General features: G+C 63.3%; 55 protein-coding genes and 1 tRNA gene (1 of these 56 cut by a window edge). 36 read left to right on the top strand and 20 right to left on the bottom strand.

The features are described from left to right. Positions 1-109: 109 nt before the first annotated feature. Positions 110-1006 carry a LysR family transcriptional regulator gene (locus tag AC2FNJ_RS07015; protein ID WP_496763501.1) on the bottom strand — a complete coding sequence of 299 codons (897 nt, stop codon included), beginning with the start codon at positions 1004-1006 and terminating at the stop codon, positions 110-112. A gap of 86 nt (positions 1007-1092) precedes the next feature. Between AC2FNJ_RS07015 and AC2FNJ_RS07010 the strand changes: the two genes are divergently transcribed. Then, a complete protein-coding gene (locus AC2FNJ_RS07010) occupies positions 1093-2001 on the top strand; it encodes a Rossmann-fold NAD(P)-binding domain-containing protein (RefSeq protein WP_496763500.1) in 909 nt (302 codons plus the stop codon). Here the strand turns inward: AC2FNJ_RS07010 and AC2FNJ_RS07005 are convergent. From AC2FNJ_RS07005 to leuC, 5 genes are all read right to left on the bottom strand, one after another. Next, positions 1951-3018 (bottom strand): endonuclease/exonuclease/phosphatase family protein, encoded by a 1068-nt coding sequence (locus AC2FNJ_RS07005; RefSeq protein ID WP_496763498.1) that lies wholly within the window; start codon positions 3016-3018, stop codon positions 1951-1953. The two genes, AC2FNJ_RS07010 and AC2FNJ_RS07005, sit on opposite strands and share 51 nt — an antisense overlap. After that, entirely contained in the window at positions 3015-3848 is an 834-nt protein-coding gene (locus tag AC2FNJ_RS07000; protein ID WP_496763497.1) for a hypothetical protein, read from the bottom strand. Before AC2FNJ_RS07000 ends, AC2FNJ_RS07005 begins: the two co-directional genes overlap by 4 nt. A gap of 311 nt (positions 3849-4159) precedes the next feature. Continuing rightward, positions 4160-4765: a 3-isopropylmalate dehydratase small subunit gene (gene leuD, locus AC2FNJ_RS06995; RefSeq protein ID WP_496763496.1), complete on the bottom strand. Its 606-nt coding sequence runs from the start codon at positions 4763-4765 to the stop codon at positions 4160-4162. 43 nt (positions 4766-4808) lie between these two features. Beyond that, the gene (locus tag AC2FNJ_RS06990) at positions 4809-5360 is read right to left on the bottom strand and encodes an HdeD family acid-resistance protein (protein ID WP_496763495.1); all 552 of its coding nucleotides are present in this window, start codon (positions 5358-5360) and stop codon (positions 4809-4811) included. Between the two features lie 38 nt (positions 5361-5398). Continuing rightward, complete coding sequence (gene leuC / locus AC2FNJ_RS06985) at positions 5399-6802, bottom strand: 3-isopropylmalate dehydratase large subunit (RefSeq protein WP_496763493.1); 1404 nt, start codon at positions 6800-6802, stop codon at positions 5399-5401. Between the two features lie 260 nt (positions 6803-7062). Between leuC and AC2FNJ_RS06980 the strand changes: the two genes are divergently transcribed. The 4 genes from AC2FNJ_RS06980 (at position 7063) to AC2FNJ_RS06965 (ending at position 9939) form a co-directional block, all read left to right on the top strand. Next, complete coding sequence (locus AC2FNJ_RS06980; RefSeq protein WP_496763491.1) at positions 7063-8412, top strand: mechanosensitive ion channel family protein; 1350 nt, start codon at positions 7063-7065, stop codon at positions 8410-8412. Between the two features lie 152 nt (positions 8413-8564). Next, positions 8565-8927 (top strand): ribosome silencing factor, encoded by a 363-nt coding sequence (rsfS, locus tag AC2FNJ_RS06975; protein WP_496763504.1) that lies wholly within the window; start codon positions 8565-8567, stop codon positions 8925-8927. Between the two features lie 44 nt (positions 8928-8971). Beyond that, a complete protein-coding gene (gene rlmH, locus AC2FNJ_RS06970) occupies positions 8972-9442 on the top strand; it encodes a 23S rRNA (pseudouridine(1915)-N(3))-methyltransferase RlmH (protein ID WP_496763490.1) in 471 nt (156 codons plus the stop codon). 11 nt (positions 9443-9453) lie between these two features. Further along, positions 9454-9939, top strand: a complete 486-nt coding sequence (locus tag AC2FNJ_RS06965; protein WP_496763488.1) for a flavodoxin family protein — start codon at positions 9454-9456, stop codon at positions 9937-9939. 9 nt (positions 9940-9948) lie between these two features. Here the strand turns inward: AC2FNJ_RS06965 and AC2FNJ_RS06960 are convergent, their stop codons facing one another. Next, entirely contained in the window at positions 9949-10296 is a 348-nt protein-coding gene (locus AC2FNJ_RS06960) for a hypothetical protein (protein WP_496763486.1), read from the bottom strand. Positions 10297-10423: 127 nt separating this feature from the next. Here AC2FNJ_RS06960 and AC2FNJ_RS06955 point away from each other — a divergent pair, with 127 nt between their 5' ends. The 8 genes from AC2FNJ_RS06955 to AC2FNJ_RS06920 all read left to right on the top strand — a co-directional run bounded on the left by AC2FNJ_RS06955 (position 10424) and on the right by AC2FNJ_RS06920 (position 18488). Continuing rightward, positions 10424-11863: an FAD-linked oxidase C-terminal domain-containing protein gene (locus tag AC2FNJ_RS06955; RefSeq protein ID WP_496763485.1), complete on the top strand. Its 1440-nt coding sequence runs from the start codon at positions 10424-10426 to the stop codon at positions 11861-11863. Positions 11864-11932: 69 nt separating this feature from the next. Then, on the top strand, positions 11933-13033 hold the full coding sequence (locus AC2FNJ_RS06950; RefSeq protein ID WP_496763483.1) for an FAD-binding protein: 1101 nt from the start codon (positions 11933-11935) through the stop codon (positions 13031-13033). 3 nt (positions 13034-13036) lie between these two features. Continuing rightward, positions 13037-14347: a glycolate oxidase subunit GlcF gene (glcF, locus tag AC2FNJ_RS06945; RefSeq protein ID WP_496763482.1), complete on the top strand. Its 1311-nt coding sequence runs from the start codon at positions 13037-13039 to the stop codon at positions 14345-14347. A gap of 116 nt (positions 14348-14463) precedes the next feature. Then, on the top strand, positions 14464-15276 hold the full coding sequence (locus AC2FNJ_RS06940) for a trypsin-like serine peptidase (RefSeq protein ID WP_496763480.1): 813 nt from the start codon (positions 14464-14466) through the stop codon (positions 15274-15276). Further along, positions 15273-16088: a trypsin-like serine peptidase gene (locus AC2FNJ_RS06935; RefSeq protein WP_496763479.1), complete on the top strand. Its 816-nt coding sequence runs from the start codon at positions 15273-15275 to the stop codon at positions 16086-16088. The genes AC2FNJ_RS06940 and AC2FNJ_RS06935 overlap by 4 nt, the downstream gene beginning before the upstream one ends. 124 nt (positions 16089-16212) lie before the next feature. Continuing rightward, entirely contained in the window at positions 16213-16680 is a 468-nt protein-coding gene (locus AC2FNJ_RS06930) for an Hsp20 family protein (protein WP_496763477.1), read from the top strand. A gap of 394 nt (positions 16681-17074) precedes the next feature. Next, positions 17075-18076, top strand: coding sequence for a glycosyltransferase family 2 protein (locus AC2FNJ_RS06925; RefSeq protein ID WP_496763476.1), 1002 nt, complete (start codon positions 17075-17077; stop codon positions 18074-18076). Then, a complete protein-coding gene (locus AC2FNJ_RS06920; protein ID WP_496763475.1) occupies positions 18060-18488 on the top strand; it encodes a GtrA family protein in 429 nt (142 codons plus the stop codon). The genes AC2FNJ_RS06925 and AC2FNJ_RS06920 overlap by 17 nt, the downstream gene beginning before the upstream one ends. 65 nt (positions 18489-18553) lie before the next feature. Here AC2FNJ_RS06920 and AC2FNJ_RS06915 read toward each other — a convergent pair. After that, positions 18554-18629: transfer RNA gene (locus AC2FNJ_RS06915), tRNA-Ala, on the bottom strand. A gap of 159 nt (positions 18630-18788) precedes the next feature. Continuing rightward, entirely contained in the window at positions 18789-19109 is a 321-nt protein-coding gene (locus AC2FNJ_RS06910; protein WP_496763473.1) for a TIGR02300 family protein, read from the bottom strand. Positions 19110-19209: 100 nt separating this feature from the next. Here AC2FNJ_RS06910 and AC2FNJ_RS06905 point away from each other — a divergent pair, with 100 nt between their 5' ends. Beyond that, a complete protein-coding gene (locus AC2FNJ_RS06905; protein ID WP_496763472.1) occupies positions 19210-19905 on the top strand; it encodes a M48 family metallopeptidase in 696 nt (231 codons plus the stop codon). A 30-nt stretch (positions 19906-19935) separates the two neighbouring features. Then, the gene (locus tag AC2FNJ_RS06900) at positions 19936-20583 is read left to right on the top strand and encodes a GntR family transcriptional regulator (protein WP_496763470.1); all 648 of its coding nucleotides are present in this window, start codon (positions 19936-19938) and stop codon (positions 20581-20583) included. A gap of 28 nt (positions 20584-20611) precedes the next feature. Here AC2FNJ_RS06900 and AC2FNJ_RS06895 read toward each other — a convergent pair whose 3' ends face one another. Beyond that, on the bottom strand, positions 20612-21424 hold the full coding sequence (locus AC2FNJ_RS06895; protein ID WP_496763469.1) for a class I SAM-dependent methyltransferase: 813 nt from the start codon (positions 21422-21424) through the stop codon (positions 20612-20614). A gap of 180 nt (positions 21425-21604) precedes the next feature. Between AC2FNJ_RS06895 and AC2FNJ_RS06890 the strand changes: the two genes are divergently transcribed. The 4 genes from AC2FNJ_RS06890 to AC2FNJ_RS06875 are packed head-to-tail and all read left to right on the top strand — an operon-like array spanning position 21605 to position 25397. After that, positions 21605-22609, top strand: coding sequence for an ABC transporter substrate-binding protein (locus AC2FNJ_RS06890; protein WP_496763468.1), 1005 nt, complete (start codon positions 21605-21607; stop codon positions 22607-22609). 44 nt (positions 22610-22653) lie between these two features. Beyond that, complete coding sequence (locus AC2FNJ_RS06885; protein WP_496763466.1) at positions 22654-23421, top strand: ABC transporter ATP-binding protein; 768 nt, start codon at positions 22654-22656, stop codon at positions 23419-23421. Beyond that, positions 23414-24208, top strand: coding sequence for an ABC transporter permease (locus AC2FNJ_RS06880; RefSeq protein ID WP_496763465.1), 795 nt, complete (start codon positions 23414-23416; stop codon positions 24206-24208). The genes AC2FNJ_RS06885 and AC2FNJ_RS06880 overlap by 8 nt, the downstream gene beginning before the upstream one ends. 46 nt (positions 24209-24254) lie before the next feature. Beyond that, on the top strand, positions 24255-25397 hold the full coding sequence (locus tag AC2FNJ_RS06875; protein WP_496763463.1) for a lytic murein transglycosylase: 1143 nt from the start codon (positions 24255-24257) through the stop codon (positions 25395-25397). A gap of 97 nt (positions 25398-25494) precedes the next feature. Here the strand turns inward: AC2FNJ_RS06875 and AC2FNJ_RS06870 are convergent, their stop codons facing one another. Then, a complete protein-coding gene (locus tag AC2FNJ_RS06870) occupies positions 25495-26457 on the bottom strand; it encodes an acetyl-CoA carboxylase carboxyltransferase subunit alpha (protein WP_496763461.1) in 963 nt (320 codons plus the stop codon). A gap of 124 nt (positions 26458-26581) precedes the next feature. Between AC2FNJ_RS06870 and AC2FNJ_RS06865 the strand changes: the two genes are divergently transcribed. Beyond that, positions 26582-27415: an AraC family transcriptional regulator gene (locus AC2FNJ_RS06865; protein ID WP_496763460.1), complete on the top strand. Its 834-nt coding sequence runs from the start codon at positions 26582-26584 to the stop codon at positions 27413-27415. Between the two features lies 1 nt (position 27416). Here AC2FNJ_RS06865 and AC2FNJ_RS06860 read toward each other — a convergent pair whose 3' ends face one another. Then, on the bottom strand, positions 27417-28013 hold the full coding sequence (locus AC2FNJ_RS06860; RefSeq protein ID WP_496763459.1) for a LysE family translocator: 597 nt from the start codon (positions 28011-28013) through the stop codon (positions 27417-27419). A gap of 76 nt (positions 28014-28089) precedes the next feature. On the opposite strand from AC2FNJ_RS06860, the gene AC2FNJ_RS06855 reads away from it, so the two are divergent. Both AC2FNJ_RS06855 and AC2FNJ_RS06850 read left to right on the top strand, forming a co-directional pair. Further along, a complete protein-coding gene (locus tag AC2FNJ_RS06855; RefSeq protein ID WP_496763457.1) occupies positions 28090-28542 on the top strand; it encodes an Lrp/AsnC family transcriptional regulator in 453 nt (150 codons plus the stop codon). A gap of 121 nt (positions 28543-28663) precedes the next feature. Further along, entirely contained in the window at positions 28664-29245 is a 582-nt protein-coding gene (locus AC2FNJ_RS06850; protein WP_496763456.1) for a PA14 domain-containing protein, read from the top strand. A gap of 52 nt (positions 29246-29297) precedes the next feature. Here AC2FNJ_RS06850 and AC2FNJ_RS06845 read toward each other — a convergent pair whose 3' ends face one another. After that, complete coding sequence (locus AC2FNJ_RS06845; protein ID WP_496763455.1) at positions 29298-30260, bottom strand: L-malyl-CoA/beta-methylmalyl-CoA lyase; 963 nt, start codon at positions 30258-30260, stop codon at positions 29298-29300. A 294-nt stretch (positions 30261-30554) separates the two neighbouring features. Between AC2FNJ_RS06845 and dgcN the strand changes: the two genes are divergently transcribed. The 4 genes from dgcN (at position 30555) to AC2FNJ_RS06825 (ending at position 34747) form a co-directional block, all read left to right on the top strand. Further along, positions 30555-31556, top strand: coding sequence for an N-acetyltransferase DgcN (gene dgcN / locus AC2FNJ_RS06840; protein WP_496763453.1), 1002 nt, complete (start codon positions 30555-30557; stop codon positions 31554-31556). 78 nt (positions 31557-31634) lie between these two features. After that, positions 31635-32600, top strand: coding sequence for an N-acetyl-D-Glu racemase DgcA (gene dgcA / locus AC2FNJ_RS06835; protein WP_496763452.1), 966 nt, complete (start codon positions 31635-31637; stop codon positions 32598-32600). An 11-nt stretch (positions 32601-32611) separates the two neighbouring features. Continuing rightward, positions 32612-33472, top strand: a complete 861-nt coding sequence (locus tag AC2FNJ_RS06830; protein ID WP_496763450.1) for a D-amino-acid transaminase — start codon at positions 32612-32614, stop codon at positions 33470-33472. 84 nt (positions 33473-33556) lie between these two features. Continuing rightward, positions 33557-34747 (top strand): CaiB/BaiF CoA transferase family protein, encoded by a 1191-nt coding sequence (locus AC2FNJ_RS06825; protein ID WP_496763449.1) that lies wholly within the window; start codon positions 33557-33559, stop codon positions 34745-34747. Here AC2FNJ_RS06825 and AC2FNJ_RS06820 read toward each other — a convergent pair. From AC2FNJ_RS06820 to AC2FNJ_RS06810, 3 genes are all read right to left on the bottom strand, one after another. After that, on the bottom strand, positions 34734-35048 hold the full coding sequence (locus AC2FNJ_RS06820) for a DUF1244 domain-containing protein (protein WP_496763448.1): 315 nt from the start codon (positions 35046-35048) through the stop codon (positions 34734-34736). The genes AC2FNJ_RS06825 and AC2FNJ_RS06820 overlap by 14 nt on opposite strands. A gap of 126 nt (positions 35049-35174) precedes the next feature. After that, positions 35175-35414, bottom strand: coding sequence for a DUF6868 family protein (locus tag AC2FNJ_RS06815; protein ID WP_496763446.1), 240 nt, complete (start codon positions 35412-35414; stop codon positions 35175-35177). Positions 35415-35501: 87 nt separating this feature from the next. Then, on the bottom strand, positions 35502-36239 hold the full coding sequence (locus AC2FNJ_RS06810) for an N-formylglutamate amidohydrolase (protein ID WP_496763445.1): 738 nt from the start codon (positions 36237-36239) through the stop codon (positions 35502-35504). 117 nt (positions 36240-36356) lie between these two features. On the opposite strand from AC2FNJ_RS06810, the gene pyk reads away from it, so the two are divergent. Beyond that, the gene (gene pyk, locus AC2FNJ_RS06805; RefSeq protein WP_496763444.1) at positions 36357-37802 is read left to right on the top strand and encodes a pyruvate kinase; all 1446 of its coding nucleotides are present in this window, start codon (positions 36357-36359) and stop codon (positions 37800-37802) included. A gap of 12 nt (positions 37803-37814) precedes the next feature. Here pyk and AC2FNJ_RS06800 read toward each other — a convergent pair whose 3' ends face one another. Then, positions 37815-38288, bottom strand: coding sequence for an Lrp/AsnC family transcriptional regulator (locus tag AC2FNJ_RS06800; protein ID WP_496763442.1), 474 nt, complete (start codon positions 38286-38288; stop codon positions 37815-37817). A gap of 187 nt (positions 38289-38475) precedes the next feature. Here AC2FNJ_RS06800 and AC2FNJ_RS06795 point away from each other — a divergent pair, with 187 nt between their 5' ends. The 4 genes from AC2FNJ_RS06795 to rplT all read left to right on the top strand — a co-directional run bounded on the left by AC2FNJ_RS06795 (position 38476) and on the right by rplT (position 41243). Next, positions 38476-38913, top strand: coding sequence for a universal stress protein (locus AC2FNJ_RS06795; RefSeq protein ID WP_496763441.1), 438 nt, complete (start codon positions 38476-38478; stop codon positions 38911-38913). 14 nt (positions 38914-38927) lie between these two features. Then, the gene (locus tag AC2FNJ_RS06790) at positions 38928-40478 is read left to right on the top strand and encodes an alanine/glycine:cation symporter family protein (protein WP_496763440.1); all 1551 of its coding nucleotides are present in this window, start codon (positions 38928-38930) and stop codon (positions 40476-40478) included. Positions 40479-40661: 183 nt separating this feature from the next. Then, the gene (gene rpmI / locus AC2FNJ_RS06785; protein ID WP_496763439.1) at positions 40662-40862 is read left to right on the top strand and encodes a 50S ribosomal protein L35; all 201 of its coding nucleotides are present in this window, start codon (positions 40662-40664) and stop codon (positions 40860-40862) included. Positions 40863-40877: 15 nt separating this feature from the next. Then, positions 40878-41243, top strand: coding sequence for a 50S ribosomal protein L20 (gene rplT / locus AC2FNJ_RS06780; RefSeq protein ID WP_496763438.1), 366 nt, complete (start codon positions 40878-40880; stop codon positions 41241-41243). A 64-nt stretch (positions 41244-41307) separates the two neighbouring features. On the opposite strand, the gene AC2FNJ_RS06775 is transcribed toward rplT, so the two are convergent. Then, a complete protein-coding gene (locus tag AC2FNJ_RS06775) occupies positions 41308-42423 on the bottom strand; it encodes a Hint domain-containing protein (RefSeq protein ID WP_496763437.1) in 1116 nt (371 codons plus the stop codon). A 205-nt stretch (positions 42424-42628) separates the two neighbouring features. On the opposite strand from AC2FNJ_RS06775, the gene pheS reads away from it, so the two are divergent. The 3 genes from pheS (at position 42629) to AC2FNJ_RS06760 (ending at position 45252) form a co-directional block, all read left to right on the top strand. Next, positions 42629-43702, top strand: a complete 1074-nt coding sequence (pheS, locus tag AC2FNJ_RS06770) for a phenylalanine--tRNA ligase subunit alpha (protein ID WP_496763436.1) — start codon at positions 42629-42631, stop codon at positions 43700-43702. Between the two features lie 203 nt (positions 43703-43905). Next, positions 43906-44316: a cupin domain-containing protein gene (locus AC2FNJ_RS06765; protein ID WP_496763434.1), complete on the top strand. Its 411-nt coding sequence runs from the start codon at positions 43906-43908 to the stop codon at positions 44314-44316. 78 nt (positions 44317-44394) lie between these two features. After that, the gene (locus tag AC2FNJ_RS06760; RefSeq protein WP_496763433.1) at positions 44395-45252 is read left to right on the top strand and encodes a 2-dehydro-3-deoxygalactonokinase; all 858 of its coding nucleotides are present in this window, start codon (positions 44395-44397) and stop codon (positions 45250-45252) included. A 16-nt stretch (positions 45253-45268) separates the two neighbouring features. Here the strand turns inward: AC2FNJ_RS06760 and gph are convergent, their stop codons facing one another. Both gph and AC2FNJ_RS06750 read right to left on the bottom strand, forming a co-directional pair. Beyond that, complete coding sequence (gene gph, locus AC2FNJ_RS06755) at positions 45269-45934, bottom strand: phosphoglycolate phosphatase (protein ID WP_496763432.1); 666 nt, start codon at positions 45932-45934, stop codon at positions 45269-45271. A gap of 122 nt (positions 45935-46056) precedes the next feature. Then, positions 46057-46974 carry an MBL fold metallo-hydrolase gene (locus AC2FNJ_RS06750; RefSeq protein WP_496763431.1) on the bottom strand — a complete coding sequence of 306 codons (918 nt, stop codon included), beginning with the start codon at positions 46972-46974 and terminating at the stop codon, positions 46057-46059. Between the two features lie 257 nt (positions 46975-47231). On the opposite strand from AC2FNJ_RS06750, the gene hemP reads away from it, so the two are divergent. After that, positions 47232-47399 carry a hemin uptake protein HemP gene (gene hemP / locus AC2FNJ_RS06745; RefSeq protein ID WP_496763430.1) on the top strand — a complete coding sequence of 56 codons (168 nt, stop codon included), beginning with the start codon at positions 47232-47234 and terminating at the stop codon, positions 47397-47399. Continuing rightward, on the top strand, positions 47396-47763 hold the 5' portion of the coding sequence (locus AC2FNJ_RS06740) for a hypothetical protein (RefSeq protein ID WP_496763428.1). The gene runs 91 nt beyond the window's last position; the window shows 368 of its 459 coding nt (coding positions 1-368); it begins with the start codon at positions 47396-47398; its stop codon lies beyond the right edge, outside the window. Before hemP ends, AC2FNJ_RS06740 begins: the two co-directional genes overlap by 4 nt.

Below are 47763 nucleotides of genomic sequence, written 5' to 3'. Positions count from 1 at the left end.
AATCGACCCCGTTTGCCCGCCCCTCCGTCGCGGATATCAGGGGTGGCATCAAGTTCGCGCTCGATCGGCAGTATCCGCCGCGTGGTACGTTCACCGGCCCCGTCGCCGCCTAGCTGCGGCTGGCCAGCAGCCCCTCGACCAGCAAGTCCCAGACCCTCCTAATTCGGGGCGTCTGCCGCATGGCCTGCGGGGCCGCCAGCCAGACCTGCAGGGGCGGGATGGGCAAGTCAAACGCCAGTTCCTCGACCAGGGGATCCGCGCGCCCGACCGAGCGTTGAGAGAACCCGATGCCGCACCCGGCGCGCACCAGTTCCCAATAGGCGCTCTGGTTGTCGCAGCGCACCGGGAACAATTCGCGCGTCGCGGGCCAGCCCATGTCGCGCATCGTCGAGATGATGGTCTCGTTCGCGTCCAGCCCGACGAGATCGTGTTTCATCAGATCGGCGACCTGTGTGGGCCGCCCCGCGCGGTCGAGATAGGACTTGGCGGCGAAAGCCGCCAGTTCGACATCCATGACGTGCCGGGCCACGATGTCCATCTGGCGGGGCGGGTACATGCGCACGGCGATGTCGGCTTCGCGAAACAGCAGGTTTTCGGTCGTGTCGGTGGGAACCAGTTCCAGTTGTATTTCGGGCTCGGCCCTGCGGATTCGAGCGAGGATCGGCGGCAGCGTATGGTGGGAAGCAAAGACCGAGGCGGTGATGCGCACTGTTCCCTTGAGTTCCGTGGACTGGCCGGCGGCGACCAGGGCGATGCCCTGCATCGCTTCGCGCATCCGCTCGGCCATCGGGACCAACCGCGCCCCCGTCGCGCTGAGGCTCAGGCCGCGGGCATGCCGGTCGAACAGCGATACGCCGAGGGATTGTTCCAGCGTCTGGATCTGGCGCCCCACCGTGGGTTGGCTGCTGTTCAGTTTCCGTGCCGCGGCGGACAGCGAGCCCGTTTCGGCGACGGCCAGAAAGGTCTGGACCAGTGTCCAGTCGGAAGAGTGTGGCGACTTGTCCATTCAATATTGAATACACAATCTGCAGTTTCTGACTATTCCCAAACAGTGCCGAATGAATAGACTTTGGGAAAGTCAGGAGAATTCGCATGACCCAGACAGTTCTCATTCTTGGCGCGTCGGGACGTTTTGGAAGACATGCCGCGCTGGCTTTTGGGCAAGCCGGCTGGACCGTGCGGCAGTTCGACCGGAACGCGGACACGTTGATGGTCGCGGCGCAAGGCGCGGATGTGATCGTGAACGCATGGAACCCGCCCTATCCGGATTGGGCCGAGCAGGTGCCGCGCCTGCACCGGAAGGTCATCGAAGCGGCGCAGGCGAGCGGCGCGGCGGTGCTCGTGCCGGGCAATGTCTATGTCTTCGCGCCCGACGCCCCTTTGCCCTGGTCCGGGGCGACCCCCCATCAGGCGCGCACTCCGCTGGGCCGAATTCGGGCGGAGATGGAGGAGGCGTACAGAGCTTCGACGGTGCGGACGATCATCCTGCGCGCGGGCGACTTCATCGATACGCAGGCTTCGGGCAACTGGTTCGACAAGGTCATGATCAAGTCGCTGGACCGGGGCAAGTTCGTGTATCCGGGCGATCCCGACATCCCGCATGCCTGGGCCTATCTGCCGGACCTGGCGCGGGCCGCCGTGGCGCTGGCCGAGTTGCGGGGCGACCTGCCCCGTTACGCGGATGTTCCTTTCGCAGGTCATACCGTGAGCGGTCGGCAGATCGCCGACTGCCTGTCGGACCTGATGGGCCGTCGCATTTCCATCCGCCCCATGCCTTGGTGGCAAGTGCATCTGGCGCGGCCGTTCTGGCCGGCAGCGCGGCATCTGATCGAGATGCGGTACCTTTGGGATACGCCGCATTGTCTGGACGGGGCCTTTTTCGAGTCCCTGGTCGGCAGATTCGCCCAGACGGATTTGAAGACTGCGTTGCGATCCGCCATTCCGGCCGCGCTATTGCGGAACGATGTCCACCCAGACCAGGCGATGACGGCTGGCGCGTGATGCTGCTTCATGGCCGTCCTCGCCCGGTGCCGGCCAATACACACCGGCGTCGCTGACATGCCAGTCGGCGGAGGGCAGAACGTAGTCCACCCGGAAACGGCCGACGCGGGGCCAGTCCACCGTGTCGTGCGCGTCGGGTGAGCGATGCCCCTGATCTCCGGCCAGCGCAGCTCCGGTGCTGCGCGGCGCCGGATCCTGCAGGCGCGCGTCCGCCAGAAGGGCGCGGATCGCTTCGGTTCTTCCGTCGCTGTCCCAAGGGTCCAGATTCGCGTCGCCCGCCAGAACAAAACGGCGGGTAGGGGGCGGTCCATCGAGGGCGCCGTCCATGTAGATCTGCCAGAACCGGATTTCGTCGCGGTTGCGCAATCCGTTCCGATCCTCGGGTCCGTCGAAGACCGGGGGGGTCGCGTGGAAGGTCATCAGGTGAAACCTGCCCCATGGAGCATCGATCGGCAGGATCCAATGCGCGGTGGTGGAGAGCCGTTGATGCAGGTGCGCGTCGTCGGAGGGGAACGGAAGGCCGTCCTTCACCGGCATCTGCGCGCCGGGCAGATCCCGCCAGAGGAGATCCGAAAAGTCCCGGACTTCATCCATGGCGATGGGGTGGCGGGACAGAACCGCCATGCCGCCCTGGCCGGTGAACTCCCCCCAGCCATGGGCGTCACCAGGGCCGTCAACCCGCCCATCTCCGTCCAGATCGCGGCCGGAGGCGAACCCACGGTTGGGGCGGCGCGCGAAGCGGTGCGGATACGCGCATCCGGCCTCGGCCAGCCGATCCGCCAGAGCACGCAGGGCCAGGCCGTCATGATCCCAGTCGATGCCCTGCAGCGCGATCACGTCGGGGGACACCGCCGCGATGACCGCAACGACATCCAAGACCTGCCGGTCGCCACGCCGTATGTCGCGCAGCAGCAGGCCGGGACCGTCGCGGCCAAGTTCGGTGTTGAAGGTGGCGATGCGCAGCGGTTCTGCCTGCGCCACAACGGGCAACAGAAGCAGCAGGAGCCTGAGGATCATGCAGTCTGGGCAGCCTCGGAGGTTGCGTAGGCGCGGCGGCGCTTTTCCTCGATCAGGTTGGCGATACGCATCATGGCCATGCCCCGCATGATCATGCTGGCGGGCAGGAAGGCCCAGGCGCTCATCGTCCAGATCAGCGTTTGCGGATTGCTGAGCGAGATCGGGTCAAACACATCCGACGCCAGCTTGATGACCGCGGGGATCAGGAAGGGCAGGAGAACGCCCAGCGTGACATTGATCCGCCCGTCGCGCTGTAGGCGGGTGACGACATCGCCGCCGGTGGTCGGGTCGAACAGCGGCAGGTTGACCCAGACGTTGAAAGCGCCGTTGCCCAGGGGCCAGCCCCGCACACGTACCGCATAGGCAAAGCTGGCAACCGTCACCAGGGCGGCGATATAGGCGATGCCGGCCGACATCCGCACCAGATTGACCAGCCCGGTGCTGGCATCCGGCGGCAGCATCAGCACCACGAGCCGCACCGGCGAATAGGGAAAATCGACGAACTTCGCGATGACCATTCCGACGCCGGCGAACAGCGTGGTCAGGCCCGTCGGCGTGTAGACATGCTTGCAGACCAGCGTCAGGAAGGTGACCATCGACATCAGCCCGACGAACCGCAGACGGTTCAGCGGCGGGGCGTCGCGGAATTCGATGAAGCTGGGAAAATCGGAGTTGTATTCGGCAAAGGTCAGAACGAAGGCGAGGATCGCGAGAAACACCACGATCTCGGTCGCATTCGAAACTGAACCGGGCAGATACAGGGCCGGCGTGAGCACCATCAGTGCCACAAGCAAGCCTCTCATCACCGCCCCTGTTGTGCGTGCAAACACTATCCGAATCCCTTCAAACTGGACAGGCCGGTTCATTGCCGTGCCTTTGTTCCAACTTGTGCCCGCATTTTTACGGATGCCCCATGTAGGCATATTTGTGCCGACAATAGACATCCCGCTCAAGACACCCGGATAACAAACACCTGATTTCGGGCAAAAACATGGCAACACTGGTGCCGCTTTGCATCATTGATGGCGCAAATTCGGCGTGTATTCCACAATGATTACTACATTTTGTGGTTGAGCGTTTTTTTGGCGCAATCGACAAGGGCCGCGCGTGGCGGCCCTTGCGTACTTACCCCGCGTCAACGTCAGACCCAGGGGCGCGCCTGAGTCGCGTGCGATTCGAATCGGTCGATGTGGTGATCCTTTTCCAGGGTCAGCCCGATGTCGTCCAGACCGTTCAGCAAGCAGTGCTTGCGGTGCGGGTCGATGTCGAACTCGATCACGACGCCGTCCGACGTGATGATCTGCTGATCCTCGAGGTGCACCGTCATACGGGCATTCTCACCCTTGTGCGCGTCTTCCATGAGGATGGCGTGATGCTCGTCCTCGACCACGATCGGCAGGATGCCGTTCTTGAAGCAGTTGTTGTAGAAGATGTCGGCAAAGCTGGTCGAGATCACCACCTTGATGCCGAAATCCTTGATCGCCCAAGGGGCGTGTTCGCGCGACGAGCCGCAACCGAAATTGTCGCCCGCCACCAGAATCTCGGCATTGCGATAGGCGGGTTTGTTCAGAACGAAGTCTTCGTTCTCGCGCCCGTCCTCGTGATACCGCATCTCATCGAACAACACGACGCCAAGGCCCGACCGCTTGATGGTCTTCAGGTGGACCTTGGGGATGATCATGTCGGTGTCGATGTTGATCAGAGGCATCGGGGCGGCCACCCCGTGGACTTTTTCAAACTTTTCCATGTTCACACTCCTGCGGGAGAGGGCCGGCCCCGTGCCCCGCGATTCAGGCTTCTTTCGTTTCCGTCGTTCCGTTTTCGGCACCCTTGACGAAGAGCGCCATGAAGATCAGGCCGAACCCGTTGAAAAGCATTTCGATGCCCAGAAGGATCCCGAGCAGATTCAGCAACCAGGCGGGCTCCGCGGTGGCGTAGTTCCAGATGATCAGCGCCAGAACCATCGACAGGATGCCCGACAGCAGAGTCGGCCAGAAAAACTGCGTTCCCCGCATCTGGAACGACAGGATGATGCGGGCGATGCCGCCGGCCAGGAACAGGATGATGACCAACATCGACAGCGAGATCACACCTTGCAGCGGGTGCGCCAGAAAAGACCAGCCGAGAAACAGCATGACCGCGCCCATGACAAAGGACAGAATCTTGTTTCCGGTGCCTTCGACGGTGAAGGCGCCGAAAAGCTGAAAGCCGCCCGCGACCAACAGCAGCGCGCCGGTCACGGTCACGACCGCGATCGAGGCGATGAACGTGTTGCCCAGCACGATGATGCCGAACACGATCGATAAAAGCCCCAACAGGAGCCATTTAACCCAGTTGCTCATTTCAGTCTCTCCCTCAAAAGTTCAACTATGAGGGTAGCTTACATCAACTCCCTGACATCTGTCAGCTTTCCCGTGATTGCCGCAGCGGCAGCCATGGCCGGGCTCAGCAGGTGGGTGCGCCCGCCTCGGCCCTGGCGGCCTTCGAAGTTGCGGTTCGACGTGGCGGCGCAACGTTCGCCGGGCTGCAGCTGATCCGGGTTCATCGCAAGACACATCGAACACCCGGCCAGACGCCACTCGAACCCGGCCTCCTTGAAGATCTCGGCAATCCCTTCCTCTTCGGCCTGGGCGCGGACAAGGCCCGAGCCGGGCACGACCATGGCCCGCAGCCCGTCCTTGATCTTTTTGCCTTTGAGGATTTCGGCTGCTGCGCGCAGGTCTTCGATCCGGCCGTTCGTGCAGGATCCGATGAACACTGTGTCGATTTCGATCTCGCGGAGCGGCGTTCCGGGCTTTAGACCCATGTATTCAAGCGACCGGCGCGCCGCATCGACCTTGCCGCCTTCGAAATCCTCCGGGTGCGGGACGGTGGCGGTGATCGGCAGGACATCCTCGGGGCTGGTGCCCCAGGTCACGACCGGCGCAATGTCCTCGCCGCGGATCGTCACGACCTTGTCCCAATGGGCATCGTCGTCGGAATAGAGCGTCTTCCACCAGTTCAGCGCGGCTTCCCACTGGGCGCCTTTGGGGGCGTGCGGGCGGCCCTTGACATATTCGAAGGTGGTTTCGTCCGGTGCGATCAGGCCGGCACGCGCGCCACCCTCGATGGCCATGTTGCAGACGGTCATGCGGCCTTCCATGCTGAGCGAACGGATGGCCTCACCGCAATACTCGATCACATAGCCGGTCCCGCCGGCGGTACCGGTCTCGCCGATCACGGCCAGGGTGATGTCCTTGGCGGTCACGCCCGGCTGCAGCTTGCCGGTGATCTCGACCTTCATGTTCCTGGACTTCTTCTGGATCAGCGTCTGCGTGGCCAGAACGTGCTCGACCTCGGACGTGCCGATGCCATGCGCCAGCGCGCCGAACGCGCCGTGGGTGGCGGTGTGGCTGTCGCCGCAGACCACGGTCATGCCCGGCAGGGTCCAGCCCTGTTCGGGGCCGACGATGTGCACGATGCCCTGGCGGATATCGTTCACCGGGTAGTAGTGAATACCGAATTCCTTGGCGTTCTTGTCCAAAGCCTCGACCTGCAGGCGGGATTCCGGGTTTTCGATCCCGTTCACGCGGTCGGGGGTGGTGGGCACGTTGTGGTCGGGCACGGCGATGGTCTTTTCCGGGGCCCGCACCTTGCGGCCTGCCATGCGCAGCCCTTCGAAAGCCTGCGGACTGGTCACTTCGTGCACCAGGTGGCGGTCGATATAAAGCAGGCAGGTGCCATCGTCGGCTTCGTGCACGACATGGGCATCCCAGATCTTGTCATAGAGTGTCTTGGGGGACATCGGTCCTCTCCCGTATGTGAGAATGGCTGGCAACAGGTGGCTGGACGCCGCCTATGGGCGGGCCAGTACCGTCCGGGCAGCCCCGAAGAACCGCTCGCGCAGCCGGGCGCGGTCCTGCAGGTTCGGTGTCGGGGCGGGGTGGTATCTCATGCGCATCAGATATAACGGGCAACAGAGGCAATCAAGTTTGATCTTGGCCGCGACGGCGGCCTTGCGTTGCGGCCTTGGCGCGCTCCATGCTGGTGTCAGGAGGTGCATGGATGGATCCAGACCAGTTGCCGTCCACGTTCACGGATCTGATCGAGACATTCGCGGCGCAGGGGCAGAGGATCTTTGACCTGTTCCTGACGCCCGGCTGGCGACAGTACCAGTTGCTGATCCTACTGTTGCTGCTGGCCCTCGCGCTGGTTCTGAAATTCCTTACCCGAAACCGTTGGGAGGCATGGGCGCGCGGCCGGGAGGGCTGGCCGAAATGGCGCTTGCGGGTGCTCGTGCAGGTCATGCGCAGGCTGACGCTGGTCTATTTCGCTCTGTTCACGTGGATCGTGTATCTGGTGATGCAGCAGGCGACATGGCCATCGCGCAGTTACATCATCGGTATCTTCGCGACCCTGGCGACGGCATGGCTGGTGATCGCTCTGCTGTCGCGGCTGGTGCGCAACCGCACGTTCCGGCAGATCTTCAAGTGGTCGATGTGGATCTATGCCACGCTGCTGGCCCTGAACCTGACCGACGACGTGGCCGGCTTTCTGGACAATGTCGCGGTTTCGATCGGCGATCTGCATATTTCGGTTCTCGGCATTCTCAAGGCGGCCCTGCTGATCGGTGTCCTTCTGATCCTGGCGCGGCTGGGCACCCAGGCCGCTTCGCGGGCTTTGGAAGGCAATGATGACATCACGCCGTCGATGCAGGTGCTGCTGGCCAAGGCGATCCAGGTCTCGCTGTACGGGATCGTCTTTCTCATCGCGATCCGGACGCTCGGTTTCGATCTGACCGGCATTGCCCTGCTTTCGGGCGCCGTGGGGGTCGGGATTGGTTTCGGCCTGCAAAAGGTGGTGTCGAACCTGATTTCCGGAATCATCATCCTGATGGACCGGTCGATCAAACCCGGCGACGTGATCTCGCTGGGCGACACGTTTGGCTGGATCAACTCTCTGGGTGCGCGCTATGTCTCGGTGGTGACGCGCGATGGGCGCGAATACCTCATCCCGAACGAGGATCTCATCACCAACCAGGTGGTGAACTGGTCGCATTCCGATCGCTTCGTGCGGCTCGACCTGCATTTCGGTACCAGTTACGGCGACGACCCGCACAAGGTGCGTGCGGTCGCCATCGGCGCCGTGAAATCGGTCAAACGGGTGCTGAGCGGCCCGGGGCACGATCCGGTGTGCCACATCACGGGTTTCGGAGACAGCAGCGTCGATTACATCCTGCGGTTCTGGATCAGCGATCCGACCGCGGGCCTGACCAACATCCGCGGCAACGTCTTTCTGGCGCTGTGGGATGCCTTTCAGGCCGAAGGCATTTCGATCCCCTTCCCGCAGCGCGAAGTCCGGTTGCTGGGCGGCGGGCACGCAGAGTCGGATGCGCAACAGATTGCCAAGGAGTGAAGGGGCGTGACGCCGCATTTCATTGAAATGTCACGATCGGGTTGTTAATTTGGAGATACCTCGGCGCCGGAGGTGGTCGGCGTTCAGCAAAGGAGGACAATGTTCTGTCTCTTCATTCTCAGGCGGAATTTCCCGCCGATAATGGGGCCTCGATAATGGCCCAAACCCAGCTTACCAGCGAAAAGCTGCTTGAGCGCATCCTTTCCTCACTTTCCGATGACAAGGCCGAAGACATCGTGCAGATCGACCTGCGCGGCAAATCCTCGGTTGCGGATTACATGGTGATCGCGTCCGGGCGTTCGACACGTCAGGTCTCGGCCATGTCGGAAAAGCTGACGGATCGCATCAAGCAGGAATTCGGGTTCACCTCGAAAGTCGAAGGCAAGGATGCCGGCGACTGGGTTCTGATCGACACGGGCGACGTGATCGTCCATGTCTTCCGCCCCGAAGTGCGCGAGTTCTATCAACTGGAAAAGATGTGGCTGCCGCAGGGCAGCAGCGCCTCGGCCAACTGAGGCGCCATCCCGGCCTGCGATTACGGGCCGGAAGCGGGAGTTGAATGCGCATTGACATCTGCGCGGTCGGCCGGTTGCGGGCCGGACCGGAGAAAACCCTGATTGACGACTATCTGATGCGGTTCGAACGGCAGGGGCGCGCGCTCGGGCTGGGTCCGGCGCGGGTTGTCGAAGTCGAAGACAAGAAGAACGCAGGCATGGGCGCCGAGGCCGAGTTGTTGCGCCGGGCCTTGCCAAAAGGCGCGTTGGTCTGCGCGCTGGACGAGCGGGGCAAGGTGCTCTCCTCTCCGGAATTCGCCGAGCGCCTTGCCGGATGGCGCGATGCGGGTCGCCAGAATCTGGCGTTCATCCTCGGCGGGGCGGACGGGATCGACCCCGCGTTGCGGTCCCGGGCGGAGTTCTCGATTTCCTTCGGCGCCATGGTCTGGCCGCACATGCTGGCGCGGGTGATGCTGGCCGAACAGCTTTATCGGGCGGCGACGATCCTCGCCGGTGGCCCGTATCATCGGTCGTGAACAGGGCAGGGATGGCGCAGCTTTTGATCGTCTATCATTCGAGGACCGGGGGCAGCCGGCAGATGGCCGAAGCGGCCGCCCAAGGCGCGCGTGGCGAAACGCCGACGCTGCTGTTGCCCGCGGAGCGGGCCGGTCACGACGATCTGTTGCAGGCGGACGGGTACATCTTTTGCGCACCCGAAAACCTGGCGGCGATTTCCGGCGTGATGAAAGAGTTCTTCGACCGCTGCTACTATCCGGTTTTGGGGCGGATCGAAGGGCGGCCATACGCGCAGATGGTCTGTGCCGGGTCGGACGGTGAGAACGCCGCCCGGCAGATCGCGCGGATTGCAACGGGATGGCGATTGAAGGAGGTTCAGCCCCCCCTCATCGTCTGCACTCATGCCCAGACACCGGAACAGATCCTGGCGCCCAAGATCATTCCCGATGCTCAACTCGGAACATGCCGCGATCTGGGCATGGCCATGGCCGCGGGCCTGAGCATGGGGATGTTCTGAGACCGGGCCTCAGTCGAGCAAAAGGGTGTAGGTGTCGGTGCTCCAACCGTCCACGTTGCATCGGGATTGGATTTGCACCTTGGTCACGCCTTCGGGAATCTGCACCCCGCTCAGCGACCGGGTGAACGGCTGTTCCTGCTCGTGCGGGTGATGAAGAACCCGCAGGCCAAGCTCGTTTCCATCCATGTCCAATACGCGCCAACCGTCGGCATAGTGATCCCAGCCGGTATCCGGATGCGAAATCGTGACATCGAACCGCCACGTGTCCCCGCTGCGCTGGGCGGTGGCGCCTTCGATCACCGGCGGGTCCGCGAAGGCCGGTGCGGCCAGAAAGGCGGTGAGGATCAGAAGTCTCATGCCGCGATGATACGGATGAACCGCAGGACGGTCGATCCCCTTCACGGCTGCGACAGTAAGACTTACCGGTTCAACTTGCCAGAAGGCAAAATTGGTAATATTACTTTACCAAACGGAGGAGCCCGCCATGGAAATGCCGAGACCCGATGCTGCGGTCCTTGCCCGCAAGGCGAAGTTGCGCGACCGACTGTTGCAGGTGCTGCCCCAGGATGCGGTGATCCATGACGAGGCGGAAACCCGCGCCTACGAGTGCGATGCGCTCACCGCCTACAAGTGCCCGCCATTGATCGTGGTTCTGCCGTCTTCGACGCAGGAGGTTTCGGATGTGCTCCGGATTTGCCACGACGAGGGTGTGCCGGTCGTGCCACGCGGGGCGGGAACGTCATTGGCCGGTGGCGCCCTGCCGACGGCCGATTGCGTGATCCTGGGCATCGCCCGCATGAACGAGGTTTTGGAAATCGACTATGACAACCGGTTTGTCCGGGTGCAGGCGGGGCGCACGAATCTGAGTGTGACCGGCGCGGTCGAGGAAGAGGAGTTTTTCTACGCGCCCGACCCGTCCTCGCAGCTGGCCTGCGCCATTGCCGGCAACATCGCGATGAATTCCGGCGGGGCGCATTGCCTGAAATACGGGGTGACGACCAACAACCTTTTGGGCGTGACCATGGCGCTGATGGACGGGACCGTGGTCGAAATCGGCGGCGCGCATCTGGACGCCGCGGGACTGGATCTGTTGGGTGTCGTCTGCGGATCGGAAGGGCAACTGGGCGTGGTGACCGAGGCGACGTTGCGCATTCTGCGCAAGCCCGAGGGTGCGCGCCCGGTCCTGATGGGCTTTGACGACAACGCGGTTGCGGGCGCATGTGTCTCGGACATCATCAAGTCCGGCATCCTGCCGGTCGCCATTGAATTCATGGACCGCCTTTGCATCCGGGCCTGCGAGAGCTTTGCCCATGCCGGATACCCGGATTGCGAGGCGCTTCTGATCGTCGAGGTCGAAGGTTCGGAGGCCGAGATCGACAGCCAGTTGGCGAAAATCATCGAAATCGCAAAACGCCACAATCCGGTGGAACTGCGCGAAAGCCAGTCGGCCGAGGAAAGCGCAAAGATCTGGCTGGGGCGGAAATCGGCCTTTGGCGCCATGGGGCAGATCAACGACTATATGTGCCTCGACGGCACCATCCCGGTTTCGTCGCTGCCGATGGTGCTGCGCCGGATCGGCGAGATGAGCCAGGACTACGGCCTGCCCGTGGGCAACGTGTTTCACGCCGGCGACGGCAACATGCATCCGCTGATCCTGTTCGACGCCAACAAGCCCGGCGATCTGGAAAAATGCGAGGCGTTCGGGGCCGAAATCCTGAAACTTTGCGTCGATGCGGGCGGCTGCCTTACCGGCGAACACGGGGTCGGGATCGAGAAGCGCGATCTGATGCTGCACCAATACGACGCGGCGGATCTGGAAGCGCAGATGGCGGTGAAGGACGTGTTTGACCCGGCCTGGCTGTTGAACCCGGCCAAGGTATTCCCGCTGCAAAGCTCGGCAGCCCGTCGAATGGCTGCGGAATGAGGGGCGCTGCGCCTTTTGGCCCGTGCCGGGCCAATTCACCCCGCCGTTTTTTCAACGAGAAGAAGAGACATGACACCTGAAACAGAGGGCGCGCTTGCCGCATTGGTGGCCGGATTGAACGAGCCGGTGCGGATCATGGGCGGCGGCACGCGCGGAGCGGGCGGACCGGAGTCGGGGCTGAGCACCGCCGGTCTGAACGGGATCACGTTGTACGAACCCGGCGCCCTGACCTTGGTGGCAAAAGCCGGCACGCCGCTGGCCGAGATCGAGGCGGCACTGGAGGCCGAGGGGCAGCGCCTGCCGTTCGAGCCGATGGATTGCCGGGGGCTGCTGGGAACCCAGGGCTCGCCGACCATCGGCGGCGTCGTGGCGGCCAACGCGTCGGGGCCGCGCCGGGTGCAGGCCGGAGCGTGTCGGGATTACCTGCTGGGTGTCCGCTATGTCGATGGGCGGGGCGAGATCATCAAGAACGGCGGCCGGGTGATGAAGAACGTTACCGGCTATGACCTGGTCAAGTTGATGGCCGGGTCGTGGGGCACGCTGGGCGTTCTGACCGAGGTTTCGCTCAAGGTGCTGCCAAAGGCCGAAGCGGTTGAAACGCTTGCGGTTTCGGTTCCGGACTCGCGCGCTGCCGTGCGCGCCTTGTCGGCAGCCTTGGCATCGCCCTTTGAGGTCAGCGGCGCGGCCTATGATCCTGCGCAGGGCCGCGCGCTGGTGCGCGTCGAAGGGTTTGCGGAGTCCGTCTCCTATCGCTCTGCGCGGTTGGCGGAGTTGCTGGCCGGTCACGGTGTCGTGGATCATGTAGAGGACAGCGCCGCCATTTGGGACGGCATTCGCGACGTGGCGCCGTTTCACGATCGTGCGGGCGATGTCTGGCGGCTATCCGTCAAACCGACGGATGCGCCTGAGATTGCAGATCGGGCCGGTGCAGACGGTCTGCTGTTCGATTGGGGCGGCGGGCTGATCTGGGCCCTGGTGCCCGAAGGCACCGACCTGCGCGCGCGTCTGGGCGCATTCATGGGCCATGCAACCCTGGTGCGCGCCGCGGCCGAGACCTTCGTCAGCCTGGGACGGTTTCATCCCGAACCGGCGCCGGTTGCCGCCCTGAGCCGGGGGCTGCGTGCGCAGTTCGACCCCAAGGGTCTCTTCAACCCCGGTCTGATGGGATAGGCGATGCAGACGACATTCACCCCGGAACAGTTGAAAGATCCCGCGATCCAGCGGTCGAACGAAATCCTGCGCAGTTGCGTGCATTGCGGGTTCTGCACGGCGACCTGCCCGACCTACCAGGTGCTGGGCGACGAGTTGGACAGCCCGCGGGGACGCATCTATCTGATCAAGGACATGCTGGAGAATGATCGGGTACCGGATGCGCGCACCGTCAAACACATCGATCGATGCCTGTCGTGTCTGGCCTGCATGACCACCTGCCCCTCGGGCGTGCATTACATGCATCTGGTGGATCACGCGCGCGAATACATCGAAGCCCGTTACAGGCGTCCGCTTGCGGATCGCGTCTTGCGTTGGATGCTGGCGCGTATTCTGCCCTATCCGACGCGGTTTCGGCTGACGCTTTTGGGGGCCAAGATCGGCAGACCGTTCCGGTTCCTGATGCCGGATGCGCGGCTGCGCGCCATGCTGGACATGGCGCCCAAGCACATCCCCCCGGTCAGCCGCAACGACGACCCACAGAGCTTTGCGCCCGTCGGTCAACGAAAGAAGCGCGTGGCGCTGATGACGGGCTGTGCACAAAAGGCGCTGAACACCGACATAAACGACGCCACGATCCGGCTGCTGACGCGGCTCGGATGCGAGGTCGTGGTGGCCGAAGGCGCGGGGTGTTGCGGGGCGCTGACGCATCACATGGGCAAGACCGACGAAAGCCATCGCACGGCGGCGCGGAACATCCGGGCCTGGGCGCGCGAGATGGACGGGCAGGGGCTGGATGCGATCGTGATCAACACCTCCGGCTGCGGCACCACGGTCAAGGACTATGGCCACATGTTCCGAAACGAACCGCAGGCCGAGGATGCCAAGCGCGTGTCCGCGATCGCCATGGACATAAGCGAACTGCTGATGCAGCTCGACATCCCGGACGGGGCCGACCAGGAGTTGACGGTGGCCTATCACGCGGCCTGTTCGCTCCAGCACGGGCAAAAGATCAAGACGTTTCCCAAGGATCTGCTGAAAAAGGCGGGGTTCAAGGTGGTCGAGCCGGCAGACAGCCATTTGTGCTGCGGCAGCGCCGGCACCTACAACATCATGCAGCCCGAGATTTCGGCAAACCTGAAGGCGCGCAAGGTGCGGACGCTGGAGGCGAAGACGCCGGACCTGATCGCGGCGGGCAATATCGGGTGCATGATCCAGATCGGCTCGGGCACCGATCTTCCGGTGGTGCATACCGTCGAACTGCTCGACTGGGCGACGGGAGGGCCAAAGCCGCCGGCGTTGGACGGCGCCCAGGGTGTCCCGGTTCTGCGATAGGAGCGCGCAAACACTGATGCAGCCGCGCACCACTCCGGCCCGGTATGGGTCGCGCCCTATTTTTGCCCCAGCTTGCGGGTATCAATCTGGCTCGGACATGAGGGCCGGAGGAGCGGGTGCGGGTCTGGATCAAAACCATTCTTGTGATGTTGCTGCCCATTGCGGCGGCGGCGCAGGATTCGGGCCTTCAAAGCCTCGACACATCGGATGCCGGCCGGGACTGGCTGGCTGTCGGTCGGCTGGACATCGACGGCACCGGGTTCTGTACCGGTTCGCTGATCGGGCCGTCACTGGTTCTGACCGCGGCGCATTGCCTGTTCGACAAGGAAACGCGTGAACGCATCGACCCCGGTCGGATCGAGTTTCTCGCGGGGTGGCGGCGCGGGCGGGCGTCGGCCTATCGCGCCGTGCGTCAGGCGGTGATCCATCCCGCCTATCGGTTCGGAGACGAGTCATCGACCAATCGGGTGCGACACGATCTTGCGTTGATCGAACTGTCGCAGCCGATTCGCAACACGACGGTCATACCGTTCGAGACCGGCCAGCGTCCTGCGCGCGGCGAGGACGTGGGCATCGTTTCCTATGCACGGGACCGGGCCGAAGCGCCATCGCTGCAGGAAGTGTGTTCCGTGATGGCGCGGCAGAACGGGGTTCTGGTCATGTCCTGCGATGTGGATTTCGGATCCTCCGGCGCGCCGATCTTTTCCTTTGCGCAAGGGCGTCCCCGTATCGTTTCGGTGGTGTCCGCCAAGGCCGAGTTGCACGGTCAGCGGGTCGCTCTGGGCACGTCGCTGGAGGAATCCCTGGAGCTTCTGCAGGCTGAGCTGTCTGCCGGAAACGGCTTTGGACAGGCGCCGGTGCAAGGCGCGAACCGGGTAACTGTCGGCACCGCGCGCCACCAGACCGGCGCCAAGTTCATCAAGCCATGATCCGTTTGTGTCTGACCGCTTTGCTGACCTGCGTTCTCTGCACGCAAGCGTTTGCGCAAAGTGGAGGTCTGCGCCGGCTGACCGACCGCGAAGACCTGCTGGGCTGGGAGGCGGTTGGGCGCCTCGATCTGGGCGATTCCGGGTTCTGCACGGGCACCCTGATCGCGCCCGACCTTGTGCTGACTGCCGCCCATTGTGCGCTGGACCGGCGAACGGGTGAGCCGTTCCGGCCCGGACAGGTGACGTTTCGGGCCGGTCTGCGCGACGGCACCTCCATTGCCGATCGCAAGGTCATACAGATCGCCGCACATCCGGATTTCGTGGTCAATGCCCCCGTGTCCGCCGAACGTGTCCGGGTGGATGTGGCGCTGATGCGGCTCGAGGAGCCGATTACCGTCGCGCAGGCCAATGCGTTTGCCCTGCACAGCGGCAACATCGACGGGTCCGAGGTCAGCGTCGCCTCGTACGGCAAGGGGCGGGCCGATGCGATTTCGCGGCAACGCTCTTGCAACATTCTGCAACGGGGCCAAGGTTTGATCGCCTTCGACTGCAATATCACCTTCGGGTCGTCGGGGTCGGCCATTCTGGCCAGATCGGGCGCCAAGTGGCGAATTCTGTCGCTGGTATCCGCCGGCGGCAGGATCAATGGCCGGACCGTCGGTTTCGGCATGGAGTTGCCGCGGGTGGTGTCCGAGCTCAAGCGTATTCTGCGCCGGGACGCCCCGAAACCCCAGGCCGAGATCCGCCGCCTGCAGGTCGGATCGGGCAAATCCGGCACCGGCGCTAAGTTCGTCCGCTCCGGCGGGTCTTGAACTCGCCCCACGGGATTCCCATTTTTCCGGTACCGGATCGCCAAATCGGGGTCCGGGACATCGTGAACGCCCGTCCGAATGGAGGGCAAACTCGTAAATCGCTCTGAAGATGAGGATGACGACTATGCGTACTTTTGATTTTGCACCCCTGCACCGTGCAACCATCGGTTTCGACCAGATCGCGGACCTGATGGATCGAGTGATGACCAGCGACGTGGCTCAACCCAGCTACCCGCCGTACAACATCGAAAAGACCGATGCCGATGCCTATCGCATCTCGGTCGCCGTCGCCGGTTTTTCGGAAGACGATCTATCGGTCGAGGTCAAGGAAAACGCTCTGGTCGTGGCCGGCAGGAAGGCCGAAGACGACAAAGAGCGGACCTATCTGCACCGTGGTATCGCCACCCGCGCGTTCGAGCGCCGCTTTACCTTGGCCGATCATGTCCGCGTGACGGGCGCCAGCCTTGAAAACGGCATGCTGCACATCGACCTGAAGCGCGAAGTGCCCGAGGCTCTGAAGCCGCGCCGGATCGAGATCGCGTCCGCGAAGGCCATCGAGAAGGACGTGGTTGACGCCAAGGCCGTGAACTGAGGGCCCGCAGCGATGCGAAAGTCCGACTGCCGGACCCAAGTGCGATAATCATTCCATCCCTCGGTTATCGCGCCGCCCCGTGTTCCTCCAGACACGGGGCGGATTTTGTTTTGCGGTGCCGCCAGCGAAGCCACGGTCCTCCAGATGGAGCCGGGCAACAGGCCGGGGCGCTAAATCGCGGGTCTGCTTCCCAACCCGAATCCAAGCCGGTATTCTCGTGTTCAAAGCCCGGCAAGCATACCGGGCCACCGAAACAGCCGTGCGGAGACAACCGCACGGGATCGAGGAGGGCATGTCGCATGCGGTTCGGACAGAACCAAGGAACGGTGAACCGGTTTGCTGGCCGCTTGTCACCTGGCGCTCGTCGGAACCGGATCGGTGTGGGGTTGTCCCGATGAACCTCGTCGCCCAAGACAGCCCGCCATTGCCGACCCGCAAGGCGCGGATCGCCGATCCGCTGATTTCGGTCGTCGTGCCATGCTATGCCGAAGGCGATACGGTCGCGCTGTTCGTGCAGGCCGTGGACGCCGCGCTTTCCGGTCAGCGCCTGGAGTATGTCTTTGTCAATGACGGCAGTCCTGACGATACCCTGATCCGGCTGCTGGAACTCAGCGCGGACGACCCTCGCATCGTGATCCTGAATCTCAGCCGGAACTTCGGCAAGGAGGCGGCCATGACCGCCGGAATCGACGCCGCGCAGGGGGATGTGGTGGTTCCCATGGATGCCGATCTCCAGGATCCGCCGGAACTCATCAACCAGTTCCTCGACCGCTGGCGCGAAGGATATGATGTCGTCTACGGCATCCGCGAGGATCGCAGCGCCGATACGCGCACGAAACGGGTGACAGCCGAGGCGTTCTACAAGTATTTCAACCGGATAGCGCAAACCGAAATCCCCCCCAACGTGGGCGATTTCCGCCTGATGGACCGCGTGGTGGTCGAGGCCGTGCGCCGCCTGCCGGAGCGTACGCGCTTCATGAAAGGGCTGTTCACCTGGGTGGGGTTTCCGGCGGTCGGGGTGCCCTATGCCCGCAGGGAGCGCGCGGCCGGGCAGTCGAAGTTCAACTACTGGCGGCTCTGGAACTTTGCCCTGGAGGGGTTCGTGAGCTTTTCCACGATGCCCTTGCGTGTCTGGACCTATATCGGGCTGCTGGTCGCGGCCACGTCGACGATCTATGCCGGGGTCATCGTGATCCGCACGCTGGCCTTCGGGCGCGACGTGCCGGGCTATGCCTCGATCATGACGGCGTTGCTGTTTCTTGGGGGGGTGCAGCTCATTTCGCTGGGCGTTATCGGCGAGTATCTGTCGCGTCTGTTTCTGGAGACCAAGCAAAGACCGCTTTATGTCCTGCAGGGCGTCTATCGGGAAGGCCGCAGCGTTGAAGACCAGAAATAGCATCGCCGAAATCCTGACCGCCCTGCGTTTCGGGATCGTCGGGCTCGGTGCGACGGCGGTGCATCTCGTTGTGTCGCAGATGGCCTTTGCCATGTGGACGATCTCGCCGCAGGGGGCCAACGTGATCGGCTTTGCGGTGGCGCTGGTGGCCGGGTTCCTCGGTCATCACCACTTCACGTTCGGGCGTGCCGCGCCATTCTGGCGGTCGTTCCGTCGCTATGCGCTGATCGCCCTGATCGGGTTTCTGGGCAACAACGTGATCCTGTTCAGCCTGGTCGCCAGCGGTTTCGTCGGCCCGCGACTGGCCCTGACCATCGCCATTCTGGCGATTCCGCTGGGCACCTTTCTGGCGAGCCGGTTTTGGGGCTTTGCCGGGGCCCACCCGAGGAACGGTGCCTCCGGCGACCGATGAACCACGCCTGCGGCGCCGTGCGGTCGCTTGTTCGTGTGGCGTATGTCGATCGGTTTCCGGTGATCTGGTGGAGCCTAGGGGATTCGAACCCCTGACCTCTTGCATGCCATGCAAGCGCTCTCCCAACTGAGCTAAGGCCCCATCCGGTGCCGCCTCGGCGGTGGACGGACGTTTATGCAAGGCCGGTGCCGAGTGCAAGCCCAAAGTACCGGCTCGGGTCAAAAATCTTTGTGCCCGAAGCATGTGCCGGCCCGGCCTTCCGGAACGGCGGCGCGGGGCAGGACCGCGCCGTAAGAGGTGTCAGGAATCGTCGTCGGACGATACGTCGGTAATGTCGTCGAGCGACACGTTGTCGTCGTCATCATCTTCGAGCAGATCGTCGTCGAGATCGACATCGACCGAATCGTCGTCATCCAGCACCAGGTCGTCATCAGAGACCGACTCGCGCGCCTTGACCGAGGCCGCGTCTTCTGCGTCTGCGGCGATCATGCGGCTTTTGCCGGTTTCCAGTTCCACGACCTCGCCGGTATAGGGGCTGACGATCGGATCCTTGTTCAGGTCGTAAAACCGCTTGCCGGTGGTCGGGCAAACACGTTTTACACCCCATTCTTCCTTGGGCATGTGAAATCCCCTTGATATCTGGTGAGTCGTATTGACGATTCCGAGCACCTGCCACAAGCGGTGGGGACTGTCAAAGCCTTTGCGCGGAAGGGGGCGCTTCGTGGGACGACATGCTTTGCCGGGGCATCCTCCGGTGCCTCTGACCCTGCGCCGATCAGCCCGCGCACGGCGGATCAGCCTGCGGATTTCCCAACTGGACGGACGGGTTACGCTGACGCTTCCCAAGGGTGTCGCCGAAGACGAGGCGCTGGATTTCGCGCGCACCAAGTCGGATTGGATTCGGCGGCACCTGGAGCAACGCCCGGTAGACGTGCCGGTGGGGTTCGGTCGCCAGATCCCGATCGAAGGCCATGCGCGGCGAATCGTTCGCGCGTCCGGCCGGAGGGTCGAGTTGCGCCGGGACGAGATCGCGGTTCCCGACGGGGCGGAATCGCGCCGGTTGCTTCGGTTTCTCAAGGAACTGGCGCGGGACCGCCTGACCGGGGCCTGCGACGACTATTCCGCGATGATCGGGCGGCCTTATGCGCGGCTGACGTTGCGCGACACGCGGTCCCGGTGGGGATCGTGCACCTCGAACGGTGGGCTCATGTTCTCCTGGCGTCTTGTTCTCGCGCCGCCGGACGTCCTGCATTACGTCGCGGCTCATGAAGTCGCGCATCTGGTGGAGATGAACCATTCAGCCGCCTTCTGGGCGCAGGTGGAACGGGTTTTCGGGCCGTATGAGGCGCCGCGGCGGTGGCTCAAGACCCACGGCGCGGACCTGCACCGCTACCGGTTCGATGCCGATGCGCGTTGACCTTGCGCGTATTTGTGATCACATAGGCTGATGCTGAGCGCGCGCCCGACCGATACCCACGCCGCCACCCATGATCGGGTCTACCGGACATTGCGAGCCCGAATCATGCACGGCGAGATCCCGCCGGGCCACGCCCTGACCCTGCGCGGAATCGGCAAGGAATTCGGGGTTTCCATGACGCCGGCGCGTGAAGCCATCCGCCGATTGGCGGCCGAAGGCGCTTTGTTTCTGTCCGCGTCCGGCCGGGTCTCGACGCCCGAGCTCACCAATGACCGGATCGAGGAACTGGCGGCTTTGCGTGCGCTTCTGGAAGTCGAACTGGCCAGCCGTGCCTTGCCGCGCGCGCACATGGCGCTGATCGACAGGCTGCAAAGCATCAACATGGCCGTGGCGGAAATGGTCACGAAGCGTGACGCGGTGGGATACATCCGGTCCAATCTGGAGTTCCACCGGACGCTCTATCTGCGGGCGCAGGCGCCGGCGATGCTGGCCATGGCCGAGACCGTCTGGCTGCAGCTGGGTCCGACCATGCGGGCGCTCTACGGCCGATTGCGCCGGACCGAGCCGCCGCATTATCACAAACTTATCATAGCGGCGCTGAGGGCCGGGGACGAACCGGGATTGCGCCTGGCGGTGCGATCCGACGTGACTCAGGGGTTGCGGCTGCTCGTGACCTGACGCCGCGCGGAGTATGCGGCGCGAAACTTCAGGCCAATCGAGGTTTGGACGCGATCTGGCTGACATAGGACATGTAGCCAAAGAACTTGTCCGCCTCGCGCCGCGCGCGGGCTTCGGCCTTGAGCGCAGCGGCGGTTTCTGCAAACAACAGGCCGGTTTCGGCCATCCGGTCGGCGCCTCGGTCAATGACCGTCATGAAATAACTGGCTTCGCCTTCGGCCACGTATCCATGTCCGCGCCGGCGACCGAGTTCGAAACCGGCCTTCGTCAGCAGGTCGCCGATCTGGCGCATGATCCACAGGTTCGTGACGTTCTGGTTGATCATGAAGCGCACGATCTGATCCAACGGGTCGAAATCGCCGATCTGAGCGGTTGCGGTATCATAGTCTCCGTCGCAAATGGCCAGCACACCGCCGGGTTTCAAGATGCGAAAGGCTTCCTCAATGGCCTCCTGCGGCCCGGGAACATGGCACAGCAGCGTGTGCATCAGCACCAGATCCACCGAGTCGTTCTCCAGGCCGGTCTGCTTGGCGTCCCCGATGTCGAATCTCAGCGCGGCCTCCGACGCGAACTGCGCCCGTGCGCGCTCGACCATGACCGGCGAGGGTTCGATGCCGAGCGCAGTGTCCGCGCCGGCGATGGACAGGAGATCAAGGGTGACATGACCGGTGCCTGAACCCAGCTCGACGGCGAATGCCTGCGGTGGAAGATTGAGATCGCCCAGATACGCTTGGCGGATGGCGACCTGCGCCGGGTCCAGGCAACGCGCCTCCATCGCGTCGGCAATCGCCAACTGGATACCGTGATTCTGCGCGGCGAGATTGGAATACGGATCTGCCATGATGCCCCCAGAGCCAAAAGATTTGCCGCTTCATTGTCGCTCAATTCCGTGAATTCGCCAAACTTCTGCACCGGGCTTGCTCGCGTGGACCGTTGTTGCCGCGCCGAGCGGGCTGACGACAGGGCTTGGAAGCCGTTTCGATCTGAGACAATATCCGGGGATCAATCGGGGAGGATGATCATGACAGGACTTACTCGGCGGGGTGCTCTGGGCACCATGGGCGGTGCGGCGGCGGCGCTTGCGATTGGCGCGCCGGCGTTGGCCAACACAAAACTGACCGTCGGCGCGCTGCGCTTCACCAGCCACGCGCCGTCCTTCGTCGCCTTCGAGCGCGGCTACTTTGCCGAGGAGGGGCTGGATGTCGAATTCCGGTTCTTCGAGGCGGCGCAGCCCATGGCGGTGGCGATTGCCAGCGGCGACGCGGACTATGCAGTGACGGCCATCTCGGGCGGTCTGGTCAGCCTGGCCGAGAAGGGCGCGGCCAAGGTCATCGGCGGCGCATTGAGCGAGGAACAGGGTATCGACGGCCAGATGATCCTGGCCTCGAACGCGGCCTTCGAGGCGGGTCTGACAAGCCCCGCCGCTCTGGACGGCAAGAGCTTTGCCGTGACGCAGCCGGGATCGTCCTTTCACTACATGGGGTCCAAGATCGCGGCGGCCGAGGGCGTGTCGGTCAAGTTCACGCCGCTGCAGAAGGTCGGAGCAATCATCGGCGCGATGAAGTCGGGACAGGTGGATGCCTGGTCGATCGTGCCGCATATCGCCAAGGCGCTGGCCGGTGGCGGCGCGGTCCAGGTGATCGGCAACGTGGCCGACTACATTCCGGATTACCAGGTCACCACCGTCTTCACCTCGGCCGACAACGCCGCGAACGAACGGGCACAGACCGAGGCCTTCCTGCGCGCCTTTTCGCGAGGGGCCGACGATTTCAACGCGGCGCTCGTCGACCGGACGGCCGGGGACGAGGCGGCCGAGGAGATGGTCACGCTGATCCACAAATATGTCTACACGGACCGGCCCTATGAAAAGGCGGCGCCGTCGATCCGGAACGGGGCGATGCGGATCAATCCGGGCGCGGCGTTGAACATGGGCTCGGTCGAGGATCAGCTGTCCTGGTTCAAGTCCGAAGGACTGATCAAGGAAGAGATCACCAGCGAAGTTCTGGTCGATCCCTCCTATGTGTAAATGATCTGAGCGGATCGGGCGGGGCGACCCGCCCGAATTTCTTCATGGAACTGTCGATCCGGAACCTGACGCACCGGTATGGCGACATGCTGGTGCTGGACGATATCTCGCTGGACATCCCGGCGGGTGAAATCCTCTGCATCGTCGGCCCGTCGGGCTGCGGCAAGTCCACCTTGCTGCGCATGATCGGCGGGCTGGAGCAGCCGGATCGCGGGCGGATCGTGCAGGTGGGGCAATCACCGCAAGGCTGTCTCAACCCGCTGACCTTCGTGTTTCAGGACTTTGCCCTTCTGCCCTGGCGCAGCGTTGCCGGGAACGTCTCGCTGGTCTTGGAGGATCATCGCCTGCCATCCGCCGAGGTCGAAGGCATTATCGCGGACGTTTTGGACCGCACCAAGCTGTCGGATTTCCGCGACGCCTTTCCCCGGCAGCTTTCGGGCGGGATGAAACAGCGGGTGGCGATTGCGCGGGCGCTGGCGGTGAACCCGGCGGTGCTGCTGCTGGACGAGCCGCTGTCGGCGCTTGATGCGCAGACGCGCGAGTTGCTGATGGAGGATCTGGTGTCGCTGTGGGCAAGGCAGCCCTTTACCGCCGTCTACGTCACCCACAATCTGGCCGAGGCCGTACGGCTTGGCCATCGCATCGCGGTTTTGTCGCGCCGCCCGGGTCGGGTGCGCGAGGTGGTGCCGGTCACGGTGCCGCTGGCCGAACGGAGCCCCGGCGATCCGGCCCTCGAACAAATCCAGAAACGGCTTTGGGACATGATGCGCGAAGAAGCTCTGGCCGCCGACCAGGAACTTGCGCATGTCTGAGACCTCGCGCCTCGTTCCCTTTCGCGGTGGCGGCTTTGCGCCGGTGGCCAAACGCGGGACCGGCATTCTGGTCTTTGTCGTTCTGCTGGCGGTGATCGAGTGGGGAACCCGCGCGGGCTGGATTTCCAACCTGACGCTGCCGCGCCCGTCGGATGTGGCGGCGACTCTGGTCGATCTGGCCCGTTCCGGCATGATGTGGACCCATCTCGGGCCATCGATCGCTCGGTTGCTGGTCGGCTCCGCCATGGGAATATCGGCGGGCATCGCCGTGGGCGTGATGATCGGGCTTTTTTCCTATGTCCGCGCCGGGTTGGTTCCACTTGTCGCCGCGATCTTTCCGATCCCCAAGATCGCTCTCTTGCCGCTTTTCGTGATCTGGTTCGGCATCGACGAGGGGTCGAAATATGCCCTGATCGCGCTGGGCACCTTCACGCCGACGGTCGTCGCAACCTTCGGCGCGGTGGACAACGTGGACCGCAACCTCATCCGCATGGGGCAGAGTTTCGGACTGCGATGGGGAAGCATCGTGCGCAAGATCGTATTGCCGGGCGCGCTGCCCGGAATTCTGTCGGGGCTTCGGGTGTCGCTCGCCATCGGTATCATCCTGCTGGTCGCGGCCGAGATGCTGGGTGCTGAACACGGAGTAGGCGCCTACATCCTTCAGGCCGGCGCGCTGTACGACCTTGAGCGGCTGTTTGCCGGCGTGGTGATCCTGTCCGCCTTGGGCGTTCTGACCAGCTGGGCCATCGGCCGGCTGGAAAAACGCCTGCTGGCATGGCGCGGCTGATCCCTGTAACCTGCGGCCGAGGCAAATCACGAGAGCAGGACCGGCCATGATCAATCGACGGATGTTCACACTCGGCGCCGGCGCGGCGCTGGTTTCCGCCTGTTCGGGCGGCGGACCCGCCACGCGGTCACAGACGACACCGATGCAGGCGGTGCCGAACGCCGGCTGGGATGCCTGGGTGGCGAGTTTCAAGAACCGGGCCTCAGGGCAGGGTATTTCGCAGGGAACGATCGACCGCGCCTTTCAGGGTGCGGGGTATCTGCCGGGCGTGATCGAGCGGGACCGGAATCAAACGGAATTCAAGCGTTCGCTGGAGGACTATCTGGCCATCGCGGCCTCGGACGAGCGGATCAGCACCGGCAAGCAGATGCTGAACCGCCACAATGCGGTCCTGTCCCGGATCGAGGCGCAATACGGCGTGGACAAGGAAGTCGTCGTCGCCATCTGGGGGCTGGAAAGCCGCTATGGCGCGCGGCGCGGCGACGTGCCGGTGATCTCGGCGCTTTCGACGCTGGCCTATGACGGGCGGCGCGGCGCGTTTTTCGAAAGCCAGCTGGTGGCGGCGCTGAAGATCATCCAGAACGGCGACACCACGCCGGACCGGATGACCGGGAGCTGGGCCGGGGCGATGGGCCACACCCAGTTCATACCCACATCGTATCTCGCCTACGCAGTGGATTTCACCGGCGACGGCCGCCGCGACATCTGGTCGGAGGATCCGACCGACGCCCTGGCCTCGGCCGCCGCATATCTGGCCCGGTCGGGCTGGGTCCGCGGTCAGCCCTGGGGGGGCGAGGTGGGATCGCCCGCAGCGCGCGCCGGCACTCCGGTCGCCGTCCTGCAGCCGCAGGTGCCGGGGCCGAAGATCGCGGTCTTCCGCAACTTCCAGGTTCTCAAGCGCTACAACAATTCGGACAGCTATGCCATCGGCGTCGGCCATCTGTCGGACAGAATCGCCGGAGGGGCGCCGTTCCAGGCTTCCTTCGGACCGGACGATGCCGGTCTGACGCTGGCCGACCGCAAGGAACTGCAGCGGCGGCTGACCGAGGCCGGATTCGACACGCAGGGCGCGGACGGGGTAATCGGGACCAACTCGACCGCCGCGATCAGCGACTATCAACGCGCCAAAGGCCTGCCGGTGACGGGCCAGCCGTCGCTGGAACTGCTTCGGATGTTGCGTCGGTCGTAGCGGTGTCGGAGGGGGCTCCGCCCCCGAGCGGCCACCAGGGTGGCCGGCCTCCCCCGGAGTATTTCGGGCAAGATGAAGGGGCGCGGCCGCGCCCCGGTCAGGCGGCCAGTCCTTTGGAGCCGATATCCAGGAACTTCTGGCGGCGGTCCTTGACCAGTGCCTCAGGCGTCATGCCATCGAGATCCTTGAGCATCGCGGCGATCGCCTTGCTGACGGACTTGATGGTGGCGTCGCTGTCGCGATGCGCCCCGCCCTTGGGCTCGGGAATGATCCGGTCGATCACGCCCAGCTTGTGCAGATCCTGCGCCGTCAGGCGCAGCGCCTCGGCGGCCTCGCGCATCTTTTCGGCATCCTTCCACAGGATCGAGGCGCACCCCTCGGGCGAAATCACCGAATAGACCGAATGCTCCAGCATCGCCACGCGGTTGGCGCTGGCAAAGGCGACGGCGCCGCCGGAACCGCCCTCGCCGATGATGACCGAGACCAGCGGCACGCCGATCTTGAGGCACATTTCGGTCGAGCGCGCGATGGCCTCGGACTGACCGCGCTCCTCGGCCCCCTTGCCGGGATAGGCGCCCGCAGTGTCGATCAGCGTGATGACCGGCAGGCCGAACCGGCCCGCCATGTCCATCAGGCGTACGGCCTTGCGGTATCCTTCGGGACGGGCCATGCCGAAATTCCGTTCGATCCGCGATCTGGTGTCGCTGCCCTTTTCGTGACCGATCACCATGACCGGCCGGTCATCGAACCGCGCGAGCCCGCCCATCACCGCCAGGTCGTCGGCGAAGTTCCGGTCCCCGGCCAGCGGCGTGAACTCGGTGAACATCGCTTCGATGTAGTCCTTGCAATGCGGCCGTTCGGGGTGCCGGGCCACCTGGCATTTCCGCCACGGGGTCAGATCCTTGTAGAGCTCGTCCAGCAGCTTGGCCGCCTTGGCGTCCAGCGCCGCCGCCTCGTCGGACACGTCCATTTCCTCGCTGGCCCGGGCCAGCGCCCGCAGTTCCTCGGCCTTGCCTTCGATTTCGGCCAGCGGTTTCTCGAAATCCAGATACTGGGTCATGGCGCCTCTCAAAGCGGTATTCCGGCGTTATATGACCTGAGGTCGCCCAAGATGCAACTCAGCAAGATTTGTGGATACGGGTTGTGCGATCACAGTCGGGCGAAGGACGAAAGGGAAGACGACCATGCCGACCTGCTATGAGGACCGCATCCTGCGCGTGCTGACGCACATCCACGACAATCCCGCGGCGGATCTGTCGCTGGACAACCTGGCGGATGTCGCGGCGATGTCGCGGTTCCATTGGCACCGCGTGTTCCGTGCCTTGACCGGTGAAACCTGCGCTCAGGCGGTGCGCCGCCTGCGGCTGCATCGGGCCGCGGACTGGCTGGTTCAAACGGACAGGCCGGTCGCGAAGATCGCGGCCGAGGTCGGCTATCCCAACCTCAAGTCCTTTGCGCGGGCCTTTTCCGAAGCCTACGGCAAAAGCCCCGCCGCTTTTCGCAAGTCGGGGCAATTCACGCCCTCCAAACCACAGTTCAGAACAGGAGAATATCCCATGCATCCCGTCACCACCCGCACCGAACCCGGCCGTCGTCTGATCGGTCTGCCGCACAAGGGCGCCTATTCCGAGATCGGCAAGAGTTTCGAGGCGTTCAGCGTCATCTGTGAATCCCGGAACCTGTGGCCTCGGATCGGCGCGATGGTCTCGATCTCTTACGACAATCCCGAGGACGTGCCCGAGGCCGAATTGCGCAGCTTTGCGGGAGGCGAGTATCGCGGCGATGATGTTCCGGACGGTCTGGAAGCAGAGATGATCCCCGGCGGCAAGACAGCGGTCTTGACCTACAAGGGTCCGTATTCGGGCATTCCGGTAGCCTATCAGAGCCTGTTCGGCAACTGGCTGCCACAGTCGGGCGAGGAACCGGCGGACCGTCCGTGTTACGACATCTATCTCAACGACCCGCGTGACACCGCGCCCGAGGATCTGATAACCGAAATCTGCCTGCCTCTGAAGTGACTCAGCTTGCAAACAGGACCGGGTAAAGCGAGGCGACCAGCAGCGCGGCCATGGTCCAGTTGAACAGAACCAGATGGCGCGGAGTCCTGAGGAGGCGCGCCATCTGTTGTCCCAGTACCGTCCAGGTACTGACCGAAGGCAGGTTGATCGCCCCGAACACCAGCGCCACCGCGAGAATCGCGCCCATGCTCTGGCTCGGCGCATATGCCGTGGTCGCGGTCAGCGCCATCGCCCAGGCTTTGGGATTGACCCATTGAAAGGCGGCGGCCTGAAAAAACGTCATGGGTTTGCCCGCCGCCGCCTGGTCGCGCACCGGAGCCGCGTTCGCGATCTTCCAGGCGAGATAGAGCAGGTAAACGACCGAAACCGCTTTCAGAACGGTATGGCTCAGCGGATACCGGTCAAAGAGTTGCACCAGCCCCGCGCCGACCAGCAGAACCATGAAGGTGAAACCCAACCCGATGCCCAGCATGTGTGGGATCGTGCGCCGAAATCCGAAATTCGCACCCGACGCCATCAGCATCAGGTTGTTCGGCCCCGGCGTTATCGAGGAGACAAAGGCGAACGTGACAAGGGCCAAAAGGATGTCATGGGTCATCGTGGCATCAAGAATTGACAGTTTCTGGCCGAATGTAATTGCGTTTTCTTGCGTGATGTCATAATTCTTGCAATCCATGGCAAAAATTGATGAGCTCAACCGTCGAATATTGCGCGAACTCGGCCGGGATGGCCGGATCAGCAATCTGGAGCTTGCCGACAGGGTCGGGCTTTCGCCGTCGGCCTGTCTGCGCCGCGTTCAGGAACTGGAACGGACAGGTGTCATTGTCGGCTATCGCGCGGTGCTGAACCCCGCGGCTCTGGGCATCGGGTTCGTGGCCTATATCGGCGTAGGGTTGGGCGAGCACACCAAGGCCGCGCAGGAGGGGTTCGAACGGGCGCTGCAGCAGGCGCCGGAAGTCGTGGAGTGTCACAACATCACCGGAACCATCGAATACCTGCTGAGGGTGGAATGCGCCGATCTGCCCTCGTACAAGACCTTTCACACCGAAGTACTGGGCACCTTGCCCCATGTCACGTCGATCACGTCCTATGTGGTGATGGGATCGCCCAAGGACTTGCGCGCTTGAGCGGCGCAATTGTGATCCCGGCCGGGCTTGCCGCGAAAAAGTTTGAAGCCTAGGCTCATCACAAATCCGTTGCGGTGGATCGGCACGAACCGGCAGCAACGAAACCAACTGGGAGAGAACCATGAAATCTTTCTTCTCGGGTGTGGCCGTCTGCTTTGCCCTCGTACTTGGCACGGCGGTTGCCGCTGCACCGCTGAAACTCACACCGGCCAGCCCTCAGCCCTCCAACCCCAAGGCGGGGCTTGCCGTGAAATACGCCTGGGCCGGCGACCCGCCGTCCAAAATCCAGTCGATCGATCAGGCCAGGCAGATGGTCGGCAAGGCAAAGCGGGGCTTGCCTTTGCGGGGATTGGATTATCGCGATTCGATCGAGGGCGAGCCGATCCTGACCTTCAACCAGGCCATGAACGTGGCTGCCGACATCCGTGGCTATATCCGGTTCGATGCGCCTGGCGTTTACGAGTTGGAGACATGGTCCAACGACGGTATCGACGCTCGTATTGGGGGCCAGCAGGTCGGATATTTCTCGGCGCGCCAGCCATGCGAGGCCAACCAGCGCGTCGAGGTCGAGGTGCCGCAGGCCGGGTGGTACGACCTGCACATCGTCTATTTCCAGAAATACAGCACCGCTTGTCTGATGATGAAATGGGGCAAGCAGGGCGGAAAGATGCAATGGGTGCCGAACAACGTGTTCGGACACTGACCAGAGAGCATCGGGCGAAGCGGGGCCGTGTGGCCCCGTTCCGCTTTCGGTCTCAGCCGTTGGCGGCGATCAGTTCGGCTTGGGCCACGATGACTTCGGCCTGCTTGATCGAGGCGATATCGACCAGACGGCCCTTGTAGACGGTCGCGCCCTCGCCATTGGCCTTGGCCTGCTCCATCGCAGCCAGAATTTCACGCGCCTCGGTCACGGCTTCGTCCGAAGGCGTGAAGACCTGATTGGCCAGCGCGATCTGTTTGGGGTGGATCGCCCACTTGCCGACCATGCCCAAGGTGGCGGAACGCTTGGCCTGCGCGATGTATCCCTCGTCATCCGAGAAATCGCCAAAGGGGCCGTCCACCGGCAGGATGCCATGAGTCCGGCAGGCCGCGACGATGGCGGCCTGGGCCCAGTGCCAGGGATCCGACCAGTGTTTTTGACCGTCGCGCAGCATGTAGTAGTTTTCCTGGGTGCCGCCGATGCCCGTGGTCTGCATTCCCATCGAGGCGGCGAAGTCCGCGGCCCCAAGGCTCATCGCCTGCAAGCGCGGCGAGGCGGCGGCGATCTCTTCGACATGGGCGATGCCGGCCGCGGATTCGATGATGACTTCCAGCGAGATCGGTTTGGAGCGGCCTTTGGCGCGTTCCACCGCGGTCACTAGCGCGTCCACCGCATAGACATCCGCCGCGCAGCCGACCTTGGGGATCATGATCTGGTCCAGCCGGTCGCCCGACTGCTCCAGAACGTCCACCACGTCGCGATACCAGTAGGGTGTATCGAGGCCGTTGATCCGCACGGACACGTACTTTCTGCCCCAATCGACGGTGTTCAGCGCCTCGATCACATTGGTGCGGGCGATGTCCTTGTCCGAGGGCGCGACGGAATCCTCGAGATCCAGATTGATCACATCCGCCGCGGATGCCGCCATCTTCGCAAAAAGCTTGGTGTTCGATCCTGGGCCGAACAATTGGCATCTGTTGGGTCGCGCGGGGGCGGCGGGTTGGATGCGGAAACTCATGTGCGGACCTCTCCGGGTAAGGAAATTGCGTTTTTCTCAGGGAATGGGGTATTAAATTGCTCAGATAAGCGCAAGCGTCTTTGTGCAGCCGCAGCAATGCCAATGCAGCATATCGTGAGGAACCGCCGCAGCGTTGTGATCAAAGATTAATCGCTTTGAAAACTTCGAAGAAGTCTGCGTGAATCGGCTCAATGACGCGAAATTTTCGTTCTGACCGTTTCCCGTGCGGAGAAAAACGCGAAACGCTCGTGGCGCCCCTTCTCTAGGGTGCGCCGAAAGAAGGGAGTGCACCGCATGATCGAGACACCGTATCTGCTGTTTTTGGGCGATGCGCCCGACCAATTGGCGGCCAAGGTCGCGCAAGGCATCAAGGATTGGCGTCCCGAAAACGCCGTCGGTCAGTTCCGGATGCACGGCTGCAAGGCCGATCTCGGGCTGAAGGACATGGACCTGGCCGAGGCGCGCGAAGCCGGCGCCAAGACATTGGTGATCGGTGTCGCCAACCGTGGCGGCGTGATCAGCCAGGAATGGAAGAAAGTGCTGGTCATGGCGCTGGAAGAAGGCTTCGATCTGGCCTCGGGATTGCACAACCTGCTGCGGGACGAGCCAGATCTGGTCGCGGTGGCCGAGGCGACGGGGCGGTCCCTGCACGATGTCCGGGTGCCCGAAGTGGACTATCCGATTGCCAACGGCATCAGGCGCAGGGGCAAGCGGTGTCTGGCCGTCGGCACCGATTGCTCGGTGGGCAAGATGTACACCGCCCTGGCGATGGACCGCGAAATGCGCAAGCGGGGCATGAAATCGACCTTTCGACCGACGGGCCAGACGGGCATCCTGATCACCGGCGACGGCGTGCCGCTGGATGCGGTCATTGCGGATTTCATGGCCGGATCGATCGAATGGCTCACCCCTGACAATGATGAAGACCACTGGGATCTGATCGAAGGTCAGGGCAGCCTGTTCCATGTCTCGTATTCGGGCGTGACGCTGGCCCTGATTCACGGCGGTCAGCCGGACGCCCTGATCCTGTGTCACGAACCCACGCGTACGCATATGCGGGGCTTGCCTACCTATCCGTTGCCGACGCTGGAGGCGCTGCGCGACAGTGCGCTGGGTCTGGCAAGGATCGCGAATCCGGATTGTCAGGTCGTGGGCGTCTCGGTCAACACCCAGCACATGGCCGAGGCGGATGCGATCGCCTATCTGGCCGATGTCGAGCAGGAAATGGGTCTGCCCGCGACCGACCCGTTCCGCTTTGGGTCGGGCAAGCTGGTGGACGCGCTGGCCGCGATGTGATTCAAACGGTGCGCCGCTGGCTGGCGCCGGACCGCCTCCGGCGGGAGTATTTTGGGCAAGATGAAGAGGAGCAGGCGCGTGGAGATAGAAGTCTCTCGCGATGTATTCCGGCTGGCGCAGATGTTCACCATCTCGCGCGGTTCCCGGACCGAGGCGCAGGTGCTGACGGTCCGGGTGTCGGATGAAGCGCATCGCGGCCGGGGCGAGTGCGTACCCTATGCGCGCTATGGCGAGACACTGGACTCGGTCGAGGCTCAGATCGCCGGATTGCCCGCCGCGTGCAGCCGCATGGAACTTGCCGAGCTGTTGCCCGCTGGCGCGGCGCGCAACGCTGTGGATTGCGCCTTGTGGGATCTTGAGGCGAAGCGGGCGGGCAAGCGTGTTTGGGAGCTCGCCGGACTGCCTGCGCCAAGACCGGAGATCACCGCCTATACCCTTTCGCTGGACACGCCCGAGGCGATGCGGGCGCAGGCGGCGGCAAATGCGCACCGGCCGCTGCTGAAGATCAAGCTGGGCACGCCGGACGACATGCCGCGCCTGGAAGCGGTCAGGGCAGGTGCGCCTGAGGCGAAGATCATCGTGGATGCGAATGAAGGCTGGTCGGCCGAGATCTATTCGGATCTTGCGCCGCATCTCGCACGGTTGGGCGTGGCGCTGGTCGAACAGCCGCTGCCCGCCGCCGATGACGAAGCGTTGATCGGGATGGCGCGCCCGGTCCCGGTCTGCGCGGATGAATCCTGCCATGACCGAGCCAGCCTGCCCGGGCTGAAAGGCAAATATGACGTGATCAACATCAAGCTGGACAAGACCGGTGGCCTGACCGAGGCGCTGGAACTGCGACGAGAGGGGTTGGAACAGGGCTTTGGGATCATGGTGGGCTGCATGGTCGGTTCGTCGCTGGCCATGGCGCCTGCGACACTGGTCGCGCAGGGTGCGCTGGTGACGGATCTTGACGGGCCGCTCCTGTTGGCCGAAGACCGCGACACCCCGCTGATTTTTGACGATGCCGGAGTGCACCCGCCCGAAGCGGCGCTCTGGGGCTGAGGAGGTTTGAGATGACCCGCACCGTATTTGTGAATGGCGAATATCTGCCCGAACACGAGGCCAAGATTTCGATCTTCGACCGTGGGTTCCTGATGGCCGACGCGGTGTATGAAGTGACGAGCGTGCTGGACGGCAAGCTGATCGACTTTGACGGCCACGCGGTGCGCCTGAAGCGGTCGCTGGACGAGGTGGACATGCCCGAGCCGTGCGGCAAGGAGGAACTGCTGGAAATCCATCGCAGGCTGGTGGAGTTGAACGGCATTGACGAAGGGCTGATCTATCTGCAGGTCACGCGCGGTTCGGATGGCGACCGGGACTTCGTATTCCCCTCGGCCGATACCAGGCCGACACTGGTCCTGTTCACCCAGAGCAAGCCGGGTCTGGCGGACAGCCCGGCCGCAAAGAAAGGCATTCGCGTGATTTCGATCGAGGATGTGCGCTGGGGCCGCCGCGACATCAAGACGACGCAGCTGCTGTATCCGTCGATGGGCAAGATGATGGCCAAGAAGGCAGGCGCCGATGATGCCTGGATGATCGAGGATGGCTATGTGACCGAGGGCACGTCGAACAACGCCTATTTCGTCACGAACGGCAAGATCGTGACCCGGCCGCTGTCCAACGACATCCTGCACGGCATCACCCGCAAGGCGGTGCTGCGGATGGCGGCCGAGGCGCAGATGGTTGTCGAAGAGCGCCTGTTCACCATCGATGAGGCGAAAGCGGCGGACGAAGCCTTTGTCACGTCGGCTTCGACCTTTGTCATGCCGGTCGTGGAAATCGACGGGATGCAACTGGGTGATGGCGCGCCCGGCCCGATCGCCAAACGGCTGCGCGAGATCTATCTGGAGGAAAGCCGCAAGGCGGCGATCTGAGATTCAAAAACCGACCTGGTTCCGGCGCAAACGGACCGTTTCCCGTTCCTCCTGTTGGTAGCCTGCCGACAGGAGGATTTGCTGATGCGGCCATTCGAAGGGTTGAGGGTGCTCGATCTGACCCATGTCTTTGCCGGCCCCTTCTGCACCTACCAACTGGGCGTACTGGGGGCGGAGATCATCAAGATCGAACCGGTGGACCGGCCCGACATGACGCGCGAGGAAGGCGCGATGGCCGAACTCAATGCACAGGGCATGGGTTTGTCGTTTCAGGCGCAGGGCGGCGGCAAGCGGACGCTGGCGCTGAACCTCAAGTCGAAGGAAGGTCGCGAGATCTTTGACCGGCTTGTGGCGACGGCGGATGTCGTGGTGCAGAACTACGCCGCGCAGGCTGTCGAGGCGCTGGGTCTGAGCTATGAGCGGCTTTCGAAGTTGAAGCCTGACCTGATCTATTGTGCGATCAGCGGCTTTGGTGGTACTGGCCCCAAGGCGGCGCATCCGGCATACGATGTTGTCATTCAGGCTTTTGCCGGCGTCATGGCGGCCAATGGCGAGGCCGGCAGCGACCCGGTGCGGGTCGGCCCCGCGATGATCGACTACGGGACCGGCGCTCAGGCAGCTTTTGCGGTTGCCGCGGCCCTATACGGGCGAACGCAGACCGGGACCGGGCGGCGGATCGACGTGGCGATGGCGGATTGCGCGCTGATGCTGATGAATTCGCATACCGCGACGGCGCTGGCGACCGGGTCCGCGCCAAAGCCGCATGGCAATCAGGATCCCTCGCTGGCTGGGTATGCCACCTACGAAACGGCGGATGGCACGGTGATGATCGGAGCCTTTTCCAATGCGCAGATGGCCAACCTGATGCGGGCAATCGGCGAGCTGGAACTGGCCGAAGAGCTTCTGGCCGCTCCACGTGCGCAAATCGCCGGGCGTCGGGCGCAGGATGCGCAAGTGCTGGCGCAGGTCATGCGGAGCAAGACGGCAGCTCAGTGGGAGGAGATCCTGAACGCTCATCACGTACCGGCCGCAAGGGTGCGCGGTTTGGTCGAGACACTGGAAGAACCGCAAATCGCTTCGCGGACGGTCATTCAGAAAGCGGGCGGCGGCCGTTTTGCGGTGGCGGGCTTTTCCTATGACCACGGCGCCCCCGAGCTTCACGGGGCGCCGCGCCCCCATGGTGCCGACAGTCGTGCGGTTCTGGAAGAACTGGGCATCGATGCGGTCGGATTTGACGATCTGGCCGCGCGTGGGGTGGTGTTCAGCCCTTCTTGAGGACGTTTTCCTCGAATGCAACCTTGAAAGCTGCCTGTTTTTCCGGGCTTGCCTCGGTCTGATACTTGGCTTTCCACTCGTCCATGGTCATGCCGTAGAAGACCTCGCGCGCCTCGTCCTTGCCCATCTCGATGCCCTTTTCATTGGCCGCTTCCTGGTACCAGCGCGCCAGGCAGTTGCGGCAGAAACCGGCCAGGTTCATCAGGTCGATGTTCTGAACGTCGGTGCGGTCTTCCATCAGGTGTTTTTGCAGCCGGCGGAAGGCGGCGGCCTGAAGTTCGATTTCGGTTTGCTGATCCATCGCGTCGCTCCGGCAGAATGGCTTGAGTTCTGCACCTGACGTAGCAATACGCAAGCCCGGTTACAACGGTTGCCAAGGGCGTGGGTGCCCTTGGCGCGTTCGGTCTGACGGTTCCGAAACGGGCTGTCAGACCAGCTTCAGCGCCACCCAGGGCATCAGACAGAAGATGATCGTCAGGATCTTGTAGTTGGCGAGATACTTGAAATATGCCTTTTTCACGTCGGTCCGTTCCATCTGGAACATCCTGCCGTGAATACCGGCAATCCAGTCCTGCAAGGCCACGATCATCAGTGTGGAAAAAAGCAGAACGGCAATGTTCAGAACCGTCATCCAGCCGAAGACGGTCGTCAGGGTTTCCTGAGTCATGGTCGTCTCCTTTCAATGGAAATATGGGGTCTGAAACACGACCTCACAAGAACGTGAGGACGGGAAACGGCGGATCGTGACCCGGCGTCACAATCCGCTGGCGGCAAGCGCATCCTGCAGAATCCGGGCCAGGCGTTCCGCCCAGGCGCGTTGGCCGGCATGATCGGCAATCAGATCGTTTCGCAGTTCGATCAAAGCGTTGGGACGGCCATGGGCGGTGCAGTGCCGATCGATCGCATCGCCAGGCAAGACGCCGGTATAGGGTTCGTTGACCCCCACGCACAAATCGCCTTCGGCCTTGAGCCGTTCGATGAACGGGCGCGAGAACCTTTCGTCCGCGGTGTGCAGGACACCGATATGCCAGGGGCGGGGTTCGCGGCCGCGCAACTGTCGGGTGAAGGAGTGCATCGAAACGATTACCGCGTGCGGAAGTGCGGCCAGACGCGCCAGCGCCTCGTGATAGGGCCGATAGCACATGTTCAGGCGGCGCTCGCGCTCGGCGGCGTCCGCGTGTCGGTTGGCCGGGATGATCGAGCCATCGTAGAGCTTCATCAGCAGGGTCGGATCGTCTTCGCCCCGATTCGGATCGATCACCAGGCGCGAGAAGTTGGCGGCGATCACCGGCGCATTCAGGATCTCTCCCAGATGCCTGGAGACTTCGTAGGCCCCGACATCATAGGCGATATGCCGCTCCATGTCCTCGCGCGGCAGGCCTAGGTCGCCGCCATTGATCTCGGGCGGGACAGTGTTGGTCGCATGATCGCAGGTGATCAGCCAGCGGGACGGCCGGTCCTCGCCGTGTATGAAATACGGTGTGTATGTCATCAGCCTGTCATCTAGTTTGCCGCAGGTGTAGGGCAGTTGCCTGGGAAAGGGAATTGCGTAATAAGCGGTGCCAAACCTTGTTTGCGGTAACAACGAGGGTCGAGGAGAGCAAGGCCGATGCGACGCCTGAGAAATGTCAAGATCGTGGCGACGCTGGGACCGGCGTCCGAAACCTATGAGATGATCCGGGCGTTGCACGAAGCGGGTGCCGATGTGTTCCGCCTGAACATGAGCCATGGCTCGCATGACGAAATCCGGGAAAAACATCGCATCATCCGGCAGGTGGAAAAGGATCTGGACAGTCCGATTGCCATTCTGGCGGATCTGCAGGGGCCGAAACTGCGGGTCGGGGTCTTTTCGCAAGAGTCGGCAGACCTGGAGGAAGGTGCGCGGTTTCGGCTCGATCTGGACAGCGCACCGGGCGATGCAACCCGAGTGTGCCTGCCGCATCCCGAGATATTCGAGGCGCTCGAACCCGGCGCGCATCTGCTGGTGAACGACGGCAAGATCAGCCTGTTGGTGGAACGGTGCGGCCACGATTTCGCCGAATGCAGGGTGGAAAACGGTGGCACGATCTCGAATCGCAAGGGCGTCAATGTACCGGATGTGGTGCTGCCACTGGCGGCGCTGTCGGAAAAGGACCGCGACGATCTGGAATTCGTGTGTCAGCTGGGCGTGGATTGGCTGGCGCTGAGTTTCGTGCAGCGCGCCAAGGATGTGTTCGAGGCGCGGGCCTTGGCCGACGGGCGCGCGGCCATTCTGTCCAAGATCGAAAAGCCCGCAGCGGTGGAAGCGTTCGAGGAAATTCTAGACGCTTCGGACGGGATCATGGTCGCGCGCGGAGATCTGGGGGTCGAATTGCCGGTCTCGGCGGTGCCGCCGATCCAGAAGCGGCTGGTGCGGCGCTGCCGGGCCGCGGCCAAGCCGGTGATCGTGGCGACCCAGATGCTGGAAAGCATGATCGAAAGCCCGATGCCGACCCGGGCCGAGGTTTCCGACGTGGCGACCGCGATCTACGAAGGCACGGACGCGATCATGCTGAGCGCGGAGTCCGCCGCCGGTTCATATCCCGTGGAGGCGGTTCAGACCATGGACAAGGTCGCGGTCGAGGTCGAAGCCGACCCGACCTATACCCAGATCATCACCGCGTCGCGGTCGGCCAAGGGGTCGTCCGTGGCCGACGCCATCGTGGCGGCCGCGCGTGAAATCGCGGAAAAGACGGACATCAAGGCGATCTGCTGCTTCACGCAGAGCGGCACGACGGCCCTGCTGACCGCGCGCGAACGTCCCGGTGTTCCCATCATCGCCATGACGTCGCTGATCGGCACGGCGCGGCGGCTGTGTCTGAGCTGGGGCTGCAACTGCGTGATGACGCCGGAACTGGAGCGGTTCAAGAGCGCGGTGGTCAACGCCGCGCGCGCCGCCCGCGCCGGAGGATTTGCGACCGAGACCGATCAGATCGTCGTGACCGCGGGCGTACCGTTCAATGTACCCGGCACCACCAACATCCTTCGGGTTGCGCCCTGCGATGAAAGGCTGATCTACAACACCGATCCAGAATGAAAGCCGCGCTGCTCAGCTGGAACGCGGTTTCGCACCGAAGGTTTCCTTTACCGTTTCCATGACCGTAAAGGAGCTTGTCTGGTGAATCCCCGGCAGTTTGGTGATCTTTTCGCCCAGAACCGCGCGAAAATGCGCGATGTCGCGGGTACGCACGGTCAGCAGATAGTCGAATGAACCCGCCACCATCAGGCAGGTCTCGATCTCGGGCACCCGGCGCACCGCCTCGTTGAAGCGGTCCAACGAATGGTCGGCGGTGGCCGCCAGGGACACCTGCACGACGGTCAGATGACCCAGCCCCAGCCTCTCCTTGTTGATCACTGCGCTGTAGCCGGCGATATAGCCGCTTTTCTCCAGCCGTTTCACCCGCTCGGAACAGGGTGTGTTGGTCAGGTTTACACGGGCGGCCAATTCAACAATCGGCAGGCGTCCATTGGCCTCCAGCTCGGCCAGGATGCGCTGATCGATCTTGTCCAAGTTCCTTTCCATCAGGCAATATTCCTGTAATTTTGATACATAACGACAGATTCTCCTGAAATTAGACCAAAAATATCTCCTATCCCTAGTGATTTTTCCTGATACTTGACCTCAGGGCAGTCTCTAGTGCGAGTTCCGGTTTCCGGCTGCTCTGCCGGGGTCACGGACCCCGGTCAATCAACAAAAACGGAGGAGCGACATGACAACGACAATTGTCATAGGACTGGACGGGACAGAGACCGGAGAGCGCGCGCTCGGGTTTGCCAAGGATCTGGCAAGCCGGATCGGCGAATGCGAACTTCTGGTTGCCTATGTCATCGAATGGTCGCCATTCACATTCCAGACACCGGAGGAAAACGCCGAACGGCACAAGCGCCGCGAGGAGGAGATCAAGCTTGCCACGGAACGTGTGGTCCAACCGGCGGTCGAAAGCCTGCAGTCCGCCGGATACACGGCGCGGGGCATCGTGCGCCACGGAGATGTGGCGGAAACGCTGAACGCAATCACGGTTGAAAACGGCGGGGCGCAGATTGTCGTCGGACGGGCGTCCGCCGATGGGTTCAAGAAGCGCATCTTTGGCAGCTCGACCCAGAATCTGGTCATGCATGCCGACGTTCCCGTCACGGTCGTGAATTGAAGGGAGGGTCAGACATGAACTCGATCAGACATATGGGGCTGGCCATGGCTGCCGGCCTGTTCGCCACCTCCGCCTCGGCGCAGGATGCCACGGGGCTGGATGAAAGAATCAACCAGGCTTTTGCCGATTTTACCGGGCCGTTCGTCGGCTTCATCTTCGCTCCATTTCCGGGCACCAGTGTGCCATGGATCGTGATGTGGCTCGTCATCGCCGCGTCGGTGTTCTCGCTGTACTTCGCCTTCGTACAGTTCCGGTTCTTCGGTCATGCGGTCAGCTTGGTGAAGGGCGACTATTCCGATCCCAATGACGCGGGAGAGGTCAGCCATTTCCAGGCCCTGGCCACGGCGCTGTCCGGCACGGTCGGTCTCGGCAACATCGCGGGTGTCGCGGTCGCCGTCGGCATCGGCGGGCCGGGCGCGACCTTCTGGATGATTGTTGCGGGTCTTTTGGGCATGGCGTCGAAATTCACCGAGTGTACGCTGGGCGTGAAGTACCGCAACGAGTACGAGGACGGCACGGTTTCCGGCGGTCCGATGTATTACATGTCAAAAGGGTTCGCAGAACTGGGCCTGCCCGGCGGAAAGATCCTGGCCGTCTTGTTCTCGGTCTTCTGTATTCTCGGCGCGCTCGGCGGGGGCAACATGTTCCAGGCCAACCAGGCGCACCAGCAGATCGCGGGAATCGTCGGCGACTATCCGGGATGGATCACCGGGCTGGTCTTTGCGGGGATCGTGTTCGCCGTGATCGTCGGCGGCCTGAAGTCCATCGCGCGCGTGACCGAGAAAGTCGTGCCCTTCATGGGGATCATGTACGTGCTGGCGGCCTTGGTCATCATCATCATGCATGCGGATCAAATCGGCTGGGCCTTCGGACAGATCTTCGCAGGAGCTTTCACCGGCCTGGGCGTGGCCGGCGGCATGGTCGGTGCGCTTATCCAGGGCTTCCGTCGTGCGGCGTTTTCGAACGAAGCGGGCGTGGGGTCTGCGGCGATTGCGCACTCGGCCGTGCGGACCAAGGAACCGATCACCGAAGGCTTCGTGTCTCTGCTCGAGCCGTTCATCGATACGGTAGTCATCTGTACCATGACCGCGTTGGTAATCATCATCACCCAGCAACTGATGATAGATCCGGCAACCGGCCTCTACATGCTGACCGAGGATGGTTCCGCCATCGCGACCGTGGACGGCAATTCGGGCGTCAGCCTGACGTCGGCCGCCTTCGCCAGCGCATTTGGCTGGTTCCCCTACGTTCTTGCCGTCGCGGTGGTTCTGTTTGCCTTTTCGACCATGATCAGCTGGTCCTATTACGGCCTCAAGGCCTGGACCTACCTGTTCGGCGAAGGCCACACCAAGGAGCTGGTGTTCAAGATCATCTTCTGCGTCTTCGTGGTCATCGGTGCCGCGGCTAACCTCGGCCCCGTCATCGACTTCTCGGATGCGGCGATCTTTGCCATGGCGGTGGTCAACGTCATTGCGCTCTACTTCCTGATGAAGGTGGTGCGTCAGGAACTGGCCTCGTATGCGGCGCGGCTGAAAAGCGGTGAGATCCGCAAGTTTGCCGGCTGATGAATTGGGCCGGGGCGGCTCTGTCGCCCCGGCTTCCGACCACGGGCGCAAAAACGCCTTATCGGTTCAAAAACCCCTTGCCAGCATGACCGAACTTGCGTAAACGGCGCCTCTGACCGCGCGACCGGCCGATGTGGCATGCCGAGTCGCGTCAAGTACCGAACCCGGATGAAGGAGACGGAAATGCCCAAGATGAAGACCAAATCGAGCGCCAAGAAGCGCTTCAAGGTGACTGCGACCGGCAAGGTCATGACGGCTCAGGCCGGCAAGCGTCACGGCATGATCAAGCGGACCAAGAAATTCATCCGCAACGCCCGTGGCACCACCACCCTGTCCGCCCCCGACGCCAAGATCGTCAAGGGCTTCATGCCCTACGACCGCTAAGAGGAGATTTGAGAGATGTCCCGCGTTAAAGGTGGAACCGTAACTCACGCCCGTCACAAGAAGGTCATCAAGGCCGCCAAAGGTTACTATGGCCGCCGCAAGAACACCTTCAAGGTTGCCCGTCAGGCCGTCGACAAGGCCAACCAGTACGCAACCCGCGACCGCAAGAACCGCAAGCGCAACTTCCGCGCGCTGTGGATCCAGCGGATCAACGCCGCCGTCCGTTCGCATGACGAGGCTCTGACCTATTCCCGCTTCATCAACGGCCTGACCCTGGCCGGCATCGAAGTGGACCGCAAGGTTCTGGCCGACCTGGCCGTGCACGAACCGGAAGCGTTCGGCGCGATCGTCGCCAAGGCACAGGCTGCGCTGGCCGCCTGATCAAGATTCGAGAGACAGTGGATCGCAGGCCGTCCCTTGGGGGCGGCCTTTTTGCGTATCGGCGTCAATGCCCGGGCGGCGGCCGATCTGCAAGCGCCTCAAGCAGCGGGCACCGGTTGCGGACATGCCGCTCGATCAATTCCTTCTGTTTTCTCAGGGCGGGGATGGGCAAGGCGGGTTCAGGCAGGGATTGGCCGAGTTGGGGAAAGATCGTCAAAAGCTCCGCCCGCGCGTCGGCGCTCATGGACTTGAGCGCCTCCGGGCCGGAATAGAAGCTTTCGGTCGGTGCGCCCTCGGCAAAAAGGATCGCGTGGTGCTCGAAGACCAGGTGAAAATATTCGACCGTTTCGATCCGATCGTCGATGAAGATGCCCGGCATCCGGGTCAGCTTGATGGCCGGGATCAGGACGGCGTCCGTTCCGAACATGCGCCGCGCAATCCGGGACAGAACGACCATGCGGTGCTGTCTGGAGATCACCAGGTCGTTGCGGGGCAGGCCGCCGCCAAGTGTGCCGGACGTGATGCGGACGGGGCGGAGTTTGGGATTGCCCTGCATGTCCCTTGCGGAAAAGCGTTTGCGCAACACAGCCTTGAGGCGGTGCGCGCTCCCCTCGGGACCGCTGACGAGATCTCCGGGTTTCAGATCTTCGATCCGGCGCGGGCCGGCCGGCGTTTCGATCGCGGTCCCGCCGGTCAGGCAAATGGGCACGATCTCGGACTCATCGACGGCGTTCGGGCCGCTGTTCGGCGGCCCTTCGCTTGCGCGGTCCACCCGCAGGGCGACCCCGGCCGGCGGTGGGGTGCCGACGAAGGCCAGACCTTCTACCGTGGCGTAGCTCGGGCTCGAATTGACGATGTTGACGGAAAGAACCCGGTATTCCAGACCGGTCGAGTCATCGACCAGGACAAAGTTGTACTCGGCCTCGATGATCGTATTGTCGGCGTAGGTGACGCCGTCGATGGTCTGGTCGCCGTCCAGCCGCTGGCTGTTGTCGTTGTCGGCAAAGTTCGTATCCGATCCGTTGTCTCGGACGAACACCTCGGTGGACGGGGTCGCGTTGATGGTCAGAAACTCACCCACAAGATGGCTGCCGTCGCCTTGGGTGATCCCGTCCAGCGTCACGCCGCCGGTCAGGGACTTGTTGGATTCGCCCAGAACCCAAATCGAGTAATTTGCCAAAGTCTGCTCTGCCCTTGTCCGATTTCGACCGGTTCGGCGAAAAATAGCAGAGCTGCCGTCGTTCACCAAACTTCCTGAAAGACGCTTTCATGCACATGCGTGTCCGGCAGCAGCAAGGCAGCGGTGGCGCCGAACCCGCGGGCTTCGTCTTGCATTCGCGGGCATTGGCCGATAGCAGGTTCTGGACCAGTTTCAGGGGACCGTCATGGACGATCTTAAGACAAAATACCTTGGCCAGATCGCGGAAGCGGCGGACGAGTCCGCGTTGGAGGCCATCCGCGTCGCCGCCGTGGGCAAGAAGGGCGAGGTGGCGCTGAAGATGCGTGAACTGGGCAAGATGACGCCCGAGGAACGCCAGGTCGCCGGACCCGCGCTGAACGCGCTGAAGGACGAGATCAACTCGGCGCTGGCGGCCAAGAAGGCCGCATTGGCCGATGCCGCGCTGGACGAGCGTCTGCGGACCGAGTGGCTTGATGTTACCTTGCCGGCGCGTCCGCGTCGTCAGGGCACGATCCACCCGGTGAGTCAGGCCAGCGAGGAATTGACCGCGATCTTTGCCGAACTGGGCTTTTCGGTGGCCGAAGGGCCGCGGATCGAGACCGACTGGCACAATTTCGACGCGCTGAACATCCCCGGCCACCACCCCGCGCGGGCCGAGATGGACACGTTCTACATGCACCGCGCGCCGGGCGACAACCGCCCGCCGAATGTGCTGCGCACACATACCTCCCCGGTTCAGATCCGGTCGATGGAGCTGCAAGGCGCGCCGATCCGGGTGATCTGCCCGGGCGGTGTGTACCGCGCCGATTATGACCAGACCCACACGCCGATGTTCCACCAGGTCGAAGGGCTGGCCATCGACACCGACATCTCGATGGCGAACCTGAAATGGGTTCTGGAGGAATTCGTAAAGGCGTTCTTCGAAGTCGATGATGTCGAACTGCGCTTCCGCGCCTCGCATTTCCCGTTCACGGAACCCTCGGCCGAGGTCGATATCCGCTGTTCGTGGGAGGGCGGCCAGCTGAAGATCGGCGAAGGCGACGACTGGATGGAGATTCTGGGCAGCGGCATGGTCCACCCCAAGGTGATCGCCGCCGGTGGCATCGATCCCGAGATCTATCAGGGCTTTGCCTTCGGCATCGGGATCGACCGTCTGGCGATGCTGAAATACGGCATCCCGGATTTGCGGGCGTTTTTTGACAGCGACCTGCGCTGGTTGCGCCACTACGGGTTTGCGGCGCTGGACATGCCGAACCTGCATGGCGGGTTGTCGCGGTAATCCGCGGTCGTGCTCTGACGCAGCAACTACGTTTTGACGAAAACAGCGGACTGACGGCTGCGGGTGTCGTTCGGAATCTCCCGCTGTCTCCGGGGCTACCTGAGGTTGGAACTCGACGAGGCGGTTGGCCTACGGATATGCTGCCCGGATCGCCGCATGGCCGTTCGGTCCTGCAGGCGCGAAACCTGCATGGGAGCACGGCCATGAAGCACCTGGTTCTGACGATCCTGCTCATTGTTCTGGCCTCGGCCAGCGCCAGCAAGGACACCTATCCGCCGGTTGAGGTTCTGGTGCAGACCGAGACTTCGGTTCTCGGCGAGCCCTTGCATTACCCCGAAGGAACCCCGGAAATCACCGTGGCAATCGTGACGATGCAGCCGGGGCAATCCACTGGCTGGCACCGGCACGAGGTGCCGTTGGCTGGCTATGTGCTCCAAGGGCAACTGACCGTGGACTACGGCGAGAACGGCACCAAGACCTACCGGGAGGGCGACGCGCTGGTCGAGGCGTTCCGATCCCGTCACGACGGCAGGAACTCGGGTGACGGTCTGGCGCGCATTCTGGTCTTCTTTGCCGGGGCGGTCGGGGTGCCGAATACGGTGGCCGAGGATTAGGGTTTCGAATGGGATGGAAACGGACTGCGCCGTAGCCTAGAAAGCGCCGGACATCAAAGCCAAGCGGGAGCCCGTGGGATGACGCCTGACTGGATCGCGGTGGATTGGGGTCAGACCCTTCGACGGGTCTGGGCCATGCGCGGCCCGGACGTTCTGGACCAGGCAGTGCACCAAGGCGCCGCGCGCGCGGGGCCGGCGGCTCTGCTGGAGTTGATCGCGGCTTGGCTGGATCACGCGCCGATGCCGGTGATCGCCTGCGGCGTACTGGGTCCGATCGGCGCGGCGGTTCCATGCAAACCCTTGCCGGAAGGCGGCCGCGCGGTGGACCTGGGCGACGATCGCATACGATTGACGGTGGTGCCCGGCCTGCGCCAGACTTCGCCCCCGGACATGATGCAGGGAGACGAGACCAGGGTTGCGGGATTCCTCTCCCTCAACAGGAACTGGGATGGCGTCTTGTGCCTGACCGGGCTGGAAAGCCGTTGGGTGCATGTCAGCGCAGGAGAAATCGTCAGCTTTCAATCCTTTCTGACGGGTGCGGTTCTGGAAACCTTGCCGACGATCGCCACCCTGGAACCTTGCATGGCGGCAGACCGAGTGGATCGGGACGCTTTTGCCGAGGCCGTCCGGGACGCCCTGGCCAAGCCGGAGCGCGTTCTGTCTCGCCTGTTCGGCGTACATGCCGCGCGCGTTCTCGATGGGCTGGAGCCGGAAGCTGCCAAGGCCCGCATCCTTGGCGGGCTGATCGGTGCGGAACTGGCTGCGGCGCGTCCGTTCTGGCTGGGCCAGCAACTGGCGGTGATCGGCCAGGAGCCGTTGGCCAGCCTGTATGTCGACGCGCTTTCGGCGCAGGGGGCGCCTGCCACTCTGGCGGACGAGGGCCGCGTGACCTTGGAAGGGCTGATCGCGGCGTGGCGGACGCAAAACAGGGCGTGACCGCGCCGGAAAGGGTTCACCGCGCGCCTTCGGCGAGCACCCGCTTCACAAGGGCCGGGAGATGGTGGCTTTGGTCGTAGGTTGCCTTATGCGGCACCTCTTCCACCGGGCTTTTGCGGTATCCTTGTGTAAACAGCAGAAACGGCACCTCGGCGCGGTGCGCGGTTTCGGCATCCACCTCGCTGTCGCCGACATAGAGGCGCGGCCCGGGCGGCAGAGCGTCGAACGCGGCCCAGAGCGGCGTCGGATCGGGTTTTCGTGCCTCCAATGTGTCGCCTCCGATGACCACGTCGAAAAACCCGGCAAGTCCCAGCGAGTCCAGCACATGGCGCGCGGGCTCCTCGGGCTTGTTCGTGCAGATGCCCAAGGCGTGCCCGCGACTCTTCAAGGTTTCAAGGGCTTCCATGGCACCGGGATAGACAACCGTGCCGTTGCTCGCCGCAGCTTGATAGTGTGCAAGCGTTGCATCGGCCAATCTGGCGTGATGGGCCAGATCCATGCCGCAATGGCGCATCACGCATTCGACCAGGTGCGGCAGCCCGTTCCCGACAAAGCCGACCACGGTCGCGGTGTCGAGGGGTGTCACGCCCTCGGCTGTCAACATCCGGTTGACCGCCGCCGCGATGTCGGGTGCGCTGTCGATCAGGGTGCCGTCGAGATCGAAGACGATGGGCGTTGTCATGGGCGCTCCTGCCGTTTCGCGGATCATCCATGACAGGCAGCGGGAACAACGTCCAGTGGCACCTCACGCCGCGGGCGTCCGGACGATGCGGTGTCGCAGACCGCCGTTGTCGCGCGCAGGCGTCATTCTGTGACCGGCACGAAGCGGAAGGTTTCGCCCTGGCGCTCCACGCGCCCCACGCCACCATCCGGCAGGTGAAACCCGATGATCTGGATTTTCTCGGACGCGGCTTGATCCAGCAGGCGTCGGCGGGTTTCGGCAGCGGTCTCCTGATCCTGGTCAGATCCCGACGGCCAGTCCGGCCGCGCAAAGGCTACGTGGTGGTTGCCGATGGCATCTCCGACGACCAGCGCCGACTCGTTGCCGCGGCGCAGTTCAAAGGCCATATGCCCCGGCGTATGTCCAAAGGTTGCCAGGGCGGCAATGCCGGGAAGGATTTCCTGCCCGTCATGAAAGAGTTCGATCTCGGGTTCCAGCACCTCGAGCCTTCGCCGGGCGCCCACCGCCATCGTGGCCCGGTCCGCTCCGATCCGATCGACGGTTTCGGGATTCCACCAATAGTCCCATTCGGTTGCGCCCATCAAGTGGCGGGCGTTGACGAACAGAGGCTCGTCGAAATCGTCGAGGACGCCCCATAGATGGTCGGGGTGCCCGTGGGTAAAGACCACATGCGTCACGTCCTCGACCGTCAGCCCGGCGGCCCCAAGCGCGTCGGGCAGCTTTCCGGCGGTGTCCTGAAAACCGGGGCCGGCGCCCGCATCGAACAGCACGACCCGGTCTTCGTCCTGCAACAGGGTCACGTTGCAAGGCGGCGCAAGTGTATCGCCTGTCAGATCGAATTCCTGAAGGATCGGGGCCAGCTCCGGTTTCGGCATCGGTGAGAAGATGAACTCGGCGGGAAGGGCAAGGTGCCCGTCACTCAAGGTAAGGACGCGGGCCTGCCCGAGCGCGATTTCGGTCACGGCCCATACGGGGCTTGCTGCCACTGCGGCAAAGGCCGTGCCGGTGGCTTTTAGCATCGTGCGGCGTGTCATTGGCATGGCAGTTCTCCCTCTCGATACATCATGACATTCAGTTAGATGAATAATAAATGCAATCCTCTGCTCCCAAAAGGGTCAAATCGACGCTTGACATACCCAACTAAAATAGTCAGATTAAAGCGCGAAGCCGCAGCCAGCCCCGTCCGTGCATGGGTCAGCCAAAACGACAACCCGTTGATGCGAATTGGAAAACTGGTGCAATGAGCGCTTGGCGGCGCCGTTTCCAAGTCGCGACAGCAAGATCCGGAGTTGACCCGATGAACGTTCAGAACCCGAATCCGACCCAAGGCTGTTCCGTCCAGATGCTCCCGTCGCACAAGGCCGAAGACCTGACTCAGGGCGGCAACCTCGCGCATATCGAACTGGGCGGGCAACTCTATACTCTGCGCATCACCCGCGCCGGCAAGTTGATCCTGACGAAATGAGCGGTTCGGTTTCGCGCGGTGGCGCCCCTGTGGGCCGGCTGACCGACCTTGGCCCGGTCGAGGCCGGTGCCGTGCTGTGCCTGCGGATGTGGAGCGATTGCGCCAGTGGCACGGCCCGTCCGGTCAGCCTGACCGACGCGGATGGCGCGGCCTTTTCGGCGGTGGATCGGATTTGCCGCCTGTGCGCCAGCCACGGTCGCCGGCCATTGGTTCGGCATCAGGTCGGATGCGACTGCCTTGGTGCGGACGAAAGCTGTTTCGCCCGAATGGTCGGCGCGGCCAGCGACGGTGCGCGGGAGGACGCGATGATGTTCGCATCGCTGATCGTGCGCCCGGATTTCGCCCCGGCGCTGGTCGCCATGTC

It is taken from the genome of Ruegeria sp. BHSB196, assembly GCF_059613135.1.
Note: the sequence above shows the minus strand (reverse complement) of the source record. Positions and strands in the feature narration are given on the sequence as shown.

Bases quoted from the DNA above. Each gene is read 5' to 3' on its own strand.
- AC2FNJ_RS06860 (WP_496763459.1), bottom strand. From the start codon at position 28,013: ATGACCCATGACATCCTTTTGGCCCTTGTCACGTTCGCCTTTGTCTCC.
- AC2FNJ_RS06845 (WP_496763455.1), bottom strand. From the start codon at position 30,260: ATGAGTTTCCGCATCCAACCCGCCGCCCCCGCGCGACCCAACAGATGC.
- AC2FNJ_RS06790 (WP_496763440.1), top strand. From the start codon at position 38,928: ATGAACTCGATCAGACATATGGGGCTGGCCATGGCTGCCGGCCTGTTC.
- AC2FNJ_RS06925 (WP_496763476.1), top strand. From the start codon at position 17,075: ATGAACCTCGTCGCCCAAGACAGCCCGCCATTGCCGACCCGCAAGGCG.
- rplT (WP_496763438.1), top strand. From the start codon at position 40,878: ATGTCCCGCGTTAAAGGTGGAACCGTAACTCACGCCCGTCACAAGAAG.
- AC2FNJ_RS06865 (WP_496763460.1), top strand. From the start codon at position 26,582: ATGCCGACCTGCTATGAGGACCGCATCCTGCGCGTGCTGACGCACATC.
- pheS (WP_496763436.1), top strand. From the start codon at position 42,629: ATGGACGATCTTAAGACAAAATACCTTGGCCAGATCGCGGAAGCGGCG.
- AC2FNJ_RS06830 (WP_496763450.1), top strand. From the start codon at position 32,612: ATGACCCGCACCGTATTTGTGAATGGCGAATATCTGCCCGAACACGAG.
- AC2FNJ_RS06885 (WP_496763466.1), top strand. From the start codon at position 22,654: ATGGAACTGTCGATCCGGAACCTGACGCACCGGTATGGCGACATGCTG.
- AC2FNJ_RS06900 (WP_496763470.1), top strand. From the start codon at position 19,936: ATGCTGAGCGCGCGCCCGACCGATACCCACGCCGCCACCCATGATCGG.
- AC2FNJ_RS06825 (WP_496763449.1), top strand. From the start codon at position 33,557: ATGCGGCCATTCGAAGGGTTGAGGGTGCTCGATCTGACCCATGTCTTT.
- hemP (WP_496763430.1), top strand. From the start codon at position 47,232: ATGAACGTTCAGAACCCGAATCCGACCCAAGGCTGTTCCGTCCAGATG.
- AC2FNJ_RS06895 (WP_496763469.1), bottom strand. From the start codon at position 21,424: ATGGCAGATCCGTATTCCAATCTCGCCGCGCAGAATCACGGTATCCAG.
- AC2FNJ_RS06800 (WP_496763442.1), bottom strand. From the start codon at position 38,288: ATGGAAAGGAACTTGGACAAGATCGATCAGCGCATCCTGGCCGAGCTG.
- AC2FNJ_RS06950 (WP_496763483.1), top strand. From the start codon at position 11,933: ATGACACCTGAAACAGAGGGCGCGCTTGCCGCATTGGTGGCCGGATTG.
- leuC (WP_496763493.1), bottom strand. From the start codon at position 6,802: ATGTCCCCCAAGACACTCTATGACAAGATCTGGGATGCCCATGTCGTG.
- rpmI (WP_496763439.1), top strand. From the start codon at position 40,662: ATGCCCAAGATGAAGACCAAATCGAGCGCCAAGAAGCGCTTCAAGGTG.
- AC2FNJ_RS06980 (WP_496763491.1), top strand. From the start codon at position 7,063: ATGGATCCAGACCAGTTGCCGTCCACGTTCACGGATCTGATCGAGACA.
- AC2FNJ_RS06815 (WP_496763446.1), bottom strand. From the start codon at position 35,414: ATGACTCAGGAAACCCTGACGACCGTCTTCGGCTGGATGACGGTTCTG.
- rlmH (WP_496763490.1), top strand. From the start codon at position 8,972: ATGCGCATTGACATCTGCGCGGTCGGCCGGTTGCGGGCCGGACCGGAG.
- AC2FNJ_RS06910 (WP_496763473.1), bottom strand. From the start codon at position 19,109: ATGCCCAAGGAAGAATGGGGTGTAAAACGTGTTTGCCCGACCACCGGC.
- AC2FNJ_RS06765 (WP_496763434.1), top strand. From the start codon at position 43,906: ATGAAGCACCTGGTTCTGACGATCCTGCTCATTGTTCTGGCCTCGGCC.
- AC2FNJ_RS07010 (WP_496763500.1), top strand. From the start codon at position 1,093: ATGACCCAGACAGTTCTCATTCTTGGCGCGTCGGGACGTTTTGGAAGA.
- AC2FNJ_RS06965 (WP_496763488.1), top strand. From the start codon at position 9,454: ATGGCGCAGCTTTTGATCGTCTATCATTCGAGGACCGGGGGCAGCCGG.
- glcF (WP_496763482.1), top strand. From the start codon at position 13,037: ATGCAGACGACATTCACCCCGGAACAGTTGAAAGATCCCGCGATCCAG.
- AC2FNJ_RS06935 (WP_496763479.1), top strand. From the start codon at position 15,273: ATGATCCGTTTGTGTCTGACCGCTTTGCTGACCTGCGTTCTCTGCACG.
- AC2FNJ_RS06890 (WP_496763468.1), top strand. From the start codon at position 21,605: ATGACAGGACTTACTCGGCGGGGTGCTCTGGGCACCATGGGCGGTGCG.
- AC2FNJ_RS07015 (WP_496763501.1), bottom strand. From the start codon at position 1,006: ATGGACAAGTCGCCACACTCTTCCGACTGGACACTGGTCCAGACCTTT.
- AC2FNJ_RS06750 (WP_496763431.1), bottom strand. From the start codon at position 46,974: ATGCCAATGACACGCCGCACGATGCTAAAAGCCACCGGCACGGCCTTT.
- AC2FNJ_RS06820 (WP_496763448.1), bottom strand. From the start codon at position 35,048: ATGGATCAGCAAACCGAAATCGAACTTCAGGCCGCCGCCTTCCGCCGG.
- pyk (WP_496763444.1), top strand. From the start codon at position 36,357: ATGCGACGCCTGAGAAATGTCAAGATCGTGGCGACGCTGGGACCGGCG.
- AC2FNJ_RS06870 (WP_496763461.1), bottom strand. From the start codon at position 26,457: ATGACCCAGTATCTGGATTTCGAGAAACCGCTGGCCGAAATCGAAGGC.
- AC2FNJ_RS06955 (WP_496763485.1), top strand. From the start codon at position 10,424: ATGGAAATGCCGAGACCCGATGCTGCGGTCCTTGCCCGCAAGGCGAAG.
- dgcN (WP_496763453.1), top strand. From the start codon at position 30,555: ATGATCGAGACACCGTATCTGCTGTTTTTGGGCGATGCGCCCGACCAA.
- AC2FNJ_RS06960 (WP_496763486.1), bottom strand. From the start codon at position 10,296: ATGAGACTTCTGATCCTCACCGCCTTTCTGGCCGCACCGGCCTTCGCG.
- AC2FNJ_RS06760 (WP_496763433.1), top strand. From the start codon at position 44,395: ATGACGCCTGACTGGATCGCGGTGGATTGGGGTCAGACCCTTCGACGG.
- AC2FNJ_RS06880 (WP_496763465.1), top strand. From the start codon at position 23,414: ATGTCTGAGACCTCGCGCCTCGTTCCCTTTCGCGGTGGCGGCTTTGCG.
- AC2FNJ_RS07005 (WP_496763498.1), bottom strand. From the start codon at position 3,018: ATGATCCTCAGGCTCCTGCTGCTTCTGTTGCCCGTTGTGGCGCAGGCA.
- AC2FNJ_RS06990 (WP_496763495.1), bottom strand. From the start codon at position 5,360: ATGAGCAACTGGGTTAAATGGCTCCTGTTGGGGCTTTTATCGATCGTG.
- AC2FNJ_RS06855 (WP_496763457.1), top strand. From the start codon at position 28,090: ATGGCAAAAATTGATGAGCTCAACCGTCGAATATTGCGCGAACTCGGC.
- AC2FNJ_RS06930 (WP_496763477.1), top strand. From the start codon at position 16,213: ATGCGTACTTTTGATTTTGCACCCCTGCACCGTGCAACCATCGGTTTC.
- AC2FNJ_RS06810 (WP_496763445.1), bottom strand. From the start codon at position 36,239: ATGACATACACACCGTATTTCATACACGGCGAGGACCGGCCGTCCCGC.
- AC2FNJ_RS06875 (WP_496763463.1), top strand. From the start codon at position 24,255: ATGATCAATCGACGGATGTTCACACTCGGCGCCGGCGCGGCGCTGGTT.
- leuD (WP_496763496.1), bottom strand. From the start codon at position 4,765: ATGGAAAAGTTTGAAAAAGTCCACGGGGTGGCCGCCCCGATGCCTCTG.
- gph (WP_496763432.1), bottom strand. From the start codon at position 45,934: ATGACAACGCCCATCGTCTTCGATCTCGACGGCACCCTGATCGACAGC.
- AC2FNJ_RS06850 (WP_496763456.1), top strand. From the start codon at position 28,664: ATGAAATCTTTCTTCTCGGGTGTGGCCGTCTGCTTTGCCCTCGTACTT.
- AC2FNJ_RS06795 (WP_496763441.1), top strand. From the start codon at position 38,476: ATGACAACGACAATTGTCATAGGACTGGACGGGACAGAGACCGGAGAG.